Here is a 57,671-nt window from a genome sequence, read left to right as displayed (position 1 = left end):
CTCTGGGCGCCGCGTGTCGTGGTCGGAGCCGCTGCCACGGTCGCGGTCCTGGCCTCCCTCTCCGGCATCGGACCGGTCCGGGGCGTCCTGCTCGGCTGGTTCCTCACGTTCGCGCTGCCGATCTGGTCGCGCCTCGTGGAGGGCAGCCGCAAGGCCGTCGACCGGCTCGTCACGCTGCTGGTCTACTCCGCCTTCGGCCTGGCGCTCATCCCGCTCGCCAGCATCATCTGGACCGTGCTCTCGCGAGGCGTGCCCGTCCTCTCCGGCGAGTTCCTCAATGCCTCGATGCGCAACGTGGTGGGCGAGGGCGGCGGCATCTACCACGCCATCATGGGCACCCTGCTCATCACCGGCGCCGCGACGCTCATCAGCGTGCCGATCGGCCTGTTCACCGCGATCTACGTGGTGGAGTACGGCGCCGGCAAGAAGATCTCGAGCTGGATCCGCTTCCTCGTCGACGTCATGACCGGCATCCCATCGATCGTGGCCGGCCTGTTCGCCTACGCCCTGTTCGTCATCTTCTTCGGCGAGGGCGTGCGCATGGGCATCGGCGGCTCGGTGGCCCTCTCGGTGCTGATGATCCCCGTGGTGGTGCGCTCGAGCGAGGAGATGCTCAAGCTCGTGCCGAACGAGCTGCGCGAGGCCGCCTTCGCGCTGGGTGTGCCGAAGTGGCGCACCATCGCGAAGGTCGTGGTGCCCACAGCCCTGGCTGGCATCGTCACCGGCATCACCCTCTCGATCGCCCGTGTGATCGGCGAGACCGCGCCGCTGCTGATCATCGCCGGTGCCACGGACTCCACCAACTTCAACCTCTTCGACGGACGCATGGCCACGCTGCCGGTGTTCGCCTACTCCTCGATCCGCTACCCGGGCGTGCCGCCGGAGTTCAGCATCGACCGCGCATGGGGAGCGGCGCTCGTGCTGCTCGCCCTCGTGATGCTGCTCAACCTCGTCGCACGTCTCGTGTCGTACTTCTTCTCACCCAAGGGCGAAAGGTAAACCCCGATGGCCAAGAGCATCGACGTCTCCGACCTGAACATCTACTACGGCGACTTCCTCGCCGTGGAGGGCGTCAACATCGCGATCCCCGCCCGCGCGGTGACCGCCTTCATCGGCCCCTCGGGCTGCGGCAAGTCGACCTTCCTGCGGTCGCTGAACCGCATGCACGAGGTCATCCCGGGTGCCTACGTGCAGGGCAAGGTGCTCATCGACGGCGAGGACCTCTACGCCGACGAGATGGACCCGGTGAACGTGCGCCGCATGGTGGGCATGGTCTTCCAGCGCCCCAACCCGTTCCCGACGATGTCGATCTACGACAACGTGCTGGCGGGCCAGAAGCTCAACAGCAAGCGGATGAAGAAGTCCGAGTCGGACGCGATCGTCGAGCGCTCGCTGCGCAGCGCGGGCCTGTGGGCCGAGGTCAAGGACCGCCTGTCCCGCCCAGGCTCCGGCCTGTCGGGTGGTCAGCAGCAGCGCCTGTGCATCGCCCGCGCCATCTCGGTGGAGCCCGAGGTGCTGCTCATGGACGAGCCGTGCTCGGCCCTCGACCCGATCTCCACGAGCGTCATCGAGGACCTGATCCACGAGCTCAAGGAGAAGTACACGATCGTCATCGTCACCCACAACATGCAGCAGGCGGCGCGTGTCTCCGACGACACCGCGTTCTTCAACCTGGCGGGCGTGGGCAAGCCGGGCAAGCTCGTCGAGTTCGGCCGCACGGAGAAGATCTTCTCCAACCCCGAGGAGTCGGCCACCGAGGCCTACATCCAGGGCCGGTTTGGCTGAGCCCGACCGAGCGCAGCGAGGGAGCGGCGAAGCCAGATCGAGTGGTCCACCGGCGAAGCCGGTCCCGCTGTACCGAGATCTCGCAAGGATCCAGACCCCCGCAAGCACACGACGCCCGCTCCACCAGGAGCGGGCGTCGGTGCGTTGTCGTCGAGTCAGCTGCTCGCCGCCGAGTGGTCTCGATACGTCGTCCTCACGCTCGTCCCGCCCCCGCAAGCGGGAGGTGCCCCCAGCGGAGCACGCCTACTCGACCAGCGGCGGCCGCTCCGAGGCGGAGACCGTCAGGGCAGGAAGAACTGGGCGACGCCGTAGAACCCCGCCGCGACCGCGGCAGCCGCAGGGATGGTGACGATCCAGGCGGTGACGATGCCCTTGGCCACGCCCCAGCGCACCGCGCTGAAGCGCTTGGTGGCGCCCGAGCCCATGATGGCCGAGGTGATCGTGTGCGTCGTCGAGACGGGGGCGTGCAGGCCGATCGCCATGACGTAGAGCACCGTGGCGGCCACGCCCTCGGCCGCGAAGCCGCGGGGCGGGTCGAGGTCGATGATGCGACGCCCGAGGGTGCGCATGATGCGCCACCCGCCCGAGTAGGTGCCGGCGGCGATGGCGGAGGCGGCGGCGATGATGACCCAGAGCGGGACGTCGGAGCCGTCCTCGAAGCCACCGGCGACGAGCGCGAGGACGATGACGCCCATCGTCTTCTGCGCGTCCTGCAGGCCGTGGCCGAGCGACATGCCGGCCGCCGAGACGGTCTGCGCGTGACGGAAGCCGCGAGCGACCTTCCCTGGATTTGCCTTGCGGAATATCCACATGATGGCCGTCATCAGGGCGAAGGCACCCGCGAAGCCCAGCAGCGGCGAGAGCACCATCGGGATGGCGACCTTCTCGACGAGGGTCGCCCAGTCGACGGCGGTGGCCGAGGCAGCGCCGGCACCGACGATGCCGCCGATGAGGGCGTGCGACGACGACGAGGGGATGCCGAAGTACCAGGTGATGAGGTTCCAGGTGATCGCGCCGATCAGCGCCGCCAGCACGATCGTCAGGCCGTGGGCGCGATCCATGTCGACGCCGGACGACACCCGTGAGTCGATGTCGATGATGCCTTGGATGGTCTGGGCCACCCCCACACCGAGCAGGGCTCCCACGAAGTTGAGGACCGCCGCCATCGCCAGGGCGATGCGCGGGGTGAGGGCACGCGTCGAGATCGAGGTCGCGATCGCGTTGGCCGCGTCGTGGAACCCGTTCGTGTAGTCGAAGACGAGCGCGATCACGACGACGGCAATCACCATCGTCAGGACGAGGTCCATGGCTCAGGACTCCTTGACGGCGATCTGCTCCACCGTGTTGGCCACGGACTCCAGGGCGTCGATCGCGTGCTCGAGGGAGTCGACGACGTCCTTGAGCTTCAGGACCTCCAGCGACTTGTAGCTGCCGCTGAACAGGTCGGCGAGGATGCGCCGGTAGGACCGGTCGCCCTGGTTCTCGAGACGGTTGATCTCGATCCAGTACTCCTCGAGGTCCTTCATGGTGCGCAGTCGGGGCATGGCCTCGGCGGTCAGCTGGCAGGCGCGCTGCAGGACCTCGACCTGGGCGGCGAACTGGCTCGGCAGCTCACCGATCTCGTAGAGGCCGATCAGGTCGACCGTCTCCTCCATGTAGTCCATGACGTCGTCGAGGCTGCTGGCGAGGCGGTAGATGTCCTCGCGGTCGAACGGCGTCACGAACGTCGAGTTGACCCGCTTGACGATCTTGTGGGTCGTCTCGTCGGCCTGGTGCTCGGCGTCGCGCATCTGCTCGCCGAGGGCGACGCGGTCGACGTCGGGGTCGAGGACTTGTGCCAGGAGGTTGGCACCGTGCACGAGGTGGGATGCGGCTTCTGCGAAGAGGTCGTAGAAGGACGTCTCCACCGGACGGATGCGAAATCGCACGCCAAGCTCCTGTCGATTCGGTTCAGGCCGAGACAACTGTAGGTGCTGACGTTCACCAAGTGTCAATCGGCCGGACCTCGAGGGTCCGTTCAGCGGATGTCGAGGCCGAGGAACGCGTCGACCTCGGCCTGCGTCATGGGGGTCTCGCGGTTCGACGCGGCGATGATCAACCGGCTCGTGAGCTCGATCTCGTCGAGCACGTCGTCGTCGCGAAGACGATCGTCGAGGGGCTCGAGCATGGGGTGCTCCGATGATGCAAGGGGGATGTCCACCGCCCGGGGGGAGGCGGTGCGCCCAGGGTAACCCCACCGGCCACCTCTCGGCAGCAGTTCGCGCCGATGGCGACGGCCCGGCGGCCGCGTCCACCGAACGCTGGCAGACTGGCCTCGCCAGGGCCTCTAGCTCAACTGGCAGAGCAGCGGACTTTTAATCCGCGGGTTGTGGGTTCGAGTCCCACGGGGCCTACCGTTGCACGGCGGCAAAGGCCGCTGACTCAGCCTGTTACCTGTGGAGTTACCTGTCGCCCGGCGAGGCGCGCCGTCAAGATGCGACCGCCCTAGCGGATGCCATCGGTGCACTCCCCTGGCAGGGACGACACGCTTCCGGGCTTCCATCGGTTCGACGCGGTGGCCGCGGCGGAAGATGCCAGCCGTGAGTCATCTGGTGCGCGCCGCGATGCGGCGGCAGGAGCCAATCGGTCAAGCCGCCGGTAGCTACGTCAAGTCACCTACGTCGAGCTTCCGGCGCAGTTTGGACGCGATGCGCCATCCATCGGCATCACCTTCGTACGCCCGAATAGCGGCGGCGAGGCCGGGGTCGATGCCAGCCCGACCCGCGAGTTCGACGATCTGCTCTCGGGTTTCCGCGCCCATGAGGTCGTCCACGCACCCGCGGAGGATCGTTGCCTTGGCGAACTCGTTGGCTTCCGATTCGGCACCATCGCCGTCGTCGGAATGGCTCAACTCGACAACGCTCTTGCGCCTTGGGTGCAGCACGACGTGCGCGGCTTCGTGAAAGAAGCCGAACCACAGGCTGTCCTCGAACTTGCCGCGCTCCGACAACGCAATGACGGGACGTTCGGGACCCAGCCAACGCACCGCTCCAGAGACCCTCGTCCCGTCAATCGCAGGGTTGTAAACAACCGCGACGCCAGCATCCGCGCACAGGTCTTGCAGGCGCGGGAAGGCGTCCGCCATCTCTAGGGTCGTCAACTCAGGCAAGTCACGAAGCAAGTCACGGAACCGAGTCCTCTCGTAAACCGCAACTTCGATCTCGCTCGCCCGCAGCTCAGCACTTCTCAGCCATAGCGCCGTTGCGTACGGGTCAACGATCCATCGCTGCGCACGCCTGAATGAGACAAGCGCTTCTCCATAAACCGCGTCAAAGGCGTTCGGGTCAGCAACCCCCAGGTACTCCAGTAGAGCTTCGATCTGAGACTCGATCGGCGCAGAGGGCACATGTTGGCCGAGTCTTCGAAGAGCCGGCTTCGGGAACTTCTCGTACCAGGCTCGGTGTTCGGCCATCGACACATGTGACTTCGCTCGGTGCTTGTGCGACTGGCTTATCGCGTCCGCCTGACTCAGAATCGCCGCAGGGGTACCCAAGGTTCGCTCAAGGCGCAGGGCTGTGTCGGCAGAGAGTGGGACCACACCTTGGATGACCTGATTCAAATGCTTCGCCGAAACCCCAGCGCGAGCCGCTAAGTCGGCCTGGGTGAGACCCCGGGCACGGAGCTCGAAGCGAATTAGCTCACCAGCGCTGACTCTGTAGTCGTGGCGCAAAGTCGTTGGCGCGTTCCGGCCCGATGGGTGCTGGTTCATTCAGCTGGCCTCCTTCAGCGTCAGCCCGACAGCCGAGATCGACACGGCATCGATGGATCTCAAGTCCTCGCGATTCACCTCTACGACCACGTGGGCACCGAAGTCATCAACGGGGTGAAGCCGCACCCCGGTCGACGGGGTCCCGAAATGGAAAGCAGACCCCGGCTCTCCTGCTAGAGCAGTCAACTTCGCGCCCTGACTTCTCGTCAGTTGCTCGAGGCAATCTGCAAACTTTATCAGCGTCAACACGATACGAAGATCTCCGCGCGCTGGCTCCGAAAGCGCCAGGACCGCCTCGGGCCGGAGCGCAGCAGCGACCTCATGGTTCGCAACACTAACCAGCATCTTGCTCTTTACCTATCCAGTAAAGCCAACATGTGCTTTACTTGTCAGGTAAAGCCTAGCCGACGAAACGCCGAACGTTCAGCGCAACGCTGACTTCAGGAGAAGGAGAACCAGATGGCGAAGAACACCGGACGCGGCAGCCGTATCGGCGCAGTTAAGGGGCGCAGCGAGTTCAAGCGCGGCGACACGTACTTCAAGCGTGACACGAGCACCGGGCGAATCATGAACGGCAGCCCGAACCCCCACAAGGGCGTGCGCGACGAGAAGTAATGTCCTTGGGCGGTCAGCAAGCGTGCCCGCCCACCACAATCAAGGACCACCATGGCCAAGCCCACCGCGAAAAGGAAGGCGTCCCGGACTGCGGCGAACCGCGACGGCTCACGCATCAAGGTCAACGACCTCGACGCGCGCAGAGTCTGGGTCGACGCCGGTGGCCGCTGCACGTTCTGCAAGGAGTTCCTCTCCGCAGACGACACGACCGGCCAGAACGTGTTCGTGGGCGAGTTGGCGCACATCGTCGGCGCCACGGCCGCTGCAAGTTCACCTCGAGGAGCAAGCGACAAGACGCTGCAGGACCGGGCCCTCCCGGAGAACCTGATGTTGCTGTGCCCCGGGGAGCACAAGGTCATCGACACACCTGAGCACTGGACCACCTACGACGTCGACCAACTGCGCACATTCAAGCGAGAGCACGAACGTGACGTCCGCGAGCTCACTGGGCTGCTCCGCAAGCCGAAGACGACCGTAGTACGAGTCGCCGGCAACGTCCGTGGTCAAGTGGTCGACTTCAGCAAGCAGTCCGTCATCAGGGCCCTGCTCGAAGAACAACGATTCCCCGACTTCAGCCTTCACGACGACGGAGAGAACTACGAAGTCGACCTGCGCATGCACGACGGCGAGGACATCAGCGACCCCAGTTACTGGAAGTCGGCCAGGTTGACCCTCGAGACTCGCGTGAAGCCGCTGAAGCACCACCTCAAGACCAGGCACATCGACCACATCTCGGTGTTCGCGCTCGCGCGCATCCCGCTGCTAGTTCAGCTCGGCATGCTCCTCGACGACGTCACGAACGTGACGGTCCACAACCGACGCCGGGACGAAGGGTGGGGCTGGTACGCCCAAGGAGCCACCGCCGGCCTCAGGTTCGGCGTCACCGAAACGGTCGGCGACGGTGACCCGGTGGTCACGTTCAACGTCAGCGGACCGGTCGACATCGACGCGCTCCCGCCCGAACTCCGCCAGCGCCCCAGGTACGACATCCACGCCGACGGATCCACACTCAACCCCAAAATCCTGCGCAGCCGCGAAGACCTCGAAGCGCTCGTCGACTGCTGGCGCGAGGTCCTCGCCACCCTCGAGGCGAACCACCGAAACCAGCCCATCAGCGTCATCCTCGCCGTCTGCGCTGCCGGCGCAGTGGAGATCGGTCGTGCCCACATGCGCGCCGCACACGCACCCTTGCGCATCTACGACCGCCACGACGACACGTACTTTCTCGCCCTGGAAGCCGACTGACAGCCCCCTGAACAGAGAGAAGTCAGAACATGACCGCCCTCGCGTCCACACCCCAAGAGCAGATCTCACTACTCATCGGCACCACCATCGAGCAGCTCGACATCACCGACGACGACTTCGACATCGCCGAACGCTGCTACCAAGATCTCGGCGCACACCTGTCCGAAGCCAGCGCCGACGTGTACGTCCAGGGCAGCTTTCTGCTCGGCACTGTCGTCCGACCGCACACCGGCCATGGCGAGTACGATCTCGACCTCGTCGCCAAGCTAAACGTTGCCAAGACGTCCATCAGTCAGAAGGAACTCAAGGAGCGAGTCGGGGGCTTGCTGGCCGACTACCAGGACACGCATGACGGGCAGGCCTGCCTCAGCCCGCACGACCTCACCCCAGGGCGTCGCTCCTGGTGCCTGCATTACGACGGCTTCCACATGGACGTCCTGCCGTGCATCCCCGACACGGATGCGAAGTCCGAGACCGCAATCGAACTCACCGACACGCAACTCACCTACTGGCAGAAGTCTGACCCGCAGGCGTACGTCAACTGGTTCCGCAAGCAGTGCGCCCGGCAGTTCTTCGAGAAGTCCATCGAGCTGTCACACAGATACGGGTCCGTCGATAACGTTCCCAAGCACCGCGTCCGGACACCACTGCACCGCGTCGTCCAGATCCTCAAGCGGCACCGCGACATCTACTTCGCCGACGACCTCGACGACCGTCCCCCGTCTAGCCTCATCACCACACTGGCGGCCAAGTCATACAGCGGTGAACAAGACCTCGTCACCGCCACGCTCCTGGCTGTCCAGCGGATGCCCGATCACGTCGAGAAGCGCAACGGTCAGTACTGGGTCGAGAACCCCGCATGCGAAGGCGAGAACTTCGCCGACAAGTGGAACGACTATCCCGACCGGCGCCGCAAGTTCGAAGACTGGCGAGCCGACGTCGAACACGACCTGACCGGCCTGCTGCGCGAAGACGGCGGAACACTTCTCGTCCACGCCCGCCTCACCGAAGCCTTCGGCACCGAACCCGTCACGAAGGCCATCAAGGAACTCGGCCAGCGCGCGAACACCGCCCGCCAGAACGGCGACGTTCACTTCACCCCCGGCGGCCTCCTCGTCCCAGCCGCAACCACCATGTCAACCAAGGTGACCGACCACAGGAACTACGGTGTCCCGACCCCGAGGTAGACAGTTGACCGTCATCCAACAGGCCGTCAGGCTGAAGCTGAAGTTCCCGAACCAACGGCAACCAGCGATCAGACGCGGCCGCCTGGCGTGGTCAGTCAAACTTCAACCCACCCCCATGAGCGTGACCTACACCGCGCACCTGAGTTACGAGCACCGGCGACGCCCCCGCGTCACCATCGTGTCGCCCGAACTCCCGACACGCCCCGGCGAGCCGCTTCCGCACGTGTACGAAGGTAACGAACTGTGCCTTTACTACGGCAACGAGTTCAACGGCTCCGACGACTACATTGCCGAGACCATCGTCCCGTGGACCAGCGAGTGGCTCATGTACTACGAGATGTGGTTCACCACCGGCGACTGGCTTTCTTCCGAAGTGACGCACGACATGGACACAGTCAAGGACTAGCCCCGATGCTGGGGCGGGCGCCCTTCTGCGTTAGCGAGGCGGCCAGGTCCCTCCGTTCCTCATCCACTGTCGATCCAACGAGGACCCGTTGTCTCGTCTGTTCCCATGTTCGCGCGGAGCGGCCACTTCCCTCCTCTGGCACCTCTACAGTCCGGCCCGCCCTGCTACGTCCTCTTCGACCCATACTGACGGCCTATGACTCGCCGAATGACTGAGTCGCCACTTGCTCAACTGCACAGGGACGTGGCGTACCGACGTCGGGAGTACCTGGGCCCGGCCGGTGAGCGCGAGCACAGGGTCGAAGGGCAATCGAATGTCGACGACACGCTCAACGGTTGACGATCCGATGATAACGGCAGGACTCACAGGAACGCTGAGTAGCACCAGCTCGCGAAGTCGGGCACCGAGAATTGCGCCAATTGCAGCAACCTCGCCACCAAAACTATGCCCAAAGACAGTCTTTAGGCCGCCTGCGCCAATCTCGTCAGTCCAGCGCTGAAAGTCAGTGCCCGCCTGCAGACGATGCGCTTGAGAATAGGCACCACTCCAACTGAAGTAGGCCCCTCCTCGGTAGAGTCTTCGCCTGATGTCCGCCGAGATGAATGAATGGAATGAGTCGCGAGGGCGCCACCAATCCTCGCTCCAACCGAAGGTGCCGTGGACGATGGTCGAACCCCGCGGCGTGCCGGAGATTCGCCTGCGCCGCCGCGCCCTGGGATGAGGAACTCTCCCGAGATCTATGTCGTCCCGACTCATCAACCAAGCGGAAGCAAGTTCCACTGTGACGGGGTCGTCTGAGTTGAGGGAGATTGAAATACGCTCAGTCGCTAACTGTCGCAGCGTGGCGAAATTGCTTGAGTCGCGACTCTCAAGAATCTGCGTGAGCGCGTAGTCCTGCCAGAAGAATGGATCGATAATCGCCGGTCCGAGGGCGTCGCCATTCGTGAGGAACTCTTCGACGAATTGATTAGGCCGTTGCCTCTGTCCACCGATTCCCGATGTATCGAGGATGCTCATAATTGCGACCGCAGCTGTCGTTGACTCCCGTTCAAATTCACTGAGAAGAACGGCGAAGAGAAATCGAAGGGCCCAGATCCTAGAAGGCTCCCGATTCAATCGATTCCATGCCTCTCGCCGAGCCTCATCGAGTCCATCCATATCGGGAACGCGAGTCCAAAGCGGCCCGAAAACATCTTCTCTCTGGCGAAGCGAGATGCTTCTGACCTCTCGCTCGAACCCAAGCGCAATCAGTGATTCGGCTGTCACCGACAGCGGACGTTGTTCGAAAATCGGCACCAGTGCTGCCGTCCGGCAAACGTTGGTAGAGACGCCTGCAAGCGTTGACGCCGGGTCCCCGAATGGGTCGGGACGGAATCCCGGGTCTGATTCGAAAAACCCACCAGGCTCTGACATCCGCCCAGACTAGGGGTGCTCGGTGCCATCGATTGGACGGGAGACCCGAGCAAACCGACCAATTTCCGCGACGAGCCTCTCCCGTTGCGAGTCGTAGAAGCAATGCGTCATTCACTCCAGCAACCGCGCGATGTGGGCTCTATCCCCGTTGAAGTCCCGGGAAATGTAGTGGTCGATGGTAGTCCGGATCTGCGCGTGTCCGAGCTGATCGGCGATGTCGCGTGCACGGGCGCCACGCTCGTCCAGGCGGGTGGCGACAGTGCGACGGAATGTGTGGCTGGTGGCCCAAGGGAAGCCGGCACTGTCGAGGATGGTGCGGATCTCCCGCTGGATCTGACGTCCATCCCAGAGCGACTCGGGCGAGTTGAGGAACGCTGGGGACGCGAAGACGTACCCCTCACCCCCACACCGTTCTGCCCGCGCTGACAGTCGGTCGCGCAGAGACGCGGGAAGATTGATGCCGCGGCGGGCCGACCGCGACTTCGTTCCATGCACCTTGACGCGCCCCGAGTCGAGGTCGACGTGCTCCCAGCGGAGGGTGCGGGCTTCGTTGATGCGCGTGCCGGTGCCGAACATGTAGGCGATCAGGTCGGCGCTCGCTTGAAGTTTGCGTTGCGTGCGGGGGTTGAGGTCGGGCTCGGCCGCACGTGCATCCGAGAAGGCAACGACCTGGGCCTGCTCCTCGACGGTGAGGCTTCGTCGGGTCTGGTGCTTTGACGGTCGCGGGGTGCTGGCCTTGATCGCGCGCAGTGGAGCGGTGCCGTTGGTGTCGAGGACGCCGTTGTCGATGGCGAAGTTGAGGACGCCGGAGATGATCGTGCGGGCCAGCTTCTGCGATGCCGTGCCGCGCGTGTCGGCCACGTGTGTGAGGAAGGCTCGGAGCCGTTGCGGGTTGTTCGCTTGCGTGAGGGTCATCGCTCGGAAGGGCGACCCGTCGGTGTCGATGTAACGATCGAAGGCATACCCGTAGAGGTCCAGGGTCCTGGGCGCGAGCCCTGACTCGGGCCGGTGGATGTGTCTCAGCCACATTCGCCCCGCCTCGACGAAGATCGTCGACTCGGTCATCTCGACGCTTGCGCTGCGCAGGATCTCCGCGAGTGCGGCCGCCACGAACTTCTCGGCCTCCCGCCCCGTCGTGGCCTGTCGGGAGACGTCACCGCTCGTCCCGTCGGCACGTCGGTAGTACGCGCGGGCTCGGTACTTGTCCCCGGCCCGGCGCGCGCCGGTGGCTTTGACCCACGTGCCGCGGTCGGACTTCCGGATGCGCCAGGAGGTGATCTCCCCGTGCTCGCCCGGCTGCAGGGCGCTCATCCGGCCTTCCGATCCGTCGGCGCCTCGCCGTGCGGGATCTGTTCGCCCTCGAGCCAGGCCAACACGTCCTCGGGGCGGTAGCGGATGTCGCGGCCGACGCGCAGGAACGCGGGCCCCCGCCCCTGACACCGCCAGTTGGCGAGCGTCTTCTCCGAGAGGCGTAGGTGCTCTCCCACGTCGGCAGGCGTGAGGAGTGGAGTACCGAGGACGTTCTTGCCGGGCTTCAGATCCATAGGGCGCTTATCGGCGCATCTGAACGGCTTCGACGGGTCTGCGCCGCACGAGTTTTCGGCCGCACATCTGGAACGGATGAGAAGGGTCGGAGCCGGAGACATCGCTGCAACCGCAGGCATTCCACGCTCCCGTCCAGATTTTCGACCACTTCTGTCATCCCGATATGAGATTCTCAAATCGTAAACGTTTGGATCCAACACACGAGAGCAGGCAAGCCCATGACCCTTCCGATCCAGATCCGTCTGAACACGCGCAGCACGAACCCCGACCGCATCATCGACGTCGAGCGACTCGGGCGCGACGTGTTCGACGGCCAGTCAGCCACCGGCCCTGACTGCCTGGCCGCGGCGCGTCAGGCCAGCATCGCCGGACTGCAGCCGAGGCCACTGCCGAAGGAGGTGGCGCGCGTGATCGCCACCGTCAGCACCGAGCCTCGCGAAGCCGTGCTCGACCGGCTGCGGTCCGGACTGACCGTCACGGCGACCCAGCCGGCCGACGTGGTCTCGCTCCGCGTCCTCTCCGCGACCCCGCTCATCTTCCCGGGCGACCAGCCGCGTGGCGCGTCCGAAGGCGGACGCCCACTGCAGGTCGCCGATCCCGTGGACGTGCCTCCCACCCCCGACTCCACCGGCTTCCGCGTCCTCCGCTTCCGAGACCTCGCCCACCTGCGCGGCTGGGTCACCGACATCATCGAACGGTCCCTCGTCGGCGCGTCCGACACCGACAAGGCGCGCGAGATCGCCGCCACCGGTGTGCGCCGCGAGATCGTCACAGCGCCGACCCGGATCGACTTCGAGAACGGCAGCGCCTCGCAGTGGGTCCTGATGGCCTACGACGGCATCACTCGCCTCTCGCTGTGCCTTGCCGCCCTACTGAACGTGGAGCACCTGGAGACCGGGCGCGCCGCAGCCCTCCTCAGCGAGCACCTCGTGCCCTCCAGCCCGGGCCTCAACCGCAAGGCGAGCCCCACGGCTCTCCTGACCCAGCAGCGGCGTTCCTTCGGTCGCCTTGTCGAGCGCTACCAGTCAGGGCTCGTCGACGGGGAACCGAACGAAGACGCGGTGTGGGTGCGGCAGCACCTGCACCTGCCGATCGACGTCCACCTGGCGGCCTCCGATCCGCACACCGGTGCGCCCGTGCCGCTTCATCCGAGCATGGGCAGCGTCGTCGCCGACGCCCACGTCGGCGTCACTCCCTGGAGGAAGCCCGACCTGAGGCTCAACTCCACCCAGCGCGCGGTCCGACTCCTGGTCGAGCACGACCATCTGAGCGCTGACGAGGCAGATCGGTTCCTTCGACCGTCCTTCTCGTCCGATCCCAGCCAGCGCCGGAACTTGCTGCGCCGAGGCGTCGACATCGTCGCGCGGTTCTTCGGAGCGGACCTGTACGACGAGACCAAGCGCGCACTGCGAAGGTCCACCGGCGCGCGGCGTCTCACCTCGGAGCAGGTCATGGCGTCGCTGGGCCCGCTGATCTGCCAGCCGTGGGGTGCCACACGGCCCGCGTCCGAAGCCTGGTCCTACGGCGGTGTGGCCTTGAACGAGATCGTGGGCGGCACCTTCGAGCCGACGCATCCCGAGAACTATCTCGACCTCGTCGAGACCGCTCTCGATCCACACTCCACCGCTCGCCTTGAGCTTGCCGTCGCCGGTGGCATCGCGCTCATCGCCGACGGCCTGCTGTCGACCAGCCTGGTCGGCGGAAGCGGTGGTGCGAAGGAAGCACTCCCCTTCCGCGGGACGATCGACGAGGCTCTGTCCAACCTCGCACGGACGCGCGAAGGGCTGACCGCGCTGGCGCTCGCAGCCAACCACTTCAACCCGCTGGCACACGGCCCTGCCGCGGGAAGGCTCCCGCAGGTCGACATGGACGCCTCGGATCGCGTGCTGCGAGACGGCGCAGGACAGCCCGTCTGGACCACCACGCACATCCTCGCTCGTCAGGCCGCGGCAGGACGCGATGCCGACACTCCGTCCGCCGTCGACGACGCTGCCCTGCCGACGAGCACCGCCGTGGTGCACGACATCATCGCTCGACTGCCTCAGGCGGTCCACGACGTGCTCGTCGCCATGGAGACCGTCGCGGACCTCCTCGCATCCGACGAGGCACCGGCTTCAAGCGGACTCGCCCCCGAAGATCGAGAGGTGATCACCCAGGACCTCGCCGCCTGCTTCACCGTCATGGCGCGCATCCGATGAGGAGCGTCGACCGCCGACTCCGCCGGTGGGCTCAGTGGCTCTCGCTCTCGACCACTCCGACGCCGGAGGGCCCGGACGACCCGGTCCGTCTGCTCGACCTCGAAGGAGGACGGATCGTCCATGCCCCGGCCTGGCCGCTGGAGGAGCGCCCTCGCATCTACGTCGCCGTCGATGACGTCGGTCCCGTCTACGTCGGCCAGACGTGCGACCGGCTCGAGGTCAGGGTCCGCAGGCACTTCAGCGCTCAAGTCAGCCTCGATCAGCGGATGAAGGCAGGCACCTGGCGCGGGGTCGCCTCGGCGTCGTTCCCCGGTCTTGCGCTCGGGGAGTTGAACATCCTCGAGCGTCGCGCGGCCGAGTGGGTGGTGCCCTTCCGCCATCGCCGGGGGCGTCGCCACCCGAGATCGACGTGAGCGTCCCGGCGCGGCACCCGGATTGAAGATGCTCGCACGGTTGACTGGGCTCGTGCCCGAGATGTCCAGCGCCGCCGAGAAAGAACTGGGCCGACGCGTCCGACGGCTTCGAGACGAGCGTGGCGACACCCTTGAGGGCCTCGCCGCGAAGAGCCGAGGACTCCACTGGTCGTACATCAGCCAGGTAGAGCGGCAAGGGAAGAACATCACCCTCGTCAACCTGCTCCGGATTGCGACCGCGCTCGAGACCGACCCCGCCGAGCTCGTCGAAGGCCTCACGCTCGGCGATGGGGACGCCGAGACGTCCGACGGCTGAGCCGGCAGATCGTCGCAGGCTGATCCGGCGCGCCGGGCGCCGCGGTCGTCGACGTCCCACCAGCCCTGCACTGGGCTCGCAAACCGCCTGGCACTGCGGCGCCCACTACTCGAAGATCAACTCGACATCGACTCGCCCAGCAGCAGGGGTCTGGAAGAGAGAATCACGGATCTTGGACGCGATGTGCGCGGAGCGTGTCGTGACGATGAAGCGCGAGTAGTTGCCTTGCGCGAGTACTTGCGCAATCGTGTGACGCTTCGCCGTCTCGGTCCCTGGAACGTAGGCAGCCACCGCCCACAGGTCGGTCCCGGCGCCGATGACGACGTCGGGCACCCAGCGCCACGTCCCACCGGCCGCCGACTGCATCAGTAGCGTCATCGGCTTCTGAGTGAACAGGTCGATGAAGTCGGGCGCCTCGAGGACGTCGCGCTGCACCATCACACGGTGCTCAGGCTTCGCGACGTTGAGGGCGACATCGAGAGACAGCAGGCGGTCGAGCGCCAGAGGGTCTGTTCGCGGAGCGTTCGATTCCGTCGGCGTCGCGCCGAGGAAAACCTGACCCTGGGCAGTGACGAGCCGAGCGCTGGCGTCCCGCCGGAAGCGGGGGAGACTCCGGATCAGTCCGACTCGCGTGAGGTCGACGACGTAGTTCCTGACGGTCGATCCTTGGCGGGCATGGGTCCGTCGCTCGCGCTCGCGCAGGCGAGCGAGCAGGGCATCCGTGACGGGCCCCCACCTCGCGATGTCCTCGAGCACGCTCACCGCTGTCGGGGACAGCAACGGGGGCGCAGCGCCCGGTGGCGCCGATTCGGCGGAGGGTGACTGAGGTCCGGCCGTCGCATCTGCGGAGCGCGAGTCAGCGTCGGGCGGCCCGAAGCTCCAGAGGTCGTCGGGGATGGGTCCAAAGGGAGAGGCTTGCATGCCTTTCATATCGGCGGCCGGAGAGGGGTTTGTGGCGCACCCTTCGTGAAACTTCTACGGGCTTCTTCGGGGAAGTTGCGCGGTCGCTGTCTGGTCTGTTGCGGGCCGGTGTCTCCTAGCCTGTCCGCCCTGTTGCACAGGGTGTTGCATGGGGTGTTGCACCGTTGCAACGACGTGCGTGCAACAAGCGCCTGCAACCGCAGTGTCGAAAGGTCCGTTCTTCTTGCCTCCGAGTTGCGACTCAACATGCTGGTTCAGGCTGCCGCGGCGCGCGCATCAGGATCGCCGACGCTCCGAGACTCCGTTCAGCGCGCTCAGCCTCGTGGGCGCCGAGCCCATCGCCACAGTCGGCGGCGGGACCCTGTATCCCGGCCTACGTGGGAACCGGGCTCGGACTCTGACCTGAGGGGTCGCGGGGTCGCGATCCGCAATCGTCACCAGAGCGACTCGGAATGTCCACGGAGCCGTGGATGCCCCAGCCTTCTGCTGCACGAACCTGCGCTGGCATCGCGGCCGGGCCTCGGGGTTGACGACGATTGCCGTTGTGCGAAGTCGTCGTCTGCCCTGTTGCACGGTTTGCTGTCCGATCCGTTGCACGCACCTGTCCATCACCCCGTCTGCCCTGTTGCACCGGGTGTTGCACAGGGTGTTGCGGCGATGCACCAGGGCAGCCGCAACAACGCCCTGCAAGGCCAGCGAAGAACGATCGGAAGTCGGCGCCTCAGCTTTGCGACTAGATGTGACCTGAGGTGAACGCGCCGCGGGCAGTTCAGGATTCAGCGAGGGGCTCGGTCCCCTTCGGGTAAGGGGGCGCGAGATGTCTCCGGGCGGGCCCCGGCCCGGGCCTCGTCCCGCCCCGTCGAACCGCTCTTGTCCCGGGACCTACCCTGCGGGCCCGGGGTCCTCTGGAGGGGCCCCGGGACTCCCCCGCGGGAGGCGAGCCCCGCCCCGGCCGGGCCCGGCCGGCCCGGGGCAAGATTGCACACGCCGGGGGCAGACCCCGGCCCCCAGGCCGGTACACGTCGAGCATGCCTGAGCCCGGGCTTCTTCCAAGACCGTCGGCCGCTCCCGGACGGCCAGTGCGGCACGCGCGGGACGATGGCCCTGCTGGCAGGCGCACTGCACGGGACTGTCCGGAAGTGTTGGGCGGACAACGCTTCCGCTGTCCGTCCAGGTGTCTGCCCTGTTGGTTCGGGTGTTGTGTGGAGTGTTGGGTCGTCACAACGCACTTCGACCAACACTTTGCCTGCAACTGCAGTGCGAATGAGCAAATTTCGAGGGCTCTGATTCTGCGACTGAGAGGTACTGCAATTGGCACTGACGACGCCGCGTCGGCGGTCGCTTGAGATTCACTGGCAATTCCAGCGCGGCGGCCCGGCTGTCCGGTGCGGACAACGCGAGCCCCGTGCACTCGCGGCTCGAGCCGAGAAACCACCAGACTCTCGCCCCCCTAGCCCCGCCCCCCTAGCCCCGCCCCCCGGGGGCGTGGGACTCCCCTGCTCGCTGGCGCTCGCGGGGTCCTCCCTACGCCCCCGGGGGGCTCTGTTGTCCTTGCTGAAGCTTGGAAAGCGCAGGGGCGATCCGGTGGACCGGTCATCCGGAGCCCCGGCGAGCACGGTGTGGGGCTGGGCTTCACCCAGACGCTCTACAGTTCGGATCGCTCATCGCGACTGACTCACTCACGCTTGGGCCGGCGACGCACGAGCCACGCCGAAGGCTCCACCCTGACACCGACTTGTGCAGCGAACGAAAGAGTCGATCTCGTCTCGCGAGTCGCCGAGCACGATTTCCGCGAGGTCCGAAATCCCGAAGTCAGGGCGCTCACCGGCACAGCGCGCAGCTTCCGACTAGACCCGAACAGTGTGGGGCGTGGCGGGTGTCCACAGATGTGGACACCCGCCACGCCCCACACCCACGTCTCCTCAGCCGAGAAAGGCCTCATTACCCCAAGTCTCTGCATGTCTCGGCGACACGAGTGGTGCTTCCAATAGGTCAAGGCTGTCAGGATGCGGGCAACGGCTCCCCACACCGCTCTCGACTTTGCGAGCCCGTCGACGAGCCCGTCGCCCCTGGGTGATCCCCTGACCTAGAAACAGACCGGGCTAGGACCCGAGAATGCGGAGCGAAGCTCGGGCCCGGGCGCGTCGGCGGTCGTCGAGCGTGAACCAGGCAGGGTGGTCCGACCCGAGGACGTCGACGAGGTGGCGGATGCGGCGGCCATCGCTGCCGAAGATCTCCCCTTCCGTGATGGCGAAGGGGTCGTCGATGCACGCCAGGAGAACCACGGCGTCGGACAGGTGGCGGTCCGTGTCGCGCGAGTCGGCCAAGTGGGCGGCGGACTTCAGGATCAGCGCCCCGTGCGCGTCCGGCACGCTGACCACGACGTCGCGGCCGTCGATCGTCAACTCCGCGTCGACGGTGCGGCGCAGCGCCTGCGTGCCACCCTCGATGGCCACCATGTCGTAGCCCCTCAGCTTCTCCCTGACCGACGGCGGCGCGTGGTCGGCGAGGACCACGTCGACCTGGTCGGTCTCGCTGAGGTCGACGACATCGTGGCCGCGCACGAACCGGTGGGCGACCCTGCTTCGTTCGTCGATCGAGGGCAGGAGCGCGTACCCGAGCGCCTCCAGCGCCTCTGCGATGTCGGCCACCCGGCCGCGACCGGTCTCGACGTGCACGACGATGTCGACGTCCTCGGTCGGACGCACCGACGTGATGCCTGCGTGGAAGGCATGCAACTGGACCATGAGGCCACCGACGAGCGTCCAGTGCTCGGACCCGACGACCGCGGCGATCTCGGCCACCTGCGGCCAGGGCTGCGGCCACCCGCCCTGTGGCGTCGCGACGGTGACGCGGCGGCGAGCGATCACGCGAACCGCCCCAGACGGTGATCGAGGACTCGCAGGCCGGCGGACCGTTCGCGGACGTCGAGCGACGTCGCCAGGTCCAGCGCCGCGAGCACCTGATCCGCAGCAGCGATCTCCCGGACCACCGAGAGATCGAAGGACGTCGCGCGGAGGACGACCTCGGCATCCCCGTCACCATTCTTCGACAGCAGGAAGCGATCGACCAGCGTCCCGACGCCCGCCGTCTTCACGTATCCGTCGACCATGTCGTCCACCCTCGCCCCGAGCCCCGACATCCGACCCTGCTCGCCACTCGCGACGACGCGCCTACGCAGCGGCTCGATCGCAGCCGAGTGCGCCCAGTAGCGGTGGACCGTCGCCCGCGCCCGGCACGCCCCGACCAGACTCTCCGGGGTCGCAGCGCGCAGGCGTCCGGTCGTGCGAGAGGTCTGCGGTTGGGCCAGCCAATCCGCATCGACCCCGGACAGCATCGCCACCGCCGCCCACGCCGTGGCCTCGGCCCAGGGACGCGCGCGCCGAACGGCGACATTCCGCTCGTGGCGCAGCACCGACTCCAGCACCACCCGGTTCGGCCCGACCGCCTCGATCTCCCCCGCCGCCACCAACCGCTGGACCTGGCGGACGGAGAGCCCGAGACGCTCAGCCGCCGACGCGGCGTTCACCAAGACCATGCAGACAGTGTCGCACAAGCGACACTGTCTGCATGGCCTCTTTCCCGACCGACGTTGACGCGATGCGGCGCAATGCTGGCGCTTGAACGGCAACCCGGCACGCTGGCCCGCACCGTCAGAAGTCGTCGCTTTGGAAAAGCGAGTCCTCCTCATCGCGATGCCAGGGCCAGTCTTCGTGCAGCGGGCCCGGTAGGACGACGGCAGCCGACCGCAGTTCTCGCTCGGTCACTCCGAGTGCCTCAAAGGCTTCCACTACAACGCGCTGCTCTCGGTCTCGCGCCTCGCCAGTGGCGTTCTGAAGGTGCGCCGCGGAGCGGTAGAGAAGCTGGAACACAGCCTGTCGCCTGTTCATCTCGCGAGGCTAGGTGATCGAACTCTCGAGGGTGCGCATTTTCGCGTGGACGCCGGAGAAGCATCCGTGACTCAGTATGGCCGCCCCGCGAACATCGTGTTGGTCGGCACCTGTGAGCACTTCCACGCGCTGATGCGCCGGCCTAGGCTCCCGTGATGAGTTCCCCCGAGCAACGCGTCGCATCGAGACTCCACCACGCACGCGTGCGAAGTTTCCTGAGGGACGGCGAGGCGGACCCTGACCGCGACTCTCACGAACAGCGCGATCCGCTGACTGCGCTCATCGAGCGGACCGCCACGATCTATCAGCAGGCGATTCGCGATGACACGAGGTCGACGTACGCGCGTCGCTGGCTGAAGTTCGAACGGTGGTGCGACGCGCACGGGTTTACACCACTGCCGGCGCCTGCCGAGACATTGATGCTCTTTCTCGCCGGGATGATCGATGGCGACGAAGTCACGTCGCTGAACACTCTCCGCGGATATGCAGCGGCTGTCGGTCGAGTCCATCGGGAGGCTGGGCACGCCGCCCCCAACGATTCACCCCTGCTCCGCCAGTTCATGCGGGGCCTGGCCCGACATACGGAAGTTCGGCCGCCCATCCCTGTGCAGACGGGGGCGCTTCGCATCGGCGACATCCGCACCATCATGCGGCTCCTTGAGACACTGGGGGTGGATGTCCGGGCGGTCCGCGATGCCGCGGTCTTGGCGCTGCATTCACGTGGTCTCAGCGACGGTGAGATCGCGCGCCTGACGTGGAGCGATGTCGATTTCGGCGCTTCCGATCTTCGGGTACTCGTGAAGTCGATCCGGACGGGCAGCGAGAATCGCCTTCACCGACTCCCCGCTGCGGGCGGCGACAGCTTGGCTGCCGAGTGCCTGCTGATGTGGCGCTCGTTGATGGGCGAGGGCGAGGGTCCGTTGTTCTCGGCGGTCGATAGCTCCGGTGCCTCCGCAGGACGACCGATGGCTCACCGCACTGTCAGCAAGTCCCGTCGCTCTCGCTTGCAATCGCTGGCCAGGGAGGGCGAATGTGAAGCGAGCCTCGACACAGCCATCCGCATCCTGAGGGGGCCACCGTCCGAGGTGCTCCGCGATCGGGCTCTATTGCTTCTGGGCTTCGCGATGGCCGGGCGACGAGGCGAAGTGGTCGGCTTGCGCTGGAGTGACATCGTCCAACGTTCCAAAGGATTGGTCGTGCACATCAGATCGTCGAAGACCGACCTGAGCGGACGAGGCGTTGATCTGGGTGTACCGGCGGGCCTGTCCATGCTCACTGATCCGGTCGGCGCGGTGGAGGCGTGGCGCGAGCGTGTAGCGCTCCAACGTGGTGCCGCCGCCGCAGACGGTGAGAACTGGGTCTTCCCGCAGCTTGGCCGCGCGGGACGCATCTCGGACTCACCGCTGTCACCCGAGGGCCTGACCGTGCTGGTGCGTCGACGCGCTGAAGCCGCAGGAGTGACCGGACGCATGGGTGGGCGATCGCTTCGCGCTGGCTTCATCACGACTGCCGCCGAACTCAACATCCCAATCGATCGCATTGCCGAGCAGAGCAGGCACAAGACGATGGACAGTCTCGCTCTCTACGTTCGGACGACAGACCCCACGATCCGCTCGGCTGCAGGCGAAGTCGGACTGTGAGTCGGCTTAGCGCTGACCGCGACGAAGAGTCGTTTGCGGAGTTTTGTGAGCAGTACGGCCTCGGTCAGAGGGTCGAAGCTGCGCCGCTTTATCTCACCTTCTTGGCGGACCAAGGCGCTGAGGCTCGCGCTATATCGCGCGTCATCGCCAACTTCGATCGACGAGCTGTCGAACAGGGGGACCCGCGTTGGTCGGCGACGTCGGGAGTCGCGCAGTGGCTCAGCGGCTTCCTCCGCCATGCGCACTATGGGCGAACCACCGAGCGAGCCGCGCCGCTCTACGAGGAGCAGGTCATCGCCCTTGCCGAAGCCTGTCTCGCCCCAACCCGCGAGCAACGCCTCAAGGCTGCCGCGGTCATTCTCGCCAACGAAACCGGCCTGCCGGCCACCGCACTTGCTCAACTGCGCTGGCGTGACGTTCGCCTGCGCGACAGCGCGGCGACAATCTCGCCACCCGACTACGCACACAGAGGTACACGCCGCGTCAATGCGATCGAACTGCCGGCCAGCTCAGGTCCAACCTGTCCTGTCCACGCACTGCGAAATCTCCGCGACTCCAGTGATCTGTATGTCCTGGGTGGGACTGGCAGCAACACCACGGACCGCCAACGCGTCGGGCGGTATCTGGCGCCGCTCCCCCGTCCGGCCCGGGGCGGATACCGGGAACGGAAGCGGCTCCCACCGAAGGCGCTGGCCCGCTTGATCACGGATCTCCTGGCGCCCGCCCCGCAACCGGCGAGGGACCTGGCTCTGATCTCGTTGTCCCACGCAGCGGCGCTCCGAGGCCGGGAAGCGCTGACGTTGAGTCAGGGCGATGTCGTGGTCAGGGACGGTTTCCTGCGGCTTGCGATCCCTGGGCGCCGCGAACGTGTCTTCGTCGAAGCCCGGCCGTCTGCTCCTCATTGTCCAGTGGAGGCGTGGAATTCTTGGGCCACACATCTCGCCGCTCAGTCACGATCCGAGCCGGATAACCCAACATTCTTGCGAGTCTCCGGCTCGAGGATCTGGGACCGCGCGATGATCCCCGCCGGACTGAACTACGCGATCGACCAGCGAGCACGTCAGGCCCTACTCACTGACCGTTACGTCTTCACATCGCTCCGTACAGGAGCGATCCGCGGCTGGATTCGCTCAGGCCGACCAAACCTGCTGATCGCGCGAGACGCCGGCCTGTTATCGCTCACGTCAGTCGCGCGCCACGCAGAGCGCGAACGAATGCTGACGCACTCCGTAGCGGGGATGGTCGGCTTATGAGTGAGCCGTAGGCGCTTCCTCCCCCGCAGGTTTCTCGCTCCGCTGCTCAGAGCGGGTGTTCGAGTTGCTGGAAGATGCTTCTGAGTCGCTTCTTCGGTCCCACCGCGGTGATGACATGGTTCTGATGGTCGAAGACTTCTACGACCAAGTTCAGGCCTTTTCCGACGATTCGGGCTGACGCGATGTCGTCTTTGAAGACCTCGACGAAGGCTGAGAAGTTTCGACCCATGAACTGCAGGGCCAGGACGCCTTCGGCCGCGTAGTGATTGAGGACCCAGTTGCCGTCGTATCGCTTGGCAAAGCGTGAGGTCTTGAAATCTTCGAAGGTGCCGTAGATCAGGCCACCGGCTGTGGCGATGAGGGAGGTGGGTTCTGAGTCCAGCGCCGGTTCCCTGCGGATGCCTCTTTCGATCTCGGCGCCTACGTGTGGTAATGGTTCGGACGAGTCTGCGGCTTGAGTTCCTCCTGGCAAGACCATTCCAGCCAGTCGACCGTCAGGTCCAAGGTCGGTGACGATCCGCTCACCGATGTAGGTGTAGTAGCGCCGAAGGGTTGCCAGGTCATCCATCGAGTGTCCCTCGTGGAGCCAGGCTGCGGCAGCTTTCGAGCCGGCGACCTGCGTCGCTGCTTCTGCCAGCGCCGGAGTGAACTCCCCACCAGGTTCGCCAAGACTTTCGGCCGCAGCGAAAATCTCCCCGGCCACCGCGCCTTCGTCGGGGAGTATCGCCAGCAGCCTGGCGCGCTCTTGATCTTCGTCCTTGCTCATGGCGACCTTCTGTCCATCTCTCTGGGCCTACGAATCATGAGGCTAATCGTCGCTTCGCCGTGCACGCCGGGAACCTGTTGCAGGCCATGAATGGCCCAAACTTTCCATGTCGAAGGACCATCAGTCCGTTGCCACAGTCCGGGCAAGGTTCCGGTGCCGACTCGTTCGCGCGTTCGCCCCGCAAGACGACGGATCCGTCCTTCAAGAGTTCGGTGACGAACGGCGACTCGCGACCCGACTTTGCGATGAGCAGAACCGTCTCACGGGCGCGCGTAAGAGCGACGTAGAACAGCCGCCGCTCTTCAGCAAAGGGATAGTCGTCGCCTTCGGGCAGCGCGAGGCGCAGCAGAGGGTCGTCCGATTTCGAGCTGGGAAAGCTGTTCACGTTGAGCCCAGGGATGATGACATGGTCCGCTTCGAGGCCTTTGGAGGAGTGCACCGTCTGAAACGAAACGTGGAGCCCGTGGGGCCGAGATCGCGGCAGGAGTTCCTGTTCGTGCTTGTAACGGCCGAGGATCTTCACTGTCGTCGAGCCGGTCCCCTGAGCCTTGGCGGCGAGCTCCTTCAGCCGTTCCTCGATGGTGTTGGCGATCCCCGCGTCGCTGTCGACAAGAGCGAGTTGCACGGGCGCTTCTTTCGAGCGCTCAGACCGGACGTTCTTCCTGAGCTGACGGGGGTTCTTCATGACGAAGTCACCGGCGATCTCGCTGAGTTCTTGCGACCCGCGGAAGGTGCGCTCCAGGCGAAGTACGTGTCCTCTGCCGAACATTTGCTCGAAATGTGTCATCGCAGAGATGTCTGACCCCGCAAAGCGGTAGATCGATTGCCAGTCATCCCCGACTGCGAAGAGGAAGTGGTCGGGCTTCTGGACGAGGGCTCGCACCAATCGTGCTCTGGAGTGGCTGGCGTCTTGGAACTCATCAACGAGGACAACGCGAAACGGGGATCTCCATCGGCCAGCCTCGACAAGGTCGGTCGCCTGGTTCAACATGTCCTCGAAATCCACTTCGTTGCTGACGCGAAGGCGCCTGTCCCACTCGTCGCGGATCTCATCGAACAGATCGAGGAAGAGGGACTCCCGCGGACCGGGTCCTTCGCGTCCGACTGCGGCCCGGGCGCGCAGGTCCGTAGGACTCAGGCGATTGCTTTTCGCATGTGCAAGGAACGTCCGGAAGAGGGTGCACATCTCTCGTTCCGTGAGGAGCGATCTACCCGGGACCGGCCGATCGGGATCGAATTCCGGCACGATGCCATGGGCGCGGAGCTGACGATCGAGAGCTGAGAAGAGGCTCCCATCTGCGAGATCGCGCGACGCGGTCTCGATGAGCGCTGTCCCATGAGCGGTGTGCAACTTGCGTTTCCACGCGCTCGACTCGAGGTAGCCCTCGAAGCCGGGCGGCTCGTCCTGCCCCGGGACCAGCGCCCAGTGTTCGTGGTAAGCCTGGGCCGCAGGGTAGAAGAAGTCTGGTCGGTACTGAGAGTGCTGCGCGTCTGCGACGTTCACTTCGTAGGAGCGCTCGTACTCAAACTCAACGCCCGACTTGATGAGCCAGTTCGCGATGGCTCGCTCGCCAGCGCTCTTCATCACGTCGAGATTGAGGTCCCTGAAGCCGCTGCGTCGACGTTGTGGATCCCAGGCGTCCGGCTCCACCTCAGCGTCGTCAACGACGGGGACTCCCAGCACGTCTCGAAACAGAGACCACCCGGTCGCGAACTCTGGGGATGAGCTTTGAAGCGCGCGAGCGATCTCGGCCAGCAGGGGTATCCCGTTGTCGGTGTCCAGACCAGGCGCGAGCCTTGGCTTTGCTCCGGTCGCCTCTCCGATGATCTTCAGGCCGAAGGCGTGGAACGTGGTTGCTTGAAGCCCATCAGCCGAGATGTCGGCGCTGGAGAGCCGCGCCTGACAGCGCTGACCGAGTTCGAGCGCAGCCGACTTGTTGAAGGCGAGAAGCAACACCTCATCGGCTTGGGCGATCCTCTTCTTGATGGTCCATCCGGCCTTGGCAACCATGGTGGAGGTCTTCCCGGAACCGGCGGCAGCGACGAGCTGCACTCGGTTGTCGAAGCAGATGACCGCTCGGGCTTGTTCCACGGTCAAGGGTGTCTTCTCGATACGTTCGAAGAAGGACCGCTCAGCTACCAGCTCAGACGCCACAAGCGCGTCGTTGTGAGTCTCAGCGTGCCCCCTCACAGACCAGTCGACGTTCAGCACTTCGAGAGCGGAACGCTCCTCAGGAGTGGCTCGATCGTGGAGGAGTCGGCGCTGCGCGGGAGAGAGCGGAGACTCAACGCGCATCACCGAGAGGTCCGACTCCCACCTCGCGATGAACTCCTCGCTCAGCCACGCCCTGGCGTCCCAGCTGGAAGAGACAGCGACGTGGAACCTGCGCCACCAGTCGAGAACACGCGTGAAAACAGGCCCAAGATCAAGGGACTCCTCGTACTCCAGCAGCTCCTGCCGGACGCACGCACGGAACTGCTGAAGGCCTCGCTTCGACAAACCCGGGAGCGCTGTGTCAAGACCCAGCTCCGGCGCCGACACTCTGGCCCAGAGCGCCCTCTCCTCCAGCTTGAGCTTGCCGTGTTCTGTGACATGCAGGGTCCGCAGCCCGGTCGGCGTCATCAGGCTGATGTGACGATTCGCGACACCGAGAGTCCAGTACGGGGCCCCGCCGAAGCGACGCGCCCATGATCAGAAACTGACAGACCACTGCCGTGGTCGCGGCAGAACACGAGACGCCCGATGCTGATTCGCGCTTACGCCTGCTCGAAGCCCGACTGATCGAACTTCAAGGTCCGAGCATTCTCGGAGACTGTACGCACTCGCCCTTCGTTGAACCCCTGACTATCGACAGCCTCAATCTCGATGCGCACCGTCACGCTGGTGTTCGAGTCGTCGCGAAGGTGCGCCAGTACCTCCTCGGCCACGTTTCTGAACTCCAACGCGATCTTGTCCGAGTTGAGCGTCTTCACGCCGTAGAACCGTGTTGGCCATGCGAAATCGGGTGTTGGAGCGTCGGGTGTATTGACGGTCGGCTGATCCGGCAGGTCGACGTCTGGTTCAGTCCCAGGGGACTCTCCGAGCCCTGGCTCATCCGATCGCTGTTTTTGGGCGATATCCGGACGAACTAGGAGAAGTGCATCTGTCGCGACGGGTGGCTGCTCCTTGTCATCGGGGGTCCACAGCCCGATATAGCGCTGGGCAGCCTCGTCGTAGCCGGCCGCGAGAGCGAAGGCATCGGTTTGCCAGATCATGGGGAGGTCGAGCACGCCCGCTGCCAACACCGACCTATCGCGAAGTCGAGGCATGTAGGGGTACTGGGAGTACAGGCTCCACAGATCGCCGAGCGAGACGTGTCCGCTCTTCCAGATCTGCGGGACTCTGCTGATGGCCAGGCGGATGGTCGCCGCAGCCTGACGAGTCGACAGATCGCCGTCATTGCCGAGTCGGCGTGACACGCGGTCAGCGAGCGACGTGGACTGCCCCTCGACCTTCGTCTCGCGGATGACGAAGGGTGCGCCGGGATCCGGTTGAGCTGGCACGAGGGCCCAGGTGAAGGTCTGGAGCAGGCGCGAAGCCACGGTCTGGTCCGCCTGCGCCGCGCGTTGCGCCGCTTGGTTCTTCTGATTTTGCGTCAGATCGAGGTCGGCCTCATTGGAGAGAACGTGCCGCCATCCCAGGTAGTCGCGGGTGGCGTTGTCGAGCTCCTCCAGACGAGCCTCGTCGGCTGCCAGGTAGACGAGCGCGTTGCGATGCGCACGGTTGGAACTGCCGCGGTGTTCAGTCGCCCTCTGTGCGAAGTCCTTCGCCTCTGAGTCGGCGCCCCTCTTGTGCGACACCTTCGGGTGCAGGATGACGAGGCGCGCCTCATCCGAATCCGGGACGTCCGCGTTCGACTCTGGACAGACATGGACGCCCGCGAAGTCACCCCGAGTGCGACCTTGGTCCTGCAGCCGCTTGACGATCTCCGCCCACACATCTTCCTTGTGGAGCCGCTCGGCTTGGTCTTTCGCTGTCCGTGTGATGTTGGGTTGGACGTCGAACCAGTACTTCCCTGAGCCCGAGTAGAAGTAGGTGGCTCGATCGCCGAGCTGCGTGAGCGCGGAGTGGAAATTGCCCGGAACATCTCCGGGCACAGCCGCCCCCAGGAACACCCGCTGGCTGCCGATGCCCTTGTGGGTCGAGCCTGGAGCGATCGTGGGCGCAGCTCCAAAGAAGACGGTGCGCGCCAGCCGCTTCGTAAGGGCCCGCTGGCCGAAGAGCGGCTTCTCCTTGTCGATCCGAGCGGGCTCTGAGTTCGGCCCGTCGACGTCCGCGTCGATGATCGTCTTCCAGGAGTCCTGGAGGTACTGCGTCAGTTCGGAGTTCACGTTTGAGGTCGACAGCGGGATCGATGCCGGCATGATGAGCGGCGACTGATCCTCCCCCGTCCACAGAGCGTGAATGACGGTGCTCATGAGTCGCAGGACGCCTCGAGTGCGCTGGAATCGCTCGAGCGACGACCACTCCTCGTAGAGCGTGTCGAAGAGCTCCGGATGGATCGGGTAGGTCCGCTTGATGCGGTCTTCGTAGGCTGCGTCGCGAGCCTCTCGCGGGAAGTCGTCGGAGTACTTCCGGTACATCTCCACGTAAGCGCGGGCCGTGGCGCCAATGGCAGCCAGGGCTGCAGCGTCGGGCTGCTTGAAGAGCCGCTGCTTGACGATGTGGTATGCCTCATCGGACGAGGCGGGACGCCATTGGTCAGCAACCCGCCGCACCACGTTCTGAAGTCGCTTGAGTGCCTCGAGTCCGTTCTGTCCGCCGACCTCTTCAGCGTTGCCGGCGACGATGGTGTCGTTGGCATCTCCGGTCTCCGACGCAGGGATGGAGATGGCGAGCAGGATCCCCTTCGTGCCCTTCGCTGCCTCCGTTAGAGACTGGGCGAAGGTGAACTGGTCATCGAAGGTGCCGCCGGCCAGATCATCGCGACCCACGAGCGATCGTGCGTACGCGACCCACTCATCGATCAGAATCACGGCTGGCGCGTACTTCGAGAGCAGTTCGTGAAGCGCGTCGCCCGGGTGCGTGCGGTCACGGTCGGCTTTCGCGACGATCGCGTAGGCCTCGGGGCCTCCCAACTGCCATGCCAGCTCGCCCCAGATGGTGTTGACGTGGGTGCCGTCGTCCTTCGTGACACCCGAGGGGCTGAAGTGGTTACCCACGATGGCGACGCGGTTGAGCTTTCTGGCCGCGTAGCCGTTGGCGGTGAGAAGCTCTTGGGTCTCCTGCGGGAACTCTCCGACGGGGAGCCCTGCAGCCACGTGCCATAGCGACAGCATGGAGTGGGTCTTGCCGCCACCGAAGTTGGTCTGGAGATTGATGACCGGCGAGACGTTGTCGTCACCTGCCAAACGTCGGACCGCGCGCCCGATCAGATCACGAAGACCCTCGGTGAGGTAGGTCCGGCGGAAGAACTCGACTGGGTCGGCGTAGTCAGAGTCCACCTCGCCGCCCGTGGCGACCTTGTAGAGGTCGGCAGCAAATTCGGAAGCGTGGAAGTTGCCGGTGGCGACGTCATCGTGCGGCTGAAGTACCTCTCGCCAAGGACGCAGGCCCGCGGCCTCGGGATTATCGACGGCCGCCTTGAGGACCTTCTTGTCGTCCTTGTCAGCGGTAACCCGTCGCAGGTTGAGCCGAATGGCTCTGACCTCATCGGCCTCCTTCGCGGCACCAATCAGCTTCAGGAGTCGTTCCCCGGTATCGAGCGCTCGGTACGCATCGTCATCGGTGAAGGTCTTGTTGTGCGCCCACTCGTTGCGCACCTCACGGAGCTCACTCGCGAAGGTCTCGCCAGTGCGACCGATCGCTTGATTGAACGGATACCAACCTGTCCTGAATCCTCCCGTGATGTTCCCTTCGGTGAGGATGCGGAACTGGACCTGCGGGTCCAGGGCGTCGTACACCTTCGTAGAAGGGGCACCGTTCTTACTGTCCTTCGCCTGCACAAGTTTGGTCCACACCGCGCCAATCGTGGGATCACCCTGACCCACGACAGTTGAAATGAAGTCGTCGAGTGCAGGCGCCATAACCTGGAACATGCGGTCGATGCGGTCGCGATTACTCAGTGCCATGTGTTGCCTCTAGGTCCTCTTCGCTGCCGTGTGCCTTGATGCCGGCTCTCGCCAGAACCCGAACTCCAAGGGGGTCGCCTTCGTCCTCGGTAACTAAAACTCCAAGCCGGACCGTCACCGCCGTTGTACCCGCCCCTTCTTCGTTGTACTCCAGGTCCAAGCGATAGACGGCATCAATCGCCGTGAACATCGTGGAGCCACAGCGCCTGCTACGAATGCCCCTCTCCTTGACGAGCGCAGGCCTGGCGCTCGCGATGCGGCTGAAACTGACGCCGTCTGGAGCCCAGTCCCAAAGGTCGCGGCGCAGATCGTGGTTTGGATCAGAGTCTCCATAAAGCGCGGTCTGTTCAATGGCTGCGATGACCTCTGGCGAGTCTGCAAGGCCATCGCGAGGCACGGCGGGGCAACTTAACCTGTTGATGAGCGCATCGACACTCCGAAAGAACCGCAGATTTCTTGGCGCCTCAGCGGCTAAGTCGGGATGCAACCGATCAGCCCTGTCGCCACAGTAGGTCTTGTCGGCGCTCACGAAGTAGACGTTCGACTGCCGCTGCGACTTGGCAGCCTCCAAGGCCGTGAGCCAGACGACCACGTCTCGCGCTTCGTGCCCCGATTGAGTAGCAGGCCGGCGCCGCGACTTTTCGCGTGAAACACCTTCATCGGCCGCCCTCGGCGGCGTCGGGAGAATGAGGAAGCGCGTCGATGGCCGCTCCGTGAGGGATTGATAGTGGGCCGCCTTTGCTGATGCCACGGACGGCAGCGGCGCGTCTTCGAAGTCGCGGGCCGCGGCAGCTCGGCCATGCCATGAAGGAACGATGTCGAGCAGACGCCCGACATCACCCGCACCAATTAGCGGTGCGACCTCACGCTCAAAGCTAGCCAGGCGCTCGTCCACGACTTCCTGCGGAAGGGACAGCCGGTGCCCCGTCTCCCAGGCCAATCCGCGCAGCAACGTGGCTGAGGGGGCGGGGCCATAGCCACCACCCCGCAATGCATTCGTGTCCAAGACGATCAATTTCGATCGTCATCCTCGTCGAAGTCGAGCGCGCCTTGCTGGGCGAAGGGTCCTTCGAGAGACCGAGCAACATCGGAGATGTCCGGCCAGGTGGTGACCAGTGCATTGAAGCTGAGCGCGTCCTTGGTCCACCCTTTACTCTCCGCGATGCGGAACAGCAGATGAGCGAGTTCCTTGACTAGATCCGCGTCAACCACGCGGTCAGAACGGCTCAACGCGGCGCGGAGGAACCTGCCCGCCCCTTCGATCCCGTCTCTTTCGAGCACTCCGATGAGATGATGCAAAGCCTCCCAATTGCTCGTGCGCACGTCTTTCGAAACGTCGTACTCAAACGAGAGATCCTCAGGCCTTAGCAGCTGAACGGCACCCGCACGGCTGATGAGGATTCCATCACGGTCCAGCGAATTCACGCTTGCATTTCGAGCTCGAGCAAGCAGATCTGCATCCCCAAAGGCTCCCTTGCCGTAACCACACTGGCGGTACCACGCAATCGCGAAACGCGACGTGGGATCGAAGTCGCCCTCTTGCTCGTTCAGCACGTGATCAAGAATCTCGTTGATGCGAGACAACGCAGCGCGCACGGTCATCTTGGATCCGTCCGGCTCGAGGACTGCGGAATACCTACTGAAAACTGCCATACCCGGTCCAATCGCAGCCTGCGGAAGGTCCACGGGAGCAATTTGACCCTGCTGAAGTTTCCGAAGTGCGCCCGGCAACTCTGCTTCGAGTGCGGCGATAAAGCCCCGGCGATCGACAATGGGCGATTCCGCCGGTCTCGGACGGAGAGACAGAACAATCGAAGAGGCAAGCGCGTTAGCTCCAATGCTGATCATTCGACCTCCTCGCTCGCTCCTCAGAGGCCACGTCGAGGTAATCTCCCAGCCGCTTCGAACCATCCCCTCCAGCAGGGTCTCCCACCCGGTAGACGCATTCCCAGAACTGTCCACTTCACTCTGCTTGAACGCGTAGTAGACAGTTATCGGAAAATCGTCCCGCGCAGCCTCCCGGGCGTGCGCGAAAACATGCCTAAATCCATCCTCGAAGAACTGTTGAGCTCCTTTGCGCCCACCATGTCGCTGAGCGTTTGCAACGAGCTCGTCCGCCTTCGGGACCAAGACTGTTGAGAGAAGTTCCGGATGAATCTCCCGCAATGATCTACGAAGCCAGATGTAGAGAAAGTCAGAAAGATCGGAATACCCGATATTGTCGTAGTACGGCGGGTCCGTCGATACCACCGAGTTCGTGTACGTCCGAGTGGCTGCGTTGGCCTGCGTCACGACACCGACCGGTCCAACCGACGGCAACGCTTCGATTGAGGCTACGATCCATTCGAAGTGCCCCGTGACATTTCCCACTGAATTTGAAAGCGGATTGATCTCGACGAAGTCCCAGACCATGGGCAGCGCTTGTCTCGCAAATGTGTCTCGAACACCTTCGATCTGAGGGATCCAACTACAGAGCGACGATAGCCAGTCCGCCAACTTCGAACCCAGGAATGCGAGATATGTAGCCACGATATCGGCGTAATCACGCTCTCCACCATCGGCTATCACCTTGTCCCTCGCTTCGCTCACCAGATCGCTAAACACCGTGAGCGCAGCCAACTGACGCTTAGTGAAAAGATCGGAGAACTGCGTGAGGCCATACAGGGGCACGTTCTTCGCTCCCGGACCGTCCTTCGAAATCTCGGCAGAAGGAACAGAGCCTGAGACCTCCAGATCGGCGGCCTTTTCGTGCGCGGATGATGGAGCAAGAAAAACCCTCTGCCGCTTACCTTCGGCAACCACGGCCATCAGCTGCGCCCTCATTCGCTTCGCCTGACCCTCGGAGCGAATGTAATTCAGGCTGGCCGGGGAGCCGCAGGCGAGACATGACGCTCCTTTTCGCCCAACAGTTCCATCATCCTCGGCAGTAGGCGCTCCTTCCACCCCTCTGCCAATATCGAAAACGACGCGAGCTCCGCTCTTGTGCTGTGGGTCCGGAACGACGGAATACGTCACATATGTCTCTCGCCCCTTCTTTTTGCTGAGCCAACGAGAACGTATGAGCGGCATCTCGATTCGGCACGCAGGATTTGGACATTCAACGGTCCTGGTCCAGATCCAGGCGACAACGGTGAGCCCATCAGCGCTTGGATAGGAACCCCCAAGGCGCAGCTCGGCTTGATCGCGCATCCATAGTCCGTACGACCTGACGTCGGCGGCAAGACCTTCGTTTCCCGTCCAGTTTCGTATCTGGGAATCAGCCATGCCCGGGAAGACGGGACGACGCCCTCGCCACGCGTGCGGCAACTCCACTAGCGCCTTGTTGATAAGCGTGGCAACCGGATTGAGGTCGGATGCGACAGCTTCCAATCCCAGCCGCTGAGCTTCGACCGGAATCGTGCCGCCGCCGGCGAATGGATCAAGAATTGATGGTGGATTGCCGCCGCAGGATCGAAGAATTTCCAGGTGAGCTCGAGAAAACAGCTCCGTATCCTGCGAGTTCTCCCATCGGGAGATCTCGACCATCAGTGAATGCAGTCGTTCGCGCTCGACCCGCTGATCCGCTTCAGTTGGGAACTCGTCGGGCCTAGAACTTGGATCATCCACCAGCTGAGCGAACAAAACGGCCCGCGCCGCAGCCAAGGGGCGTCGCGCCCACCAAAGGTGGAGTGTTGCTGGATGCCCTTTCCGGGGCACCGACTTCTCGTGAGCAGATTCTTGATTAATTGCCTCAAGGGGCAGCGCTACTTCAATAAGTTTGCGCTTTCTCAAAAGATTCACCTTCCCAGCGAACGTCATACTCGTCATGAACATCACCGAAGTTCACACGACGCGACTTGGCAACTTGTTCGCGGCAGCACGCGGACTATACTAAGTTTGATCGAAATCGAAGATATTCGCTTGACAATTAGAACGGCGCGATAGCTTTCCTCCACGTCTTGTTCCAGTCCCCTCGAACGCCTGTGGCCTCAAAGTCCCCGAGGTCGGTCTTAGCGAAGGGGTCGTCGAGGTAGCGGACCTCATCGTACTGCGGGCCGCGCTGGTCCACTCGGACGAGCGCGAGCCGGTAGCGCGGAACAGCGTTCTTGCCTGTCATGACCTCATTGTGGGTGACGAAGAAGTCCTTCGAGCCCTCGATCCGGGCCTTGACCTCGATCCGGTAGGTGTCGCCGTTGGCGTCGGTCGACAGGATGTCGAAGCCCTTATTGTTGAAGGCCTGCTCGACGGGCTTGCGGCCAAGTTCCCGCTCGCGGGCGAGCACAAGATCGACACCGCGGCGTTCGACCGCCTTGGTTTCCTTCGCGTGGATCGGGGCACCGTCTGGGATCTCACCTTCGACCATCTTGATGGGCAGGACCAGCGCGGCGGTCACGATGTGCGGCGGCTTTGTCGACATGAGCTGCTGCTGATCGAGTAACTCAAGCCGCTTGCGGAGGCGAACGTCGAGTTCGACGGCCTTGCGGTTCAAGCCTTCTGACGAGAGCTTCGGTTTGTCGCCCTTCCTCTCCTTCTCGGCGGCCACGGCGGCATCGAGCAGAAGGCGCTCACTTTCAGCAGTGAGACGCTTCGTGACGAGGTCTCGCGCCTTGGTCAGTTCCTCCAGCCGGCGCGGCTGCACCTCGGCGAGGTAGTCGGGCAGTTGGTTCGCGATGATCCAACTGGTCGCCTTGTCCTCTGCATCGCCAAGCCAAGTGAGGCCGCTCGCGGAATCGGTGACTGGACCTGCTGGCGCCGCTACACAGTCGAGGTATGGCGCGGGCCCGGCGGGACTGACAGTGCCGAAGCTGTCGACATAGGCGTACCCGAATCGCTTGGCCACGGTGTCGCCGGTGGCGTCGGCCACCTCTTCCACGACTCCAACCAGAAGCTGGGGCTCTTCCAGCGTTGCGGAGACGAGAACCGTGCCCTGGTTGAGCACTCCCCCGTAGTTCCGAATGGCTTCACTCATGACGGCGTCGTGAAGCGGATGTCCTGGCGCGAGGAGATCGGCGCGGAGCAGATCGGGCGGCTGAACATGAGCGAGATCGAAGGTGACCCGGTCATACCTGGTGGCGATCGGCCCAGTGCCGGCGGAACGGATGTGCTGCGGCACGTTGGCGATTTCGTATCGACCATGCTCCCGCTTGACGATGCGCCCGCCGAGTTTGGTGAACGCTGCCTTGAACGCCAACTCGATGTAGTGCGGCTGGAGGCGTCGCGCTCGCGCGTCGTCCATGGCTGCGCGGAGAGCGTGAAGATCAGCGTCAGCGAGGTGCTCGGAGGCTAGCGCCCGTTCTTCAAGAAGATCCTTCAGCCCGTCGCCGACGGAGGAGTCGATGACCTTGTGCATCTCAGCGCGAACGTCTTCGCGCTCGCCGTACTGGATGGCGTCAAGCAGGAGATCTCGCAGCGGTCGCTCGTTGAAGGCCTCGCCCAGGACATCGAAGACCTTGCCACCGTAGGTCTGGCGCATCTGCTCGAGCTTCTCCAGCAGCCGAGTGAACACCTCACCTTCACGGGTGTTGGCTGCAACGAGGTTCCAGAGCCGGCAGACCTCCTCTTGGCCGATGCGGTGTACGCGCCCGAATCGCTGCTCGATGCGGTTGGGATTCCAGGGGAGGTCGTAGTTGACCATCAGGTGGGCCGCCTGAAGGTTGAGGCCCTCCCCGGCCGCGTCCGTGGCCAGCAGGATCTGGCAGTCCTTGTTCTTCGTGAACTCCTCGGTGATCTGGCGACGTTCGGCGCGTCGAACGCCACCGTGGATCGCGCGGACCGCGTTGGGCCGCCCGATGAGGGAGCCGATCTTCGCCTGGAGGTAGTCAAGGGTGTCGCGGTGCTCGGTGAAGATGATGAACTTGCGCGGCCACCCATTGGAGTCGGTCACAAGTGCGTGGTCTTGAAGAATGGTGGACAGTTCGGTCCACTTCCGGTCCGTTCCCGCGTCGCGGACGCGGCGTGCGGTCTTCGTGAGGTCCGCTAGCTCAAGCAGTTCGGCATTGAGTTCTTCGATGGTCTGGGCTGCGGTCGCCGAGTCAAGCAGCTCTTCCTCCGCTGTCTCGATCTCTTCGGCGTTGAACTCGTCATCGTCAATCTCCTCCAGATCGATCGACGCATCCGGCTCGCGGTACGTGCCGTTCTCGATCTCGGTCTTCTTGCGCTCGAGACGCTCAGAGCGTCGCACGAGGCTCTTGTAGATCGCCTCGGGGCTGGACGCGAGACGCCTCTGAAGCACGGTCAGAGCGAAGCCGACCGTGTTCTTGCGCTTACCGCCGATGCGCTCGGCGCGATTCATCCCTTCGCGGACGTAGTGGGTGACGTCTTCATACAGTTCGTATTCGAGAGCAGTCAGCTCGTACGGGACTGTTTCAGCGATGCGCTCGGGGAAGAGCTTCTTGCCTTCGAACGTCAGCAGATCCTCTTTGACCATGCGGCGCATGACTCCGCTGACGTCCGTGCTCTTCTTCTGCTTGCCCTCGAAGCGGTCGCGATCCAGCAGGGTCATGAAGAGTTGGAAGTCTTCTTCTTTGCCGGAGTGGGGTGTGGCGGTCATGAGGAGCAGATGCCGTGTGATCTGCCCAAGCATCTCCCCGAGCAGGAAGCGTTTGGTCTTGCGCAGTTCGCCACCGAAGTAGTGGGCGCCCATCCGGTGGGCTTCGTCGACGATGATGAGGTCCCACTCGGTGTCCTTGAGCTGATCTTGGAGCTGTTCATTGCGTGACAGCTGGTCCATCCGTGCGATGAGCAGGGGGTTGGTCTCGAAGACGTTGAAGTTGGCTTGGGCGTCGATCAGCTGATTGGTCAGCAGGTCGAATCGCAGGCCGAACTTGAAGAAGAGTTCGTCCTGCCACTGCTCGACGAGCCCTCCAGGCGCGATGATCAAGCACTGCTTGACGTCATCACGAAGCAGGAGCTCCTTGATGTAGAGCCCGGCCATGATGGTCTTGCCCGCACCCGGATCGTCGGCGAGAAGAAACCTCAAAGGTGTTCGCGGCAGGAGCTCTCCGTACACCGCTCGGATCTGGTGCGGCAGCGGCTGCACGTCGCTGGTGGCCACGGCGAGCATCGGGTCGAAGAGGCCCGCCAGGGAGATGCGCTGCGCCTCAGCCACCAGCTTGAAGTCGTTGGCGTTGGCGTCGAAAGCGCGGCTACCGGACTGGGCAACAGACAGTTGTCCCTCATCCTTGCGAAAGATGACCTGCTGCCCGAGACCGCCGCCAGCATCCTTGTAGGTCAGTTCTACGGCGTCCGCTCCGTGCCACTGCGCTGCGAGCACGGTGATCACTTCGGCCGGGATAAGCCCCTCGACACGAAGCCCAGCCTTGAGCTCTTCTAGCTGCACTGGCGGCCTTCCTCTCGTCGGTGCGGTGACGTTACTGAGAGGTGCGGACAGTTTGACCATTCGACCAAGTTCGTCTCCCCCTGTGGTTATCTTCGCAGCGATGAGGGTCGACTAGACAGGGAACCATGGATAAAGAGGGACGGCGCCAACTCAAGGCTGTCGCGGATGAGATCGACGAGTGGACGACGCGTCATCGAAAGATGAGGGACAAGCGCCGATCCGTCTTCGATGCTTCGAAGAGCGCGAGAGCGAGCCTGGAACACCGGATCCAGGCAGCCAGTCAGAGGCCCGGTGGGTCGCCCGCCTGGCGATGGCTTCCGTTGTCATCCAACGACGCACGGGCAATCACACTGATGGCACGCGCGATGGCTTTCCCGCGCCTTTCCGAGGAGGTGAGCAAGCTCCTCGACGAGCTTGAAGGACGACGCATCCAAGGCGCACTGGACGATGCGAAGTCGATCTACGGCGGTCGGCGCCTCTTCGCCCGCAAAGAGCAGAAGGAGGCCGCGGCACGAGGAGCCGACCTGCTTCAGGGGATCCGAGATCGTCTCCTGGCGGTGGGCGGTCGGGACGAACTGAGCCGAGTTGAAGCGCGGGACATCGAAACGATGCCCGAGTACGCCGCGCACTCCCTACTCGACCCTGCTGTGGGCTTCGCTCAGGCGATCGGGCCTGGTGCCGTCCTCATCCCTCGCAACGAGTTCGAACTCGCGTCCTCCGCGTTGGTCGAGATCTACCGAGCCATCGACCAGGAGCAGGAGTTCAAGGCGGCCGTTGTGCAGGCCGGGGACACGATCAGGCAGGCCGAAGCTCGCAAGATCGTTCGGGAGATGCCGACTGAGCGCCTCAAGGAAGCAACGAGTGGGCAGATCAGGCTTGCGTCGCTCATCGCAGCGGGCATCACCACAGTTGAGCAAGTCCTCGACCTGGGCGGGCAGATCACCCTGCTGCCCGGCGTGGGCGAGACAACTGGCACGCGGATGCTCGCGGCCGCTCTGACCATCTGGCAGACCACAATCGACGAGATGCCCGTTCGCATCGACGTCAAGGCGCGGTCGAAGGACACCACAGAGTTACTCCGGACCTTGGCGGCGTGGGACGCCGCCCGAGAGGTCCGCGATGCAACCAGCGTGCTTGCTGCGGCACAGATTCTGAGGCCAGTGCTCAGTTCTCTCGACAGTAAGACAACCCACCTCCTACTGATCCCCGAGGCTCAGGGAGCTTCGGATTTCCGCGAAGCTTGCTCGGTGGTCGTGGGCAGCGCCGCCGCGCTGCGCCCCCGGCGAACGGCGAAGGCGACGGATCCGTGGCCGGACTTTCTCGCTCGGCCCGCCGACTACTTTGCGATGCTCTCGGAGCTCGGACTTCTGGTCGAAGATGAGGCCGCACAGACTGGCGACCTGCCGGCGGAGATTCTCGAGGCCATACGCGCACTCACGCTGAACACCGAGCATCTCAAGGCATCCTTGCGTGGCTACCAATCCTTCGGAGCACGGTTCGCCCTGGTGCAGCGCAAGGTGGTCATCGGCGATGAGATGGGACTGGGCAAGACGGTCGAGTCGCTAGCGGTCCTCGCTCACCTGCAGTCACGCGGATCGCATCACTTCCTTGTGGTCTGTCCGGCAGCCGTAGTCACGAACTGGGTGCGAGAAGTTCGGGAGAAGTCAGACCTGCGGCCCTATCGCCTTCATGGTCAAGGGCGAGATCAAGCACTCACCTCGTGGGCCCGTAACGGGGGCGTCGCCGTGACGACCTACGACAGCCTCGCCTGGCTCGAAGACAAGATCCCTTCATCCACTCGACCCTCCTGTCTCATCTTCGATGAAGCGCACTACATCAAGAACCCCCACGCCCTCCGAAGTGAACGATCCGTTCGGCTGATCAAGCGGTCGCCACGCACCATCCTTCTCACCGGCACTCCGCTCGAAAATCGCATCGAAGAGTTCCGTAACCTCGTCGGGTACCTGCGTCCAGATCTCACTGTGACGGCTACGGAGTTTTCTCCCCGACAGTTCCGCAAGCAGGTGGCCCCCGCCTACCTGCGGAGAAACCAGAGCGAAGTGCTGTCGGAGCTCCCCGAGCTGGTGGAAGTCGACGAATGGATGCCGTTGTCTCGTGATGACGAACTCCACTACGCCCATGCAGTCATCGATGGAAACTTCATGGCGATGCGTCAGGCTGCGTTCAAGGCGGGCCCAAATTCGAGCAAGATGCAGCGACTCGCCGATCTCGTAATGGAGGCGAAAGCAAATGACAAGCGGGTCCTGGTCTTCTCCCACTTCCGGCACGTTCTGGACGACGTCGCCGCGATGCTGCCCGGACATGTGTTCGGTCCGTTGACTGGCTCGGTTCACGCCGCCAAGCGACAGCAGATGGTCGATGACTTCTCATCCTCGCCCGGAGGCGCTGTCCTCGTCGCGCAGATCGTGGCCGGAGGGGTCGGACTGAACATCCAGGCCGCATCAGTGGTCGTGATCTGCGAACCACAGCTAAAGCCGACCACGGAATGGCAAGCCATCGCGCGTGCCCGCCGCATGGGGCAGCTGGACGCCGTCCAAGTTCATCGGCTGCTTTCCGAAGAGGGCGTCGACGTGCGCGTCACTGAGATCTTGAAGGTCAAGAGGGAGCTGTTCGACGAGTTCGCTCGCACGTCGGCGACCGCGGAAAGTGCGCCGGAAGCGTTCGACATCTCGGATGCAGATATCGCTCGCGAGATCGTCGCGCTAGAGCGGGAGCGGCTCCACGTGAAGTCGTCTGCCCCAGCGTCGTGACAAGGTCATCATCAGAAGAGCCCGGTTCAGGCTTGGCCCGCGCCAAACGCAAGGAGAGTTATGAGTGAGGAAAGCACTGCGGTGCCAGTCTGGACCCTCTCGACTGGACCGTCAGAGTCTTTGCCCGCACTCCCTGAGACGGACGGACTGACGCCTGCGCGCCTGTCCGAACTCCGAACGGCACTCTCCGCTTTCGCGTCGGCTCCTCTCGTGACCCTCGAGGCCCATGAACTCGAGCAGGGCCGCCATGTTTCCCAGGGCCTTCCTCTCGATGCCGCAAGCCCGCTTGCGCGAGAACTCACGCAGCTCATCTCCAGGACGCCGAACGTGGCCGCCGTGGCTGACGTGGCGAAGTCCGATGAAGTTCTCTACCGGATGCACGTCCCCGCGAAGGTAGCGTCGCAGGTCGGCCGTGGGTTGGCGAAGCCGATGTCATCCAAGGCAGTAGAGGGCGGTATCCACGGCGATATCGTCACAAGCGTCGGGAAGCGGGTTGTCAAGGCGAAGGCCACCTTCGTTCCGGTTCCACCCGCATCCGCCGGCGCTGCGGGCGCTGCGGCCGGAACCGCAGCGGCAGGAACTGCAGTCGCCGTAGCAGCTCCGCTCATCTTGATGGCCGTGGCCGTGAGCGCCAGTGCCTACGCCGACCGGCAGCGCCAACAAGCCATCGACAACATCACCGACTTGCTCGAGAAGCTCCACAGCGACCGACTCGACGACGAACGCAGCGAACTCGAAGGCTGCCAAGACGCCATCGAAAAGGCGACTGCGTTGCTCCTGGACCGCGGTCGAGTAGGCGCGTCACTGGGGCTCGACTCTGCGGTGCATGCGATCAGCACCGCGACACAGACGGCTGAGCGACGCGTCAAGAAGTGGGAGGCCGCCTTGGATGGCATGAAGGCCAGAGTCGAGGTGGCTGACCTCGAGAAGGCATTCCCAGGCGTGACCTCGAACGGCGGGGAGTTTCGCGCCCACGTTGAGCTGGCAGCCCTCGCGATCGCACTCAAGCGCCGAGTCGTCGTGCTGCAGGGCGTCGAGGCCGGGCAGGGCGACCCCGGCAATCCGTTCGAAGGGTTCTTGCTCAGCCTGCAAGAAGATCAGCGGAGGGTCGACCGACTTCAGTCCCGAGTCGAAGAGGTTCTTCGTAGACTCGCTTCACTCGAGGTCCGCTCGCCCAAGCGACTGATCGACAAGGTGATGACGCGGAAGCAGGTCGACGACCTCTTGGAGACGTCGTACCGCCTCCGCGCGCTCGACCCAGGGCGATCTGAGACCTCAGAGTCGGCCGTGATCATCGACATCGAGCGACGCAAGGACGGCACCCTGCTGGTCTTGCCCGCTGCCGAGGCTTGATCGGCTTTCCGGGCGAGAATTGCTTCCATGATGCGCCATGTCTCTCTGAATGAGGCGCACGGTCCAGACGAGACTCGTAACCTCCTGACTTTGGAACCGAGTTGCGTCAGGGCAACTTCGCCGAAGTCTCGATGCGACGAGACTGAAAATCACGAACGGATCGGTAGAGACAGCGCCGGCCGCGTAATCAACCTCGCCGGTCGTCAGTTCCACGGTCTCAGGCGGGTTCGTGGGACCTTCACCTCCATCTGGCGGACCTGAGACTAGCCGCTCGATATTGGATACCTCACGATCCAGCGCGCCCGGTCGCACGGGCGTCTCGAATAGTTACGAAGGTGCGTAGTCGGTAGATGGGAGGTCGGAGCCGCCCGTCCCATTGTCCAAGATCTCGCCTCTACACGGAGGGCAAGTTAGTAGCCGAAGAACTCATCCGCGTCTGAGATCTCCCCGCTGGCCACTGGCGGCGGGATCTCTCCGTCGCACATGATGAAAAACTGCCGAGCGATGTTCAGATTGCTGTCACCAGGGTTTACGTCATACCAGATCTTCAGCTCTGCGCAGGTATGGTCCTCCGCGGCGAATTGCAGTTCACTATCGGAAGAATACTTGAGGGAGCCCGGCCCCTCGTCATTCTCGGCCGTCCCCGAACTTGGGTAGTCAGAGATATCGGTTCCCTCATCGTCGAGGCCCCCGTCTGCACTTTCCGTCTGCACATCAGCCGTGTAGTCATCGCCGCTGGACTGATCCTCCTGGCCCACGACTACCGCCCAAACGGTCCCGCCTATCGCGAGAGCGACCACTGCAAGCACCATCGCAACCACGGCGGCGCTCGGGGTGTCCGCCGAAGCGCTGCGCTCGGCGCCCTCAGGCGCCTTGGAGGCTTCACTTCGCGAACTTGCTGAAGGCTTCATCGATGCCTTGGCCGAGACACCGGCGAGATGCTTGTTGAACTCGCTGTAGACCTTCCGAGTTGCTTCCGGCGGGGAAGACGACGTGTCAGCCCCTGACTTCCATGAACAACCCGGAGCAACGCACCGTCCGACGACGCGACCCGGCAGGTCACTGGTACTCAACTTGTGCGGGTTCCCCACGAGGCGACGCTCCCCTATTGGTGTGTTGGACAACCGTAGCCGCGAGCTGCCGCTCGCGATGCGGCTTCGCTTACACGACTGGGACGCAATCAGTATCGGTGACCGCGTCCGCTCCTAGTGATAGGACTGCTGCATCGACAGGTGACCGGTCGAGGGTCGACTCAACTCAGAGCGGAGCCAGGGAATTTCGCTCCTCCAACATGTCACGGCGTGCTGCCGAGCAACTCAACGCAGACATCGATCTCAAGGTTGAGCTGAAACAGGCGACCTGCTGCCGTCTTTGCACTCGCATCCATAGCGCCCAGATGAATCCTTGGCTTCGTAGCACTCATCGGTCTCGCCGTCCATGAACGACGTTCTTGACCTTCGCCGTCCGCTCGATGTTGCAGACGAGGTCTTCCGTCGCGCGTACCTTGTCTGAATGAGACGTACGGCGGCTGCTTGATGAAGACATTCCTGCTGACGTTCAATCCGGCCAAGTCACCGTCGATCGACCACAGCGCACCCGTTAAAGAGTCGGGCGCGGTTGAGAGCCTCTGGTCCACGGGGTCGCGGGCCTCGGGTGTCGCGAGAAACGATCGGATCTTTCTCTTGCAGCAAGGTGCTGGTGCGCGCGGCCTTCTCGCCAGCGGGCATGCGACGTCGGAGGTAGAGCAGCATGTTCACTGGGATCCATCGCGGAGCGGTACGGCGAACTACGTCCGGGTCGCCTGGGACCACATCCTCGATGAGTCCGAGGTCTTGGCGCTAGAAGAGTTGCAAACCGTCGCGCCAAAGACGCACTGGACGCCCCAAGGAAGCGGAACCCTCATCGGCGAACTGGAAGCCGAAGTAGTGGAAGGTCGGTGGCTTCATCATCTGAAGGAACTTGGGAAGGATGCGGCTGTCCGAAAGCCCAGGGGCTGGCTGCTGCTAGCCGCAGGCGACAGCCGAGCCTTCGCCGGGAACGACGGCTACGCAGACGACATCACAGCGTCCTACCGGTGGGACTCCAAGGTTCCAAACTCGCAGGCACCCGAGGTTGGTGACCTCATCATCGTGTGGGACAACACCGGCTCGCTCGGCGCTTCTGTCATCGAGGACATCGAGGTTGGCGCAGCCCCCAAACGCATTCGTCGCTGTCCCAACTGCTCGCAGGCTCGGATTAAAGCGCGGACCGTCAAGACGCCGTTGTATCGCTGTCAGGACTGCGGTCTCGAGTTCGACGAGGCGGACGAGCACTGGGAGGAAGTGACCACCTTTTCGACTCGGCACGAACTTGGCTGGGTCGACCTCGAGGGGCGCCTGGCAGCGCAAGAGGTGCGCAAGCTTTCGATCCATCAAGGATCCCAGCATGTAATTCGCGAGATGAACCTGGCGGCCGCCCGAATCGCTGTCCCGGAACTCAACTCTGAGGCACCCGGTCCGACGGGCCGCGCGCATCGTCGCCTCAACGGGGGATTCACTCAGCGGATCACGAAAGTGCGGATCGGTCAGAGCGCCTTCCGTCGGCTGCTGCTGAAGCGGTACGGAGCGGTTTGCGCCTTGTCCGGCCCAGCTCCCGAACCCGCTCTGGAGGCCGCGCACCTGTACTCGTACGCACGCATCGGGAAGCATGAAGACGACGGCGGCCTCTTGCTACGCCGAGACCTTCATGCTCTCTTCGACCGTGGGCTGATTGCGATCGATCCGGCTAATCGAACCATCGTGGTCGCCGACGAACTCAAGCCCTTCCCCGCGCTCGCGGCGTTGTCTGGGGCCGACCTCCAGATCGAGCTTTCTCGCCGGCAAGTCAAGTGGCTGAGGGAGCGTTGGGAGGAGTACGGGTTGAAGGAAGCTTGATCGGCGAGAAGACACTCAACGGGCCGCGTCGCGATCCGCCAACCAGGAAGAGCAGTTCGTCAAGCGCACATTGCAAGGGCAACGGGCCCCGATTGGTAGATCCAGAGAACCTCCGACCCCGGAGCCCCCCTGACCGCCGCAGACCAGAGAGGTTTCGATCCGATTGCGTCAGGGAGTGCTGCCAAGCAACTCGACAAAGGCAATGTCCTCGATGTCGAGCTCAAAGAGACAGGGCATGCTGATGTCTTCGTACTCTCCTTCGTATCCCCAGAATGAGTCCCTGTCCTCGTAGCACTCTTCCGACTTCCCGTCCTTGAACTTCACGTTGACCGCGAAAGCGTGAACGTTCAGTCCGCCGCGGCACCATTTCTCGGGGCTCTGCGTGTCCTCGTTCGGTGCACACGTGTTGACTCCGGATTCCTTTGCCGAGACAGTGACAACTCCCCGGTTACCGAGGCCCGAGTCAACGTTGCGCACCGTGGCCGAATCTTCGGCCACGTAGGTTTTGTCGGGTCCTAAGACCTTCAGAGGGACTTCGACCTTTGAATCCGCGGTGGGCGCATCGGCTTCCATCGTCGCCTGGGGCTCCGCTTGTTCGTCGGGGGCTTCGTATCCCAGCGCGGTAGCGATCACCGCGACAGCAAGCGGTACGCCCAGAATCACCAGCAGAAACTTCTTCACACGCTTCACACTAGTGCTGGGCGTGCCCGCCCGATTGAGACATGTACCGTCCCGGCCGCACCAGTCTCCGGAGCCCAACGAGCGAAGAAGCAGCGGGACCCATCGTTCGCCACGTCACCTGCTCTTAGCGAGGTTCGCTCTGGGAAGTCAATCTCTCAGCGCATCGCCGACGTTGCCGGCGCAGCCTCTGAGACCCTGGCGCCGGCCAGACAACCTCCACTACGACGACGCGAAACATGCCGATCTAGAGGCTTGCGCACGATCCCAGCTCCTCTCCGAGCTCACGCCCGCCCGAGGCGATGAGGTTCACGAAACACGCCACTCTGCGAAAGGCTCGTCTGAGTTGAGGAAGTCTGTAGCGAAAACTCTGTCGATCGTCACCTCATCTTTGAGCGCGAAGTTGACCCAATCCTCCTTGCAACCGCTTCTGAGCGTGGTGTCGGGCAATCGCGGGGAAGGAAAGTTGTTGTCGTAGGACGATGGAGTCGAGTAGGTGGCGCCGGAGGCAGTGCCCACGGTGATGTTCTGCGGAAGGATCGAAACCCCCTCCGCCGAAGGGTCCTCTTTCGTGACGCAGTAGCGGACGAAAACTGCGAACCACTTGTCACCGTTCTCTTCGTCCAGAATCGAGGACTGCTGCTCGGCGCCCTCCGTGAAATCGTCTTCCACCTTGACCACGGTGGTCTTCACGTTGGCGCCCTGACGCGCCTGACCGATCTTCAAGGCACGATCTCCGACTGAAGGTTCACCACTCGTTACGTCGGCTTCAGCGGACGGTGGTGATGGCGCTTCTTCGTCCTCCATTGAGTCTCCTGAACTGCACGCGGCCACGAACTGAAGCGAGGCGAACAAGAGGATCCACTGCGCAGCACGCAACTTGGGCGTTTTGGTCATGTTCTGGATGCTAACCCCGGAGACGCTGCGATCGAACGCTCTATCAGAGATTGACTGCTCGCCACGGCCGTACTTCCTCGCGACCGGCAAGAATCCCCTCCCTAGAAGAACATGAGCTCTGGCGCAGGGAGTTGAACCCCGATCGAGGTGCGGCATTGTCGTCGAGTTCGCCACCACAACAAACCCGACCAAGGCCGCACACTGATTGCTCGACGTATCCTTGCCGCCGACTCGAAGAAGGACTTTTTGCTTCGCGGATCTAGGCTGCGTCGACCTTGATGAAGAGCGGCTCTTCGAAGGCGTCGAAGATGAACTGTCCGGCCGTCGCTGGGATGTCCGATGACGAGCATCCCTGAATAAACTTGCCGGTCTCGAGGGTCTCGTAGCCGAGGTCGTCGGTTTCACACATGACGCCTGCGAAGTCGTACACCTGACCTGCGGCGCTCTCGAAGTGGCCTGACAAGTCGGCATCGAAGTCGACGTCGCCGATGTTCTTGACCTTGACTGTCCATTCGAGGTTGCGGACGAGGTCCTCCTCTTCTGAGGCGTTCGCACCGTCGGTGACGCGGATCTTCTCAAAGGTGATCTCCATGGTGGCACCGCTGTCGTCTGCCAGGACTGACGTGACGGTGTCACCCTGGGCGACCTCGACCGGTTCGACGTCAGGCTCCTCCACGTCGGCCTCGTCCGCGTCGGTCGCGCTGTCGGTCTCATCCCCGAAGTCTGAAAACGCCTCTTCGAAACTCGAGGCGATGCGGTGGCTCTGGTATGCCATACCGGCATAGAACGTTCCGCCGAGCACGACGAGGGTGCCGATGACAGCAAGGACCTTCTTGAGTGAGACCTGACGGTCCATATGGCTACCTCCACGATTGGGACGAAGAACCCATTCTGCCCAGTGGCAGGGTTGTTCAAGCCGAATTGACCAAGAGACACCCGAAGGGGGTCAGTACCCGTTCAGCTGGTCTTCGTAGATCTTCGCCGCAGCTTCCATCTCCGCCGGGGTGATGTAGGAGTCGTTCGGTAGAAGATTCGGTACGTCGGTCTGGACGCCATTCGTGCAGGTGACATCGTTGTGCCAGTTGTCGTCGTAGCTCGGGTGGTAGCCGCAGTACCAGGGCGTTAGATCGTCCATCGGATCCGGCTCGGGGGCCTGCATCTCGGGTTCATCGACCGGCTCGACCTCGTCATAGTAGGACGGGTCCTCCATCCGTGGCGGGACGTTTCCGTCGACCTCAGCTGCGCAGCCTCCCGCGGCAGCGACGAGCGCTGCCACGCACATCAACGACGCCGCGCGTCGCAACGGTCGATTCCTTGGCATCATCGCTCGACTTCAGAAATCCGTCAGGTCACTGAGGTCCTGACGCATGTCCTCGAGCTGGGACTCCACGACCATGACGTTCGCGACCGCGACGACCATCGCCAATGCAGCGACGACCTTGACCCACCTGTCGGCCTTCATCGCGAACGCCACAATGGTGGCGCCGACGGCGATGGCAGCACCGGTCCACAACATGCCTGTCCCAGTCAGGAGCGAAGCTGACTGCATCGACATGACCAAGCCGATGACGGCGCCGGCGAGCACAACGGCCTTCAGCAAGGCCGGGCTCCCAGATGACGTCGACTGCTGCAATCCTGCAGTCGCCGACGTCGGCGTCGATGGTCCGGCGGCGCGGGGGCGGGTCTCTTCACTCCACGATTCCCCGTTCCAGTACCGCTCGGTCAGGTCATCGACCGGATACCAGCCCGCGACGGGCACCTGTTCACTCATCGCGGCATCGTGCCACGCCGACCAGGTCACCTTGGGTCAAATTGCCAGAATCGGCTCGCGATTTCGGGGCGTGCCACGACCCTGCGCCGTCGACAACGCCACCTGAGGCGCGAACGTGGCTCGTAGAACAGCCCGCATAGTTCAAGAGGGCCTGGCGGACATGACTCCTCATGACCAACTTTGGACATACGTTCCGAAAACAGGGCACGTCGACCGTAGGGTGAGGCGACCCTCCGACCTTCGGAATTCGGTGTCGACGCTTCTCGGTTGGAGATCTCATGCGTATGCGCAGGACCTGCTCGTTCGCTCTGGCGCTCATCATCGGTTTCGGCGCGCCGCAGGTGGCGTCCGCAGACGAGGAGCAGCCCAGTCCCTCCGGCGTCACCGCTCGCCCTGGCGTCAACGAAGCGACCGTCAAGTGGACCGACGCACCAAACGCCACCAGCTACACGGCCACCGCCAACCCCGGAGGACGCACCTGCACAGCGGCCTCCACCGCATGCACGGTCACCGGCCTGAGCAACGGTCAGGCCTACACGTTCACCGTCGTCGCTAGCGGACCTGCTGGGACCTCAGCTGCTTCCGCGCCGAGCAACTCGGTCACGCCGCAGAACGATACGAAGGACCCCGTCCTCGTGTCCGCGGCTGTCACACCGAACCGCATCTCGAGCCTCGGCGGAACCGTCCGTGTCGATCTCCACATCACCGACGACATCAGCGGCCTGCGGACACCGTCCGGCGCACTCGATGCCAACCCGGCCATCCTGTTAAAGGACGCAAGCGGCAAGAGCTTCGGCTTCACCCGGTCGGGCGCACGCATCTCAGGCGACAAGTACGACGGCATCTATCGCTACACCGTTTCTGCCCCCTCAGGCATCGCCGCCGGCCCCGCAACGCTGACCGTCTACCCCATCGACGACAACGCCGGCAACAGCACCTTCTTCGACAACCGCACCGGACTGCTCGTCGTCGGCAACCCGGCCGCGCCGACCTCCCCCAGGGCCGAAGCCACCGCCGAGCGGAACGTGACCGTCGCCTGGGAAGCACCCACTGACGACGGCGGGAACGTCATTACCGGCTACTCGATCACCGAGCGCGGCACCGGCCGCTCCTTCGAAGCGACCGCAGACGAACGTTCCTTCACCGTCCCGCACGAGAACCCGCCAGCATCGACCTCGTTCGTCTACGAGATCGCCGCCCGCAACGCCGCAGGGCCTTCTGCGGCGGTCGTCACCGACCCCATCTCCATCGCGGCCGTCGCACCCGGCGCACCCCTGAACGTGACCGCGGCGCCGGGTGACAGCCAGCTCGTCGTCGCCTGGGACGCCCCAGCCAAGGACGGTGGCGCCCCCGTCTCCGGCTACGTCGCGACCGCCTCCCCCAGCGGCAAGACCTGCGAAAGCTCGACCACTGCCGGGTGCACCATCACTGGCCTGGAGAACGGTCAGGCCCACACGGTGAACGTCACCGCGACAAACGAGGCAGGAACCAGCGCCTTCAGCGGCGACTCTTCTCCTGCCACCCCCGCTACCGTCCCCAGCCAGGTCGCGGCCCCGACAGCTGCCGCCGGCCCTGGGAAGGCCACGGTCTCCTGGACGTCAACGTCGGCGAACGGTTCAGCTGTCACCGGCTACACGGTCACCTCCTCCCCCGGCGCCAAGACCTGCAACGCGGACGCTTCAGCCACCACGTGCACCGTCAACGGCTTGACGAACGGCGTCAGCTACCAGTTCACCGTCCGGGCGCACTCCGCCATCGGGTCGAGCGTCTCCAGCGCCTCGAGCGAGTCCGTCACCCCGGTGGATGCGCCCGCGGCGCCCGCTCGAGCCGCAGTCATCCCTGGCGACAAGCTCTTGAACGTCACCTGGACTGCACCCTCGGCAAACGGATCGCCCATCACCGAATACACCGTCACGACGGACGCCGGTCAGACCTGCACGACGGGCGCAGAGACGCGCACCTGCGTCATCACCGGCCTGACCAATGGTCGCAGCTATACCGTCACGGTCACCGCGACGAACGCGGTCGGCACCAGCTCCACCAGCGCTCCGAGCACGGCAACGGTCCCGTTCGGCAAGCCGGGATCCATTGCTCGGCCGATCGCGAAGGCTGGCAAGAAGTCCGCCACGGTCTCCTGGAAGGCTCCCTCGGCGAACGGCTCGGCCATCACCGGCTACGTCGTCACTGTCAGCAACGGCAAGAAGTACACCGTGTCTGCATCGAAGCGCTCGCTCGTCGTGAAGGGTCTGACGAAGGGGCGCAAGTACACGTTCCGCGTCGCCGCCAAGAACAAGGCTGGCGTCGGAGCCAACAGCGCGTCTTCCTCTGCCGTGAAGATTAAGTAGGTCGCGCACGACGGTGCCCTGTCATCTGGCAGTTTCAGCGCTGCTGCGTGGGCATGAGGACCGACTCTCCACGCCGCAGAGTGCGTTTCGAGGACAGGCGCATCTCAGTCCTCTAATCTCCTCGGAACCGCCTGAAGCATGGAGCACTGAATGTCCTCAAAGGAATGGAGCACCTGGGTCGAGTGGCGATTGACCGCTAATCCTCGGCCGACTGGTTCACCCTCCCAACGACGGCTCGGCGCAGTCGAGGTTCTCTTCGACATGTTCCTCAAGGTCACACCTCCCGAGACGAACGACGCGATCGCATCGCTGGTCGAACGCTCTGCGTCCCAAGGGAGCCCCTCCGGCGTTGCACACCTCTGGTTCATGGACGCCTGGGCTGCCGACATGCAGCGTCAGATGCAGGGCGAACCCCGCCGACTGGAGTCCGGAAGCGTGGACGAAGAGTCAGCGATCGACCTCGGGAAACACGGCGTCTCACTGCTGGCAATGTACGTGCGCTTCCTGGACCACGCACTAGTCGATGAAGTATTCAGCGCTGCATCACGCCAGGTGCTGCTTCAACCTCGACTACGCGGCCTCTCCTCGGAAGAGATCAACAACAAGTTGACCATCAAGGATGCGTACACGATGGAGGGCATCGAAGCTCATGCAATGAGCCTCGACATCATCGACGTTCTTGCTGAGGTTGACGCCATCCTCGAAGCCACTAGCCCCGGTCGTGTCGGAAGCCCAAAGCCCACTCAAGCCCCAAAGAAAAGTTGGTGGCGCTCCTAGGTGATCGAGGGCTCGAGTGCGACGCGGGCTCTGAAACGCGCTCGGCCTTCAAGGCCAAGCTTCTCGCGCTTTCCGCGGGTGATGCGACGTCCCGGACGGCGACTGCGCAGCGTAAGTTCCTGATGCGAACCGCCGTCGAATGAACTTGTGAGCAATCCCAGAGGTGTCCGACATTGCCCTCACGAGGGACGCACAGACCCTTCAGGTTACCTGTGGGGTTACCTGTCTGACCTCAGTGAAGCCGGATCAAGCGGGATGAGGAGAGATCGAGCGGGCTCCCAGGCCTTCTGCAATGGCAGGCGTTCTTGACCACTCACCCTCGAACCGCAGCGGAGATCACCTGCGGCTGCCTGTAATCCGCGGGTTGTGGGTTCGAGTCCCACGGGGCCTACGACTCCGCCGTCGCTCGCCGGACTCAGGACCTCGTCCTGACCGGTCAGCCGAGCCCGGCCGTCGCGTCGATCGAGGGCAGCGGTTCCGCGCAGAGGCGCTCGGCCTCGGCCCGCTCGAGCCCGAGGGCCACGAGGACGTCGGACGTGACACCGTCGACCGTCTCGGCCTCGTCGAGCCCTGGGCGCTCGTGCAGGAGGTGACCCAGCTCGATCATGGCGCCGGTGACCACCACCATCGCGCGGTCCAGGTCCATGTCGAGGAAGCGCCCCGCCTCCTGCGCCGCGCGGATGTCGCGGCGGGCGCGCGGCCCCATGCCGTCCGGCGACTGAGAGAGCGCGTGGCCCTGGCTCAGGAGCACGCGACTGATCTGCGGCTCGAGCCGGTGCAGGCGTCCCGTGAGCCGGAAGCTGCGCGCGAAGAGAGCGGCCGGATCGGTCGTGCCGTCGTCGACGGCGTCAAGGGACTCCGCCCACTGCGACAAGGCGGACTCGATCGCAGCGGCGAACAGCTCGTCCTTCGAGGCGAAGTGGTTGTAGAAGGTCCCGATGCCCACGTCGGCGCGCTCGGTGACCTCCTGGATCGGCACCCCGAGCCGGCCCTCCACCAGCAGGCCCTGCGCAGCCTCGATCAGGGCGGCGCGCGTGCGGGCACGGCGCTTGTCGAAGCGTGACGTGCTCGTAGGGACACCGGACATGACGACGATCCTAGCCCGCACGAACGCTTGACCGCGGACCCTTCCGTCCCTACTCTGAAGAAATCTTCAGTTCCGGAGGAATCCTCAATGAGTCAGCACGACGACAGCCACCGCGACCTGCACAGCGAGCAGGGTCCGCGGCCGGGCGAACACCGCCACCGGTCGCCGCAGCCCATCATCAAGGTGCACGACATCGCGTGGCTGGAGTTCGAGAAGCCCGACCTGGCGGCCGCCGAGGTGTTCGCCCGGGCCTTCGGGTTCTCCGTGACGCACCGATCGGCCCACGAGCTGCACCTGCGAGGCGCGCTGCCCGGCAGCCCCTGCGTCATCGTCCGCAAGGGCGAGGGCTCGCGGTTCGTGGGCCCCGCCTTCCGCGCCGCGGCCACGACGGACCTGCTCCGCCTCGCCGAGGCCACCGGCACGAAGGCCCGCCGTCTGCCCGAGCACCTGGGCGGTCTCAGCGTCGACGTCCGTGAACCGGCGGGTGCGCTGGTGCGCGTCGTCGCCGACACGATCGAGCACCCTGGCCTGGAGACCCAGCCGGTCCACACGTTCAACTTCGGTGGCACGAAGGACCGCGCGAACCAGACGCAGCGCCCACCACGTGCTCCTGCGGTCGTGGAACGCCTGGGGCACGTCGTGCTGCAGACCACGCGGTACCTGGCGTCGCTGGACTGGTACCTCGACCACCTGGGCCTGATCGTCTCGGACTTCCTCTACTTCCCGGGCCAGCGCCACCGCGGGCCGACGATGAGCTTCATCCGCTGCGACCGCGGCGACACCCCGGCCGACCACCACACGCTGGCGATGACGCTCGGGCCCCGCAACCGCTACGTGCACTCGGCGTACCAGGTCGCCGACCTCGACGCGCTCGCCGCCGGCGGGGAGCACCTCAAGGACCTCGGCTACCACCACTCCTGGGGCATCGGGCGTCACATCCAAGGCAGCCAGATCTTCGACTACTGGCGCGACCCGGACGGCTTCCTCGTCGAGCACTTCAGCGACGGCGACATGTTCGACGCCTCGCTCGAGCCCGGGTGGGCCGAGATGACCGCCAGCGGCCTCGCCCAGTGGGGCCCGCCCGCGACCGCCGACTTCCTCGGCATCACCCCCGGCCGGGAGTCGCTGCTCGAGGCGCTCTCGATGACCACCGCCCTGCGTACCGACAACGAGTTCGACCTGACCCGCCTGCTCGGCCTGATGAAAGTTGCCCGCTCATGACCCTCCCCGTCCTGCGCACCGTCGACGCCTGGTGGCTGCAGCGTCCCGACGGCGCCGTCCGCATCGCGACCGACGCCACCACGACCGCCGAGCTGCTCGCCGACCGCGACGCAGTCATCGCGGCCCGCGACGCCGGCGATCCCGTCCCGGTCACCGACCTCGCCCTCGTCTCGCCCGTCACGGCCCCGTGCCGCGTCGTGGCCCAGATGGCGAACTACGCGAGCCACGCCAAGGACGCGGGCATGGACCCGGGCTCGGTCCCGCTGGCGTTCTTCCGCAAGGCCTCCGGGTCGATCAGCGGCCCCACCGACGACATCGAGCGTCCGGCCCACGTCACCCTGCTCGACTACGAGGTGGAGATCGGTCTCGTCCTCGGGCGCGAGGTCCCGGTCGGCACCGAGGTCACGGAGTCCGACCTCCCGGGCATCGTCGCGGCACTCGTCGTCACCAACGACGTCTCGGCGCGCGACCAGCAGCTGCCGAAGACCCAGTTCTACGAGTCCAAGTCCTACCCCACCTTCACACCGACCGGGCCCGTCCTCCTGATCCTCGAGGACGGCGAGCTGGCCCGGTTCACCGAGCTGCGCCTGCGCCTCTGGGTCAACGGTGAGCTGCGCCAGGACCAGCCGGCCTCCGACATGATCTACGGACCCCTCGCGGCGTTCCGTGCGCTCGCGCGTTTCCAGCAGCTCGCCCCCGGCGACCTCCTGCTCACCGGCACCCCGGTGGGCACGGCCCTGAGCGCGCCGCCCAAGCCGATCGAGATCATCGGCTCCCTGCTGCCGCCGGCGACCAAGTGGCGCATCTTCTTCACCAAGCAGGCCAAGAACCCGCGCTACCTCCAGGACGGCGACCTCGTCGAGGTCTCGATCGCGACCGACGACGGCGCGCTCGACCTCGGGTCGCAGCGAACCCGGGTGCGATGGACGGCGTGAGCGCCGTGACCGCCGTGACCGCCGCGGCGAAGGCACCGATCCCGGTCATCATCGTCGGGGCGGGACCCACGGGTGCGTGCGCCGCGCTCGAGCTCGCCCGGCAGGGCACCCCGAGCGTCGTGATCGATCGCTGGGAAGGGGTGTACCCGCAGCCGCGAGCCGTCCACCTCGACGACGAGGTGCTCCGCATCCTCGACCGGCTCGGTGTCGCCGAGCGCTTCGCCGCGATCTCGCGCCCGGGCGGAGGGCTGCGCCTGGTCGACGCTGCACTGCGGGTGCTGGGCGAGTTCCCCCGCGAAGGGGTCTCACCGACCTCGGGCTTCACCCGCGCCAGCATGTTCGACCAGCCCGACCTCGAGGGCCTGCTGCGCGACCGGTTGGCCGAGACGCCCGAGGTCACGCTCCTCGGGGGTCACGAGGTGACCACCGTCGAGCAGCCCTCCCCCGGCCGGGTCCGCGTGCGTGCGCGGGCGATCACCACCGGGGAGGAGCAACTCCTCGACGCCGAGGTCCTGCTGGGCTGCGACGGCGCCAACAGCCTCGTGCGCCGGTCGATCGGCTCGACCATGACCGACCTCGGGTTCGAGCAGCGATGGCTCGTCGTCGACATCCGGACCGGCGAGGACCTGCGGCAGTGGGAGGGCGTGCACCAGGTGTGCGACAGCACCCGGGCGGCCACGTACATGCGCATCGGTCCGGAGCGGTACCGCTGGGAGTTCCAGCTGCTCGACCACGAGACCGCGGCGGACTTCGGCTCGCTCGCGTCGATCGCCCCGCTCGTCGCACCCTGGACCGCCGGCACCGACCTGGCGGCCCTCGAGGTCATCCGGTCCGCCGAGTACACGTTCCGCGCCGCCGTCGCCGACCGGTGGCGGTCGGGGCGCATCTTCCTGCTCGGCGACGCCGCCCACCTGACCCCGCCGTTCATCGGCCAGGGCATGGGGGCGGGCATCCGGGACGCGAGCAACCTCGGGTGGAAGGTCGCCGGGTTCCTCGAGGGTTCCCTGCCGGCCGACGTGCTCGACACCTACGAGCCCGAGCGGTCCCGCCACGCCCGGTCGATGATCGACACGGCCCAGCTCCTGGGCAGGATCATGACGCGCGGTGGTCGCGCGGGCGACGCGCTGCGCGCCGCCGCCGTGCCGCTGCTGAACCGCACGCCGATCGTGCGTCGCCGCTTCATCGACAGCGCCACGCCGCCCCTGGTCGGGTCGTCGTTCGTCTCGGCGCGCCGCGGGGACCGCCTGGCCGGGCAGCTCTGCCCCAACACCGTGCAGGGGCGTCGTGTGGTCGACGACATGATCGGTCCTGGCTGGGCACTCGTGACCTGCGAAGCGCCCTCCCCGACCGACCGGTGCGAGCTCGAGGTACGCGGCTGCACCGTCGTCGGGACGACCGATCGTTCCGAGCTCTCCTCGTGGCTGCACGAAGGACGCGCGACGGCGGCGCTGGTGCGCCCCGACCGCACCACCATGGCGTCGGGCCACGACGTCTCGGCGCTCGTCGCCCTGGCCGCGTCGCTCATCACTACCGCGAGGACCGAGGTGTCCGCATGACCACGACCGTCCCGACCTACCGGCCGGACGTCTACGCACCCGACGCGATCCTCGATCCGTACCCCCACTACGAGCGCATGCGGGCCCTGGGTCCCGTCGTGCGGCTCGCCAAGCAGGGCGTGCTCGCGGTGACGCGCCACGGCGACTGCAAGCAGGTGCTGCTGGACGACGCGACGTTCGTCTCCGGCCGCGGCGTGGCCCTCAACCCCGTGGCCAACCGGCTCAGCCGCGGCACGACGCTCAACAGCGACGGCGAGGAGCACGACCGCCGCCGCAGGCTCCTGGCCTCGCGACTGACCCCGAAGGCCCTGCGATCGATGCGCGACGAGGTCGAGCAGCGAGCGGACGCCGTCGTGGCGGCTGCCGTGGAGAGGGAGCACGTCGACGGCGTCGTCGACATCGCCGAAACGCTGCCCACGTCGTTCGTGCCGGACCTGATCGGCTGGCCCGAGGAGGGGCGCGAGAACCTGCTGCGATGGGCGGGGGCCACCTTCGACTCGCTCGGTCCGCTCAACGGGCAGACCGTCCGCACGGCGCCCTCGACGATCGGGATGATGCGTTTCGCGCGCTCGGTCGTCCGCCGTGGAGCGGTGCTCCCGGGCTCGATGGGAGCCGACCTCCTCGAGAAGGTCGGGAGCGGCGAGGTACAGCGCGGTGAGTGCCCCGCCCTCATGATCGACTACCTCGCGCCCTCGTTGGACACGACGATCAGTGCGATCGCGAGCGCCTTGATGCTGCTGGCCGAGCACCCCAACCAGTGGGCAGCGCTCAAGGCGGACCATTCCCTGATCCCGAACACGGTCAACGAGGTCGTCCGTCTGGAGTCGCCTCTGCGGGCCTTCTCGCGGTACGTCGAGCGCGACGCCGAGATCGGTGGAGTCACGGTGGACGCCGGGTCACGGGTGGTCGTGTTCTACGCGTCGGCCAACCGCGACGAGCGCTTCTGGGATGCGCCCGACCGCTTCGACATCACCAGGAACGCCACTCCGCAGCTCGGCTTCGGCCAGGGTGCGCACGGGTGCGCGGGCCAGGGTCTGGCTCGTCTCGAGACGCAGTCGATCCTGCGCTCGGTCGTCCGGCGCGTCGACCGCCTCGAGATCACGGGCGCCCCCACGTGGGGCCTCAACAACATCATCCACAAGCTCGACCACCTGCCTCTGCGGCTGGTGGCCGACGGGAAGGGCCAGTGACCATGCGGATCATCGCCGACCACGACCGGTGCGAGGGCCATGGGCTCTGCGTCGACCAGGCACCTGACGTCTTCGATCTCGACGACGAGGGCGACCTCGTCCACCACTTCGACGGGACGGACCTGCCGAGCGAGCAGGAGGCCGCCGGACGACGCGCGGTCGACTCCTGCCCGGTGGCAGCGCTGCGGATGGCATGAGCCCCAGCGACGTTGTGGTCGTGGGCGGGTCCACCGCCGGTGCCACCGTGCTCCAGGAGCTCCGTTCCCGGGGGTACGAGGGGCGGTTGACGCTCCTCGACCCCGAACCGGGCACGAACCGGCCACCGCTGTCGAAGGCCGTGCTTGCCGATGCGGCCGCGGAGGACTCGGTGCTCATGGACCACTCCTCGCTCGATGTCGAGCTCGTGCGGGCCAGGGCCACGGGGCTCGACCACGCCGCACGCACGGTAGCCACCGACGACGGTCACACCCACCGGTTCGACGCGCTCGTCGTCGCCACCGGCTCCCGTGCCCGATGCATCGCCGCTCCCGGGCAGACCGGTGAGCTCGTCCTCAGGACCGTCGAGGACGCCCGCCGCGTCCGTGAGCGGTTCGCCGACGCGACGACCGCCGTGGTCGTCGGCGCAGGATTCCTCGGGCTCGAGGTGGCCACCGCCGCGGTGACCGCCGGACTGCGGGTGACGGTCGTCGACGTGGCCCCTCCGCTGCAGCGCCTGCTCGGGGATCACCTGGCCACCGCGATCTGCGAGCGCGCCACGACGCTCGGCATCGACTTTCGCCGCTCGGGCGCCGTGCTGATGGGCGATCCCGTGCGGGGTGTCAGGCTGGACGACGGCGAGGAGCTGGCGGCCGACGTCGTCGTGAGCTGCGTCGGCGACGAGCCGGTGACCGACTGGCTTCACGGCGCGGGGCTCGAGACCGACCACGGAGTCGTGATCGACGACCACGCACGCACGAACCTCGCCGACGTCTACGCGGCCGGCGACGTCGCAGCGATCCGTACGCCGGAGGGGGTGGTGCGCCGTCCCTTCTGGGCGAACGCAGTGGCCCACGGTCGCGTCGCCGCCGCCGCCGTCCTGGGACAGCCCGTCGACACCCCGATCGTGGACGACTACTTCTGGAGCGAGATCGCGGGCGTCTCTCTCAAGGTCGTCGGATCGCTGCCCGTCGACGGCGCCCCCGAGGTGCTCGAAGACGCCGGCTCCGGGCACGGACTGCTCGCGTGGGGCCAGTCGACCGTGGTGGCCTACGGGATCCGACGCTCGGCACCACGCCTGCGCGCCGTGCTCCGTGAGCGGGCATCGTCAGCCGTGTCCAACGCCGACTGAGCGTCGGCGTGCACCCGACGTCGACGGCGCCAGCGCGCTCGTCTACTCGGGAAATGCAGCGAGGCCGCTCCCTGAAGGGAG

Annotated in this window: 45 protein-coding genes, 1 tRNA gene and 1 pseudogene (1 of these 47 running past the window's edge); 22 read left to right on the top strand and 25 right to left on the bottom strand. The window is 64.9% G+C overall.

The features are described 5' to 3' along the window. Window positions 1–999, top strand: partial view of a phosphate ABC transporter permease PstA gene (gene pstA, locus RQG84_RS07490; protein WP_056552907.1) — the 3' portion only. It extends 81 nt beyond the left edge of the window; the window shows 999 of its 1,080 coding nt (coding positions 82–1,080); the start codon falls outside the window, past its left edge; its stop codon occupies window positions 997–999. Between the two features lie 6 nt (window positions 1,000–1,005). Next, entirely contained in the window at window positions 1,006–1,785 is a 780-nt protein-coding gene (gene pstB / locus RQG84_RS07485; RefSeq protein WP_311209511.1) for a phosphate ABC transporter ATP-binding protein PstB, read from the top strand. A gap of 281 nt (window positions 1,786–2,066) precedes the next feature. On the opposite strand, the gene RQG84_RS07480 is transcribed toward pstB, so the two are convergent. The 3 genes from RQG84_RS07480 to RQG84_RS07470 all read right to left on the bottom strand — a co-directional run bounded on the left by RQG84_RS07480 (window position 2,067) and on the right by RQG84_RS07470 (window position 3,952). Continuing rightward, complete coding sequence (locus RQG84_RS07480; RefSeq protein WP_055970125.1) at window positions 2,067–3,092, bottom strand: inorganic phosphate transporter; 1,026 nt, start codon at window positions 3,090–3,092, stop codon at window positions 2,067–2,069. Window positions 3,093–3,095: 3 nt separating this feature from the next. Next, window positions 3,096–3,713: a DUF47 family protein gene (locus RQG84_RS07475; RefSeq protein WP_311209510.1), complete on the bottom strand. Its 618-nt coding sequence runs from the start codon at window positions 3,711–3,713 to the stop codon at window positions 3,096–3,098. Window positions 3,714–3,802: 89 nt separating this feature from the next. Continuing rightward, the gene (locus RQG84_RS07470; RefSeq protein ID WP_156364687.1) at window positions 3,803–3,952 is read right to left on the bottom strand and encodes a hypothetical protein; all 150 of its coding nucleotides are present in this window, start codon (window positions 3,950–3,952) and stop codon (window positions 3,803–3,805) included. A gap of 153 nt (window positions 3,953–4,105) precedes the next feature. Here RQG84_RS07470 and RQG84_RS07465 point away from each other — a divergent pair. After that, window positions 4,106–4,178, top strand: a tRNA-Lys gene (locus RQG84_RS07465). Window positions 4,179–4,426: 248 nt separating this feature from the next. Here the strand turns inward: RQG84_RS07465 and RQG84_RS07460 are convergent. Next, window positions 4,427–5,236 carry an ImmA/IrrE family metallo-endopeptidase gene (locus tag RQG84_RS07460; RefSeq protein ID WP_311209509.1) on the bottom strand — a complete coding sequence of 270 codons (810 nt, stop codon included), beginning with the start codon at window positions 5,234–5,236 and terminating at the stop codon, window positions 4,427–4,429. Between the two features lie 75 nt (window positions 5,237–5,311). Next, window positions 5,312–5,533: pseudogene (locus RQG84_RS18100) on the bottom strand (transcriptional regulator); the annotation flags it as partial. A 459-nt stretch (window positions 5,534–5,992) separates the two neighbouring features. On the opposite strand from RQG84_RS18100, the gene RQG84_RS07455 reads away from it, so the two are divergent. From RQG84_RS07455 to RQG84_RS07440, 4 genes are all read left to right on the top strand, one after another. Continuing rightward, the gene (locus tag RQG84_RS07455; protein WP_311209508.1) at window positions 5,993–6,148 is read left to right on the top strand and encodes a hypothetical protein; all 156 of its coding nucleotides are present in this window, start codon (window positions 5,993–5,995) and stop codon (window positions 6,146–6,148) included. Window positions 6,149–6,199: 51 nt separating this feature from the next. Then, window positions 6,200–7,393: an SAVED domain-containing protein gene (locus RQG84_RS07450; protein WP_311209507.1), complete on the top strand. Its 1,194-nt coding sequence runs from the start codon at window positions 6,200–6,202 to the stop codon at window positions 7,391–7,393. A gap of 29 nt (window positions 7,394–7,422) precedes the next feature. Beyond that, window positions 7,423–8,580: a nucleotidyltransferase gene (locus RQG84_RS07445; protein ID WP_311209506.1), complete on the top strand. Its 1,158-nt coding sequence runs from the start codon at window positions 7,423–7,425 to the stop codon at window positions 8,578–8,580. A gap of 115 nt (window positions 8,581–8,695) precedes the next feature. Beyond that, the gene (locus tag RQG84_RS07440) at window positions 8,696–8,986 is read left to right on the top strand and encodes a hypothetical protein (protein WP_311209505.1); all 291 of its coding nucleotides are present in this window, start codon (window positions 8,696–8,698) and stop codon (window positions 8,984–8,986) included. A gap of 144 nt (window positions 8,987–9,130) precedes the next feature. Here RQG84_RS07440 and RQG84_RS07435 read toward each other — a convergent pair whose 3' ends face one another. The 3 genes from RQG84_RS07435 to RQG84_RS07425 all read right to left on the bottom strand — a co-directional run bounded on the left by RQG84_RS07435 (window position 9,131) and on the right by RQG84_RS07425 (window position 11,943). Further along, window positions 9,131–10,399 (bottom strand): alpha/beta hydrolase, encoded by a 1,269-nt coding sequence (locus RQG84_RS07435; protein ID WP_311209504.1) that lies wholly within the window; start codon window positions 10,397–10,399, stop codon window positions 9,131–9,133. A gap of 111 nt (window positions 10,400–10,510) precedes the next feature. Continuing rightward, window positions 10,511–11,509: a site-specific integrase gene (locus RQG84_RS07430; protein ID WP_311209503.1), complete on the bottom strand. Its 999-nt coding sequence runs from the start codon at window positions 11,507–11,509 to the stop codon at window positions 10,511–10,513. Between the two features lie 197 nt (window positions 11,510–11,706). Next, on the bottom strand, window positions 11,707–11,943 hold the full coding sequence (locus tag RQG84_RS07425; protein ID WP_311209502.1) for a helix-turn-helix domain-containing protein: 237 nt from the start codon (window positions 11,941–11,943) through the stop codon (window positions 11,707–11,709). A 219-nt stretch (window positions 11,944–12,162) separates the two neighbouring features. Between RQG84_RS07425 and RQG84_RS07420 the strand changes: the two genes are divergently transcribed. The 3 genes from RQG84_RS07420 (at window position 12,163) to RQG84_RS07410 (ending at window position 14,871) form a co-directional block, all read left to right on the top strand. Further along, window positions 12,163–14,142, top strand: a complete 1,980-nt coding sequence (locus RQG84_RS07420; protein WP_311209501.1) for a hypothetical protein — start codon at window positions 12,163–12,165, stop codon at window positions 14,140–14,142. Then, window positions 14,139–14,555 (top strand): GIY-YIG nuclease family protein, encoded by a 417-nt coding sequence (locus RQG84_RS07415; protein ID WP_311209500.1) that lies wholly within the window; start codon window positions 14,139–14,141, stop codon window positions 14,553–14,555. The genes RQG84_RS07420 and RQG84_RS07415 overlap by 4 nt, the downstream gene beginning before the upstream one ends. A 61-nt stretch (window positions 14,556–14,616) precedes the next feature. Next, complete coding sequence (locus RQG84_RS07410; RefSeq protein ID WP_311209716.1) at window positions 14,617–14,871, top strand: helix-turn-helix transcriptional regulator; 255 nt, start codon at window positions 14,617–14,619, stop codon at window positions 14,869–14,871. 105 nt (window positions 14,872–14,976) lie between these two features. Here RQG84_RS07410 and RQG84_RS07405 read toward each other — a convergent pair whose 3' ends face one another. The 4 genes from RQG84_RS07405 to RQG84_RS07390 form a co-directional block, all read right to left on the bottom strand. Further along, on the bottom strand, window positions 14,977–15,633 hold the full coding sequence (locus RQG84_RS07405; protein WP_311209499.1) for a hypothetical protein: 657 nt from the start codon (window positions 15,631–15,633) through the stop codon (window positions 14,977–14,979). Window positions 15,634–17,894: 2,261 nt separating this feature from the next. After that, the gene (locus RQG84_RS07400) at window positions 17,895–18,662 is read right to left on the bottom strand and encodes a hypothetical protein (RefSeq protein ID WP_311209498.1); all 768 of its coding nucleotides are present in this window, start codon (window positions 18,660–18,662) and stop codon (window positions 17,895–17,897) included. Then, a complete protein-coding gene (locus RQG84_RS07395) occupies window positions 18,659–19,330 on the bottom strand; it encodes a hypothetical protein (RefSeq protein WP_311209497.1) in 672 nt (223 codons plus the stop codon). Before RQG84_RS07395 ends, RQG84_RS07400 begins: the two co-directional genes overlap by 4 nt. 115 nt (window positions 19,331–19,445) lie before the next feature. Continuing rightward, window positions 19,446–19,682, bottom strand: coding sequence for a hypothetical protein (locus tag RQG84_RS07390; RefSeq protein ID WP_311209496.1), 237 nt, complete (start codon window positions 19,680–19,682; stop codon window positions 19,446–19,448). Window positions 19,683–19,837: 155 nt separating this feature from the next. Here RQG84_RS07390 and RQG84_RS07385 point away from each other — a divergent pair, with 155 nt between their 5' ends. Then, window positions 19,838–21,322: a tyrosine-type recombinase/integrase gene (locus tag RQG84_RS07385; RefSeq protein ID WP_311209495.1), complete on the top strand. Its 1,485-nt coding sequence runs from the start codon at window positions 19,838–19,840 to the stop codon at window positions 21,320–21,322. Window positions 21,323–22,621: 1,299 nt separating this feature from the next. On the opposite strand, the gene RQG84_RS07380 is transcribed toward RQG84_RS07385, so the two are convergent. From RQG84_RS07380 to RQG84_RS07355, 6 genes are all read right to left on the bottom strand, one after another. Further along, the gene (locus tag RQG84_RS07380) at window positions 22,622–23,341 is read right to left on the bottom strand and encodes a hypothetical protein (RefSeq protein ID WP_311209494.1); all 720 of its coding nucleotides are present in this window, start codon (window positions 23,339–23,341) and stop codon (window positions 22,622–22,624) included. Window positions 23,342–23,375: 34 nt separating this feature from the next. Beyond that, window positions 23,376–25,964: a UvrD-helicase domain-containing protein gene (locus RQG84_RS07375; protein WP_311209493.1), complete on the bottom strand. Its 2,589-nt coding sequence runs from the start codon at window positions 25,962–25,964 to the stop codon at window positions 23,376–23,378. Window positions 25,965–26,098: 134 nt separating this feature from the next. Then, the gene (locus RQG84_RS07370; protein WP_311209492.1) at window positions 26,099–29,452 is read right to left on the bottom strand and encodes a Swt1 family HEPN domain-containing protein; all 3,354 of its coding nucleotides are present in this window, start codon (window positions 29,450–29,452) and stop codon (window positions 26,099–26,101) included. Further along, a complete protein-coding gene (locus tag RQG84_RS07365; protein ID WP_311209715.1) occupies window positions 29,439–30,458 on the bottom strand; it encodes a PIN domain-containing protein in 1,020 nt (339 codons plus the stop codon). Before RQG84_RS07365 ends, RQG84_RS07370 begins: the two co-directional genes overlap by 14 nt. A 5-nt stretch (window positions 30,459–30,463) precedes the next feature. After that, complete coding sequence (locus RQG84_RS07360; protein WP_311209491.1) at window positions 30,464–33,259, bottom strand: DUF1156 domain-containing protein; 2,796 nt, start codon at window positions 33,257–33,259, stop codon at window positions 30,464–30,466. A 100-nt stretch (window positions 33,260–33,359) separates the two neighbouring features. Beyond that, window positions 33,360–36,770: a helicase-related protein gene (locus RQG84_RS07355; protein ID WP_311209490.1), complete on the bottom strand. Its 3,411-nt coding sequence runs from the start codon at window positions 36,768–36,770 to the stop codon at window positions 33,360–33,362. 125 nt (window positions 36,771–36,895) lie between these two features. Between RQG84_RS07355 and RQG84_RS07350 the strand changes: the two genes are divergently transcribed. Continuing rightward, entirely contained in the window at window positions 36,896–39,541 is a 2,646-nt protein-coding gene (locus RQG84_RS07350; protein ID WP_311209489.1) for a DEAD/DEAH box helicase, read from the top strand. 210 nt (window positions 39,542–39,751) lie between these two features. Beyond that, window positions 39,752–40,894, top strand: coding sequence for a hypothetical protein (locus RQG84_RS07345; protein ID WP_311209488.1), 1,143 nt, complete (start codon window positions 39,752–39,754; stop codon window positions 40,892–40,894). A gap of 410 nt (window positions 40,895–41,304) precedes the next feature. Here RQG84_RS07345 and RQG84_RS07340 read toward each other — a convergent pair whose 3' ends face one another. Next, on the bottom strand, window positions 41,305–41,985 hold the full coding sequence (locus tag RQG84_RS07340; protein ID WP_311209487.1) for a hypothetical protein: 681 nt from the start codon (window positions 41,983–41,985) through the stop codon (window positions 41,305–41,307). 444 nt (window positions 41,986–42,429) lie between these two features. On the opposite strand from RQG84_RS07340, the gene RQG84_RS07335 reads away from it, so the two are divergent. Then, window positions 42,430–43,806 (top strand): HNH endonuclease, encoded by a 1,377-nt coding sequence (locus RQG84_RS07335; protein ID WP_311209486.1) that lies wholly within the window; start codon window positions 42,430–42,432, stop codon window positions 43,804–43,806. Between the two features lie 168 nt (window positions 43,807–43,974). Here the strand turns inward: RQG84_RS07335 and RQG84_RS07330 are convergent, their stop codons facing one another. The 5 genes from RQG84_RS07330 to RQG84_RS07310 all read right to left on the bottom strand — a co-directional run bounded on the left by RQG84_RS07330 (window position 43,975) and on the right by RQG84_RS07310 (window position 47,152). Next, window positions 43,975–44,487, bottom strand: a complete 513-nt coding sequence (locus RQG84_RS07330) for a hypothetical protein (RefSeq protein ID WP_311209485.1) — start codon at window positions 44,485–44,487, stop codon at window positions 43,975–43,977. A gap of 306 nt (window positions 44,488–44,793) precedes the next feature. After that, window positions 44,794–45,381, bottom strand: coding sequence for a hypothetical protein (locus RQG84_RS07325; protein WP_311209484.1), 588 nt, complete (start codon window positions 45,379–45,381; stop codon window positions 44,794–44,796). Between the two features lie 259 nt (window positions 45,382–45,640). Beyond that, the gene (locus RQG84_RS07320) at window positions 45,641–46,237 is read right to left on the bottom strand and encodes a hypothetical protein (protein ID WP_311209483.1); all 597 of its coding nucleotides are present in this window, start codon (window positions 46,235–46,237) and stop codon (window positions 45,641–45,643) included. A gap of 90 nt (window positions 46,238–46,327) precedes the next feature. Then, window positions 46,328–46,657: a hypothetical protein gene (locus RQG84_RS07315; protein ID WP_311209482.1), complete on the bottom strand. Its 330-nt coding sequence runs from the start codon at window positions 46,655–46,657 to the stop codon at window positions 46,328–46,330. Between the two features lie 57 nt (window positions 46,658–46,714). Next, the gene (locus tag RQG84_RS07310; protein ID WP_311209481.1) at window positions 46,715–47,152 is read right to left on the bottom strand and encodes a DUF2510 domain-containing protein; all 438 of its coding nucleotides are present in this window, start codon (window positions 47,150–47,152) and stop codon (window positions 46,715–46,717) included. Between the two features lie 278 nt (window positions 47,153–47,430). Here RQG84_RS07310 and RQG84_RS07305 point away from each other — a divergent pair, with 278 nt between their 5' ends. Continuing rightward, window positions 47,431–49,497, top strand: a complete 2,067-nt coding sequence (locus RQG84_RS07305) for a fibronectin type III domain-containing protein (protein WP_311209480.1) — start codon at window positions 47,431–47,433, stop codon at window positions 49,495–49,497. A 261-nt stretch (window positions 49,498–49,758) separates the two neighbouring features. Next, a complete protein-coding gene (locus RQG84_RS07300) occupies window positions 49,759–50,274 on the top strand; it encodes a hypothetical protein (RefSeq protein WP_311209479.1) in 516 nt (171 codons plus the stop codon). A gap of 436 nt (window positions 50,275–50,710) precedes the next feature. Here the strand turns inward: RQG84_RS07300 and RQG84_RS07295 are convergent, their stop codons facing one another. Continuing rightward, a complete protein-coding gene (locus tag RQG84_RS07295) occupies window positions 50,711–51,361 on the bottom strand; it encodes a TetR/AcrR family transcriptional regulator (RefSeq protein WP_311209478.1) in 651 nt (216 codons plus the stop codon). A gap of 87 nt (window positions 51,362–51,448) precedes the next feature. Here RQG84_RS07295 and RQG84_RS07290 point away from each other — a divergent pair, with 87 nt between their 5' ends. Genes RQG84_RS07290 through RQG84_RS07265 form a run of 6 tightly spaced genes read left to right on the top strand, consistent with a single transcriptional unit; the run spans window position 51,449 to window position 57,590 of the window. Further along, window positions 51,449–52,582, top strand: coding sequence for a VOC family protein (locus tag RQG84_RS07290; RefSeq protein WP_311209477.1), 1,134 nt, complete (start codon window positions 51,449–51,451; stop codon window positions 52,580–52,582). Beyond that, the gene (locus RQG84_RS07285; RefSeq protein ID WP_311209476.1) at window positions 52,579–53,517 is read left to right on the top strand and encodes a fumarylacetoacetate hydrolase family protein; all 939 of its coding nucleotides are present in this window, start codon (window positions 52,579–52,581) and stop codon (window positions 53,515–53,517) included. Before RQG84_RS07290 ends, RQG84_RS07285 begins: the two co-directional genes overlap by 4 nt. Next, a complete protein-coding gene (locus RQG84_RS07280) occupies window positions 53,514–55,073 on the top strand; it encodes a bifunctional 3-(3-hydroxy-phenyl)propionate/3-hydroxycinnamic acid hydroxylase (RefSeq protein ID WP_311209475.1) in 1,560 nt (519 codons plus the stop codon). The genes RQG84_RS07285 and RQG84_RS07280 overlap by 4 nt, the downstream gene beginning before the upstream one ends. Then, the gene (locus RQG84_RS07275) at window positions 55,070–56,263 is read left to right on the top strand and encodes a cytochrome P450 (protein WP_311209474.1); all 1,194 of its coding nucleotides are present in this window, start codon (window positions 55,070–55,072) and stop codon (window positions 56,261–56,263) included. The genes RQG84_RS07280 and RQG84_RS07275 overlap by 4 nt, the downstream gene beginning before the upstream one ends. Before the next feature lie 2 nt (window positions 56,264–56,265). After that, window positions 56,266–56,460: a ferredoxin gene (locus RQG84_RS07270; protein WP_311209473.1), complete on the top strand. Its 195-nt coding sequence runs from the start codon at window positions 56,266–56,268 to the stop codon at window positions 56,458–56,460. Then, window positions 56,457–57,590, top strand: a complete 1,134-nt coding sequence (locus tag RQG84_RS07265; protein WP_311209472.1) for an FAD-dependent oxidoreductase — start codon at window positions 56,457–56,459, stop codon at window positions 57,588–57,590. Before RQG84_RS07270 ends, RQG84_RS07265 begins: the two co-directional genes overlap by 4 nt. Window positions 57,591–57,671 lie beyond the last annotated feature (81 nt).

The sequence above is a fragment of the Aeromicrobium sp. WCS2018Hpa-31 genome, assembly GCF_031843905.1.
Lineage (GTDB): Bacteria > Actinomycetota > Actinomycetes > Propionibacteriales > Nocardioidaceae > Aeromicrobium.
Note: the sequence above shows the minus strand (reverse complement) of the source record. Positions and strands in the feature narration are given on the sequence as shown.

Bases quoted from the DNA above. Each gene is read 5' to 3' on its own strand.
- pstB (WP_311209511.1), top strand. From the start codon at position 1,006: ATGGCCAAGAGCATCGACGTCTCCGACCTGAACATCTACTACGGCGAC.
- RQG84_RS07480 (WP_055970125.1), bottom strand. From the start codon at position 3,092: ATGGACCTCGTCCTGACGATGGTGATTGCCGTCGTCGTGATCGCGCTC.
- RQG84_RS07470 (WP_156364687.1), bottom strand. From the start codon at position 3,952: ATGCTCGAGCCCCTCGACGATCGTCTTCGCGACGACGACGTGCTCGAC.
- RQG84_RS07460 (WP_311209509.1), bottom strand. From the start codon at position 5,236: ATGGCCGAACACCGAGCCTGGTACGAGAAGTTCCCGAAGCCGGCTCTT.
- RQG84_RS07455 (WP_311209508.1), top strand. From the start codon at position 5,993: ATGGCGAAGAACACCGGACGCGGCAGCCGTATCGGCGCAGTTAAGGGG.
- RQG84_RS07450 (WP_311209507.1), top strand. From the start codon at position 6,200: ATGGCCAAGCCCACCGCGAAAAGGAAGGCGTCCCGGACTGCGGCGAAC.
- RQG84_RS07445 (WP_311209506.1), top strand. From the start codon at position 7,423: ATGACCGCCCTCGCGTCCACACCCCAAGAGCAGATCTCACTACTCATC.
- RQG84_RS07440 (WP_311209505.1), top strand. From the start codon at position 8,696: ATGAGCGTGACCTACACCGCGCACCTGAGTTACGAGCACCGGCGACGC.
- RQG84_RS07435 (WP_311209504.1), bottom strand. From the start codon at position 10,399: ATGTCAGAGCCTGGTGGGTTTTTCGAATCAGACCCGGGATTCCGTCCC.
- RQG84_RS07425 (WP_311209502.1), bottom strand. From the start codon at position 11,943: ATGGATCTGAAGCCCGGCAAGAACGTCCTCGGTACTCCACTCCTCACG.
- RQG84_RS07420 (WP_311209501.1), top strand. From the start codon at position 12,163: ATGACCCTTCCGATCCAGATCCGTCTGAACACGCGCAGCACGAACCCC.
- RQG84_RS07415 (WP_311209500.1), top strand. From the start codon at position 14,139: ATGAGGAGCGTCGACCGCCGACTCCGCCGGTGGGCTCAGTGGCTCTCG.
- RQG84_RS07410 (WP_311209716.1), top strand. From the start codon at position 14,617: ATGTCCAGCGCCGCCGAGAAAGAACTGGGCCGACGCGTCCGACGGCTT.
- RQG84_RS07395 (WP_311209497.1), bottom strand. From the start codon at position 19,330: ATGGTCTTGGTGAACGCCGCGTCGGCGGCTGAGCGTCTCGGGCTCTCC.
- RQG84_RS07390 (WP_311209496.1), bottom strand. From the start codon at position 19,682: ATGAACAGGCGACAGGCTGTGTTCCAGCTTCTCTACCGCTCCGCGGCG.
- RQG84_RS07385 (WP_311209495.1), top strand. From the start codon at position 19,838: ATGAGTTCCCCCGAGCAACGCGTCGCATCGAGACTCCACCACGCACGC.
- RQG84_RS07380 (WP_311209494.1), bottom strand. From the start codon at position 23,341: ATGAGCAAGGACGAAGATCAAGAGCGCGCCAGGCTGCTGGCGATACTC.
- RQG84_RS07375 (WP_311209493.1), bottom strand. From the start codon at position 25,964: ATGACGCCGACCGGGCTGCGGACCCTGCATGTCACAGAACACGGCAAG.
- RQG84_RS07370 (WP_311209492.1), bottom strand. From the start codon at position 29,452: ATGGCACTGAGTAATCGCGACCGCATCGACCGCATGTTCCAGGTTATG.
- RQG84_RS07360 (WP_311209491.1), bottom strand. From the start codon at position 33,259: ATGACGAGTATGACGTTCGCTGGGAAGGTGAATCTTTTGAGAAAGCGC.
- RQG84_RS07350 (WP_311209489.1), top strand. From the start codon at position 36,896: ATGGATAAAGAGGGACGGCGCCAACTCAAGGCTGTCGCGGATGAGATC.
- RQG84_RS07335 (WP_311209486.1), top strand. From the start codon at position 42,430: ATGAAGACATTCCTGCTGACGTTCAATCCGGCCAAGTCACCGTCGATC.
- RQG84_RS07325 (WP_311209484.1), bottom strand. From the start codon at position 45,381: ATGACCAAAACGCCCAAGTTGCGTGCTGCGCAGTGGATCCTCTTGTTC.
- RQG84_RS07320 (WP_311209483.1), bottom strand. From the start codon at position 46,237: ATGGACCGTCAGGTCTCACTCAAGAAGGTCCTTGCTGTCATCGGCACC.
- RQG84_RS07310 (WP_311209481.1), bottom strand. From the start codon at position 47,152: ATGAGTGAACAGGTGCCCGTCGCGGGCTGGTATCCGGTCGATGACCTG.
- RQG84_RS07305 (WP_311209480.1), top strand. From the start codon at position 47,431: ATGCGTATGCGCAGGACCTGCTCGTTCGCTCTGGCGCTCATCATCGGT.
- RQG84_RS07300 (WP_311209479.1), top strand. From the start codon at position 49,759: ATGTTCCTCAAGGTCACACCTCCCGAGACGAACGACGCGATCGCATCG.
- RQG84_RS07295 (WP_311209478.1), bottom strand. From the start codon at position 51,361: ATGTCCGGTGTCCCTACGAGCACGTCACGCTTCGACAAGCGCCGTGCC.
- RQG84_RS07290 (WP_311209477.1), top strand. From the start codon at position 51,449: ATGAGTCAGCACGACGACAGCCACCGCGACCTGCACAGCGAGCAGGGT.
- RQG84_RS07285 (WP_311209476.1), top strand. From the start codon at position 52,579: ATGACCCTCCCCGTCCTGCGCACCGTCGACGCCTGGTGGCTGCAGCGT.
- RQG84_RS07275 (WP_311209474.1), top strand. From the start codon at position 55,070: ATGACCACGACCGTCCCGACCTACCGGCCGGACGTCTACGCACCCGAC.
- RQG84_RS07270 (WP_311209473.1), top strand. From the start codon at position 56,266: ATGCGGATCATCGCCGACCACGACCGGTGCGAGGGCCATGGGCTCTGC.
- RQG84_RS07265 (WP_311209472.1), top strand. From the start codon at position 56,457: ATGAGCCCCAGCGACGTTGTGGTCGTGGGCGGGTCCACCGCCGGTGCC.